The sequence below is a fragment of the Qipengyuania gaetbuli genome, from assembly GCF_020171365.1.
GTDB classification, from domain to species: Bacteria; Pseudomonadota; Alphaproteobacteria; order Sphingomonadales; family Sphingomonadaceae; genus Qipengyuania; species Qipengyuania gaetbuli_B.
Genome location: NZ_JAIUZO010000002.1, coordinates 2,340,012 through 2,395,180, shown reverse-complemented (window position 1 = coordinate 2,395,180; position 55,169 = coordinate 2,340,012). Strand labels below are relative to the sequence as shown.

The 55,169-nt window shown below is 64.2% G+C and carries 60 protein-coding genes and 1 tRNA gene (2 of these 61 cut by a window edge); 25 read left to right on the top strand and 36 right to left on the bottom strand.

The genetic code is table 11. The features are described 5' to 3' along the window. The 3 genes from LCL94_RS12380 to LCL94_RS12370 all read left to right on the top strand — a co-directional run. Positions 1–453: the final stretch of an MFS transporter gene (locus tag LCL94_RS12380; RefSeq protein WP_224832458.1), read on the top strand. Its footprint begins 1,041 nt before the window's first position; the window shows 453 of its 1,494 coding nt (coding positions 1,042–1,494); its start codon lies off the left edge, out of view; it ends in the stop codon at positions 451–453. 61 nt (positions 454–514) lie between these two features. Next, on the top strand, positions 515–2,266 hold the full coding sequence (locus LCL94_RS12375; RefSeq protein ID WP_224832457.1) for an N-acyl-D-amino-acid deacylase family protein: 1,752 nt from the start codon (positions 515–517) through the stop codon (positions 2,264–2,266). Further along, positions 2,263–3,273, top strand: coding sequence for a zinc-dependent alcohol dehydrogenase family protein (locus tag LCL94_RS12370; RefSeq protein WP_224832456.1), 1,011 nt, complete (start codon positions 2,263–2,265; stop codon positions 3,271–3,273). Before LCL94_RS12375 ends, LCL94_RS12370 begins: the two co-directional genes overlap by 4 nt. Here the strand turns inward: LCL94_RS12370 and LCL94_RS12365 are convergent. The 5 genes from LCL94_RS12365 to LCL94_RS12345 form a co-directional block, all read right to left on the bottom strand. After that, positions 3,270–4,349 (bottom strand): DUF2855 family protein, encoded by a 1,080-nt coding sequence (locus LCL94_RS12365; RefSeq protein WP_224832455.1) that lies wholly within the window; start codon positions 4,347–4,349, stop codon positions 3,270–3,272. The genes LCL94_RS12370 and LCL94_RS12365 overlap by 4 nt on opposite strands. Before the next feature lie 58 nt (positions 4,350–4,407). Then, a complete protein-coding gene (dnaN, locus tag LCL94_RS12360; RefSeq protein ID WP_224832454.1) occupies positions 4,408–5,532 on the bottom strand; it encodes a DNA polymerase III subunit beta in 1,125 nt (374 codons plus the stop codon). 156 nt (positions 5,533–5,688) lie between these two features. Further along, the gene (gene fabG / locus LCL94_RS12355; protein WP_160609051.1) at positions 5,689–6,441 is read right to left on the bottom strand and encodes a 3-oxoacyl-[acyl-carrier-protein] reductase; all 753 of its coding nucleotides are present in this window, start codon (positions 6,439–6,441) and stop codon (positions 5,689–5,691) included. After that, entirely contained in the window at positions 6,441–7,379 is a 939-nt protein-coding gene (gene fabD, locus LCL94_RS12350; RefSeq protein ID WP_224832453.1) for an ACP S-malonyltransferase, read from the bottom strand. Before fabD ends, fabG begins: the two co-directional genes overlap by 1 nt. Before the next feature lie 26 nt (positions 7,380–7,405). Next, positions 7,406–8,245, bottom strand: a complete 840-nt coding sequence (locus LCL94_RS12345; RefSeq protein ID WP_224832452.1) for an LD-carboxypeptidase — start codon at positions 8,243–8,245, stop codon at positions 7,406–7,408. A 53-nt stretch (positions 8,246–8,298) separates the two neighbouring features. Here LCL94_RS12345 and LCL94_RS12340 point away from each other — a divergent pair, with 53 nt between their 5' ends. Next, on the top strand, positions 8,299–9,726 hold the full coding sequence (locus LCL94_RS12340) for a glutamate ligase domain-containing protein (protein ID WP_224832451.1): 1,428 nt from the start codon (positions 8,299–8,301) through the stop codon (positions 9,724–9,726). A gap of 3 nt (positions 9,727–9,729) precedes the next feature. Here LCL94_RS12340 and LCL94_RS12335 read toward each other — a convergent pair whose 3' ends face one another. Further along, positions 9,730–10,698, bottom strand: coding sequence for a DUF808 domain-containing protein (locus LCL94_RS12335; RefSeq protein WP_224832450.1), 969 nt, complete (start codon positions 10,696–10,698; stop codon positions 9,730–9,732). A 205-nt stretch (positions 10,699–10,903) separates the two neighbouring features. On the opposite strand from LCL94_RS12335, the gene rpsF reads away from it, so the two are divergent. From rpsF to LCL94_RS12295, 8 genes are all read left to right on the top strand, one after another. Continuing rightward, the gene (rpsF, locus tag LCL94_RS12330) at positions 10,904–11,269 is read left to right on the top strand and encodes a 30S ribosomal protein S6 (protein WP_160606847.1); all 366 of its coding nucleotides are present in this window, start codon (positions 10,904–10,906) and stop codon (positions 11,267–11,269) included. Beyond that, complete coding sequence (rpsR, locus tag LCL94_RS12325; RefSeq protein ID WP_160606845.1) at positions 11,269–11,493, top strand: 30S ribosomal protein S18; 225 nt, start codon at positions 11,269–11,271, stop codon at positions 11,491–11,493. Before rpsF ends, rpsR begins: the two co-directional genes overlap by 1 nt. 12 nt (positions 11,494–11,505) lie before the next feature. Continuing rightward, positions 11,506–12,123: a 50S ribosomal protein L9 gene (gene rplI / locus LCL94_RS12320; protein WP_222553526.1), complete on the top strand. Its 618-nt coding sequence runs from the start codon at positions 11,506–11,508 to the stop codon at positions 12,121–12,123. Between the two features lie 123 nt (positions 12,124–12,246). Beyond that, positions 12,247–13,686, top strand: a complete 1,440-nt coding sequence (locus tag LCL94_RS12315; RefSeq protein WP_222553527.1) for an AMP nucleosidase — start codon at positions 12,247–12,249, stop codon at positions 13,684–13,686. Between the two features lie 87 nt (positions 13,687–13,773). Beyond that, positions 13,774–14,232 carry a hypothetical protein gene (locus tag LCL94_RS12310; RefSeq protein ID WP_224832449.1) on the top strand — a complete coding sequence of 153 codons (459 nt, stop codon included), beginning with the start codon at positions 13,774–13,776 and terminating at the stop codon, positions 14,230–14,232. Positions 14,233–14,285: 53 nt separating this feature from the next. Beyond that, positions 14,286–14,627 carry a hypothetical protein gene (locus LCL94_RS12305; RefSeq protein WP_224832448.1) on the top strand — a complete coding sequence of 114 codons (342 nt, stop codon included), beginning with the start codon at positions 14,286–14,288 and terminating at the stop codon, positions 14,625–14,627. Further along, the gene (locus LCL94_RS12300; protein WP_224832447.1) at positions 14,575–14,979 is read left to right on the top strand and encodes a hypothetical protein; all 405 of its coding nucleotides are present in this window, start codon (positions 14,575–14,577) and stop codon (positions 14,977–14,979) included. Before LCL94_RS12305 ends, LCL94_RS12300 begins: the two co-directional genes overlap by 53 nt. Positions 14,980–15,060: 81 nt before the next feature. Continuing rightward, positions 15,061–15,834 (top strand): SDR family NAD(P)-dependent oxidoreductase, encoded by a 774-nt coding sequence (locus LCL94_RS12295; protein WP_224832446.1) that lies wholly within the window; start codon positions 15,061–15,063, stop codon positions 15,832–15,834. Positions 15,835–15,843: 9 nt separating this feature from the next. Here the strand turns inward: LCL94_RS12295 and rimK are convergent, their stop codons facing one another. The 7 genes from rimK to LCL94_RS12260 all read right to left on the bottom strand — a co-directional run bounded on the left by rimK (position 15,844) and on the right by LCL94_RS12260 (position 22,077). Continuing rightward, positions 15,844–16,749: a 30S ribosomal protein S6--L-glutamate ligase gene (gene rimK, locus LCL94_RS12290; protein ID WP_222553532.1), complete on the bottom strand. Its 906-nt coding sequence runs from the start codon at positions 16,747–16,749 to the stop codon at positions 15,844–15,846. Further along, complete coding sequence (locus LCL94_RS12285; RefSeq protein ID WP_224832445.1) at positions 16,746–17,207, bottom strand: ATP-dependent zinc protease; 462 nt, start codon at positions 17,205–17,207, stop codon at positions 16,746–16,748. The genes rimK and LCL94_RS12285 overlap by 4 nt, the downstream gene beginning before the upstream one ends. Next, positions 17,204–18,211 (bottom strand): beta-propeller fold lactonase family protein, encoded by a 1,008-nt coding sequence (locus tag LCL94_RS12280; RefSeq protein ID WP_224832444.1) that lies wholly within the window; start codon positions 18,209–18,211, stop codon positions 17,204–17,206. Before LCL94_RS12280 ends, LCL94_RS12285 begins: the two co-directional genes overlap by 4 nt. A gap of 2 nt (positions 18,212–18,213) precedes the next feature. Next, positions 18,214–20,076 carry a M2 family metallopeptidase gene (locus LCL94_RS12275; RefSeq protein ID WP_224832443.1) on the bottom strand — a complete coding sequence of 621 codons (1,863 nt, stop codon included), beginning with the start codon at positions 20,074–20,076 and terminating at the stop codon, positions 18,214–18,216. A gap of 69 nt (positions 20,077–20,145) precedes the next feature. Continuing rightward, positions 20,146–20,682 carry a hypothetical protein gene (locus LCL94_RS12270; protein WP_224832442.1) on the bottom strand — a complete coding sequence of 179 codons (537 nt, stop codon included), beginning with the start codon at positions 20,680–20,682 and terminating at the stop codon, positions 20,146–20,148. Beyond that, positions 20,675–21,433, bottom strand: a complete 759-nt coding sequence (locus LCL94_RS12265; protein WP_224832441.1) for an alpha/beta fold hydrolase — start codon at positions 21,431–21,433, stop codon at positions 20,675–20,677. Before LCL94_RS12265 ends, LCL94_RS12270 begins: the two co-directional genes overlap by 8 nt. Beyond that, positions 21,430–22,077 (bottom strand): 2-hydroxychromene-2-carboxylate isomerase, encoded by a 648-nt coding sequence (locus LCL94_RS12260; RefSeq protein WP_224832440.1) that lies wholly within the window; start codon positions 22,075–22,077, stop codon positions 21,430–21,432. The genes LCL94_RS12265 and LCL94_RS12260 overlap by 4 nt, the downstream gene beginning before the upstream one ends. A gap of 91 nt (positions 22,078–22,168) precedes the next feature. Between LCL94_RS12260 and LCL94_RS12255 the strand changes: the two genes are divergently transcribed. From LCL94_RS12255 to LCL94_RS12245, 3 genes are read left to right on the top strand one after another with little or no spacing between them, the layout of a single operon-like run. Next, entirely contained in the window at positions 22,169–22,615 is a 447-nt protein-coding gene (locus tag LCL94_RS12255) for a MarR family winged helix-turn-helix transcriptional regulator (RefSeq protein ID WP_224832439.1), read from the top strand. Continuing rightward, on the top strand, positions 22,608–23,693 hold the full coding sequence (locus LCL94_RS12250; RefSeq protein ID WP_224832438.1) for an HlyD family secretion protein: 1,086 nt from the start codon (positions 22,608–22,610) through the stop codon (positions 23,691–23,693). The genes LCL94_RS12255 and LCL94_RS12250 overlap by 8 nt, the downstream gene beginning before the upstream one ends. A gap of 3 nt (positions 23,694–23,696) precedes the next feature. Next, entirely contained in the window at positions 23,697–25,280 is a 1,584-nt protein-coding gene (locus tag LCL94_RS12245; RefSeq protein ID WP_224832437.1) for a DHA2 family efflux MFS transporter permease subunit, read from the top strand. Here the strand turns inward: LCL94_RS12245 and LCL94_RS12240 are convergent, their stop codons facing one another. From LCL94_RS12240 to LCL94_RS12205, 8 genes are all read right to left on the bottom strand, one after another. After that, complete coding sequence (locus tag LCL94_RS12240) at positions 25,281–25,853, bottom strand: hypothetical protein (RefSeq protein WP_224832436.1); 573 nt, start codon at positions 25,851–25,853, stop codon at positions 25,281–25,283. Continuing rightward, positions 25,850–26,875 carry an aspartate-semialdehyde dehydrogenase gene (locus tag LCL94_RS12235; protein WP_224832435.1) on the bottom strand — a complete coding sequence of 342 codons (1,026 nt, stop codon included), beginning with the start codon at positions 26,873–26,875 and terminating at the stop codon, positions 25,850–25,852. The genes LCL94_RS12240 and LCL94_RS12235 overlap by 4 nt, the downstream gene beginning before the upstream one ends. 85 nt (positions 26,876–26,960) lie before the next feature. Continuing rightward, on the bottom strand, positions 26,961–29,207 hold the full coding sequence (locus LCL94_RS12230; RefSeq protein ID WP_224832434.1) for a S9 family peptidase: 2,247 nt from the start codon (positions 29,205–29,207) through the stop codon (positions 26,961–26,963). A 385-nt stretch (positions 29,208–29,592) separates the two neighbouring features. After that, on the bottom strand, positions 29,593–29,961 hold the full coding sequence (rplS, locus tag LCL94_RS12225) for a 50S ribosomal protein L19 (RefSeq protein WP_160606806.1): 369 nt from the start codon (positions 29,959–29,961) through the stop codon (positions 29,593–29,595). Positions 29,962–29,971: 10 nt separating this feature from the next. Further along, positions 29,972–30,697: a tRNA (guanosine(37)-N1)-methyltransferase TrmD gene (gene trmD / locus LCL94_RS12220; protein WP_224832433.1), complete on the bottom strand. Its 726-nt coding sequence runs from the start codon at positions 30,695–30,697 to the stop codon at positions 29,972–29,974. An 11-nt stretch (positions 30,698–30,708) separates the two neighbouring features. Next, on the bottom strand, positions 30,709–31,131 hold the full coding sequence (locus LCL94_RS12215) for a hypothetical protein (RefSeq protein ID WP_224832432.1): 423 nt from the start codon (positions 31,129–31,131) through the stop codon (positions 30,709–30,711). Between the two features lie 99 nt (positions 31,132–31,230). Then, entirely contained in the window at positions 31,231–31,575 is a 345-nt protein-coding gene (locus tag LCL94_RS12210) for a hypothetical protein (RefSeq protein ID WP_224832431.1), read from the bottom strand. Further along, complete coding sequence (locus tag LCL94_RS12205) at positions 31,563–32,516, bottom strand: carbon-nitrogen hydrolase family protein (protein WP_224832430.1); 954 nt, start codon at positions 32,514–32,516, stop codon at positions 31,563–31,565. Before LCL94_RS12205 ends, LCL94_RS12210 begins: the two co-directional genes overlap by 13 nt. Before the next feature lie 56 nt (positions 32,517–32,572). Here LCL94_RS12205 and LCL94_RS12200 point away from each other — a divergent pair, with 56 nt between their 5' ends. Further along, entirely contained in the window at positions 32,573–33,493 is a 921-nt protein-coding gene (locus LCL94_RS12200) for an NAD(P)/FAD-dependent oxidoreductase (RefSeq protein WP_224832429.1), read from the top strand. Here LCL94_RS12200 and rimM read toward each other — a convergent pair. From rimM to LCL94_RS12175, 5 genes are all read right to left on the bottom strand, one after another. Further along, positions 33,490–33,975 carry a ribosome maturation factor RimM gene (rimM, locus tag LCL94_RS12195; RefSeq protein WP_224832428.1) on the bottom strand — a complete coding sequence of 162 codons (486 nt, stop codon included), beginning with the start codon at positions 33,973–33,975 and terminating at the stop codon, positions 33,490–33,492. The two genes, LCL94_RS12200 and rimM, sit on opposite strands and share 4 nt — an antisense overlap. Before the next feature lie 9 nt (positions 33,976–33,984). Further along, positions 33,985–34,491 (bottom strand): 30S ribosomal protein S16, encoded by a 507-nt coding sequence (gene rpsP / locus LCL94_RS12190; protein WP_222553545.1) that lies wholly within the window; start codon positions 34,489–34,491, stop codon positions 33,985–33,987. 38 nt (positions 34,492–34,529) lie between these two features. Then, positions 34,530–36,026: a signal recognition particle protein gene (gene ffh / locus LCL94_RS12185; RefSeq protein WP_224832427.1), complete on the bottom strand. Its 1,497-nt coding sequence runs from the start codon at positions 36,024–36,026 to the stop codon at positions 34,530–34,532. 179 nt (positions 36,027–36,205) lie between these two features. Next, positions 36,206–36,281: transfer RNA gene (locus tag LCL94_RS12180), tRNA-Ala, on the bottom strand. Between the two features lie 93 nt (positions 36,282–36,374). Further along, complete coding sequence (locus LCL94_RS12175) at positions 36,375–36,716, bottom strand: FYDLN acid domain-containing protein (protein ID WP_160606790.1); 342 nt, start codon at positions 36,714–36,716, stop codon at positions 36,375–36,377. A gap of 174 nt (positions 36,717–36,890) precedes the next feature. Between LCL94_RS12175 and aroA the strand changes: the two genes are divergently transcribed. The 7 genes from aroA (at position 36,891) to LCL94_RS12140 (ending at position 43,580) form a co-directional block, all read left to right on the top strand. Beyond that, positions 36,891–38,198 carry a 3-phosphoshikimate 1-carboxyvinyltransferase gene (aroA, locus tag LCL94_RS12170; RefSeq protein ID WP_224832426.1) on the top strand — a complete coding sequence of 436 codons (1,308 nt, stop codon included), beginning with the start codon at positions 36,891–36,893 and terminating at the stop codon, positions 38,196–38,198. Beyond that, positions 38,195–38,455, top strand: coding sequence for a CBU_0592 family membrane protein (locus LCL94_RS12165; RefSeq protein WP_224832425.1), 261 nt, complete (start codon positions 38,195–38,197; stop codon positions 38,453–38,455). Before aroA ends, LCL94_RS12165 begins: the two co-directional genes overlap by 4 nt. After that, complete coding sequence (locus tag LCL94_RS12160) at positions 38,452–39,087, top strand: (d)CMP kinase (protein ID WP_224832424.1); 636 nt, start codon at positions 38,452–38,454, stop codon at positions 39,085–39,087. The genes LCL94_RS12165 and LCL94_RS12160 overlap by 4 nt, the downstream gene beginning before the upstream one ends. 165 nt (positions 39,088–39,252) lie before the next feature. Then, positions 39,253–39,624: a hypothetical protein gene (locus tag LCL94_RS12155; protein ID WP_160606783.1), complete on the top strand. Its 372-nt coding sequence runs from the start codon at positions 39,253–39,255 to the stop codon at positions 39,622–39,624. A gap of 419 nt (positions 39,625–40,043) precedes the next feature. Continuing rightward, positions 40,044–41,747 carry a 30S ribosomal protein S1 gene (gene rpsA, locus LCL94_RS12150; protein ID WP_224832423.1) on the top strand — a complete coding sequence of 568 codons (1,704 nt, stop codon included), beginning with the start codon at positions 40,044–40,046 and terminating at the stop codon, positions 41,745–41,747. Positions 41,748–41,845: 98 nt separating this feature from the next. Then, positions 41,846–42,601 carry a hydroxyacylglutathione hydrolase gene (gloB, locus tag LCL94_RS12145; protein ID WP_224832422.1) on the top strand — a complete coding sequence of 252 codons (756 nt, stop codon included), beginning with the start codon at positions 41,846–41,848 and terminating at the stop codon, positions 42,599–42,601. Between the two features lie 4 nt (positions 42,602–42,605). Continuing rightward, positions 42,606–43,580 carry an NADPH:quinone oxidoreductase family protein gene (locus LCL94_RS12140; protein ID WP_224832421.1) on the top strand — a complete coding sequence of 325 codons (975 nt, stop codon included), beginning with the start codon at positions 42,606–42,608 and terminating at the stop codon, positions 43,578–43,580. Here LCL94_RS12140 and LCL94_RS12135 read toward each other — a convergent pair. From LCL94_RS12135 to LCL94_RS12095, 9 genes are all read right to left on the bottom strand, one after another. After that, positions 43,577–44,134: a PepSY-associated TM helix domain-containing protein gene (locus tag LCL94_RS12135; RefSeq protein WP_224832420.1), complete on the bottom strand. Its 558-nt coding sequence runs from the start codon at positions 44,132–44,134 to the stop codon at positions 43,577–43,579. The two genes, LCL94_RS12140 and LCL94_RS12135, sit on opposite strands and share 4 nt — an antisense overlap. 117 nt (positions 44,135–44,251) lie before the next feature. Continuing rightward, positions 44,252–44,824, bottom strand: coding sequence for a hypothetical protein (locus LCL94_RS12130; RefSeq protein ID WP_224832419.1), 573 nt, complete (start codon positions 44,822–44,824; stop codon positions 44,252–44,254). Further along, complete coding sequence (locus LCL94_RS12125) at positions 44,817–45,311, bottom strand: ATPase (protein ID WP_224832418.1); 495 nt, start codon at positions 45,309–45,311, stop codon at positions 44,817–44,819. Before LCL94_RS12125 ends, LCL94_RS12130 begins: the two co-directional genes overlap by 8 nt. Before the next feature lie 82 nt (positions 45,312–45,393). Next, positions 45,394–45,621 carry a F0F1 ATP synthase subunit C gene (locus LCL94_RS12120; RefSeq protein ID WP_160606770.1) on the bottom strand — a complete coding sequence of 76 codons (228 nt, stop codon included), beginning with the start codon at positions 45,619–45,621 and terminating at the stop codon, positions 45,394–45,396. 36 nt (positions 45,622–45,657) lie between these two features. Further along, positions 45,658–46,446 carry a F0F1 ATP synthase subunit A gene (locus LCL94_RS12115; RefSeq protein ID WP_318245584.1) on the bottom strand — a complete coding sequence of 263 codons (789 nt, stop codon included), beginning with the start codon at positions 46,444–46,446 and terminating at the stop codon, positions 45,658–45,660. 54 nt (positions 46,447–46,500) lie between these two features. Next, positions 46,501–46,821, bottom strand: coding sequence for an AtpZ/AtpI family protein (locus LCL94_RS12110; RefSeq protein WP_160606768.1), 321 nt, complete (start codon positions 46,819–46,821; stop codon positions 46,501–46,503). A gap of 178 nt (positions 46,822–46,999) precedes the next feature. Continuing rightward, positions 47,000–47,404 (bottom strand): YdbL family protein, encoded by a 405-nt coding sequence (locus tag LCL94_RS12105; RefSeq protein ID WP_224832417.1) that lies wholly within the window; start codon positions 47,402–47,404, stop codon positions 47,000–47,002. Beyond that, positions 47,404–47,577 carry a YnbE family lipoprotein gene (locus LCL94_RS12100; protein ID WP_318245583.1) on the bottom strand — a complete coding sequence of 58 codons (174 nt, stop codon included), beginning with the start codon at positions 47,575–47,577 and terminating at the stop codon, positions 47,404–47,406. The genes LCL94_RS12105 and LCL94_RS12100 overlap by 1 nt, the downstream gene beginning before the upstream one ends. An 83-nt stretch (positions 47,578–47,660) precedes the next feature. Beyond that, a complete protein-coding gene (locus LCL94_RS12095; RefSeq protein WP_224832415.1) occupies positions 47,661–50,927 on the bottom strand; it encodes a YdbH domain-containing protein in 3,267 nt (1,088 codons plus the stop codon). Between the two features lie 74 nt (positions 50,928–51,001). Between LCL94_RS12095 and radC the strand changes: the two genes are divergently transcribed. After that, positions 51,002–51,700 carry a RadC family protein gene (gene radC, locus LCL94_RS12090; protein WP_224832414.1) on the top strand — a complete coding sequence of 233 codons (699 nt, stop codon included), beginning with the start codon at positions 51,002–51,004 and terminating at the stop codon, positions 51,698–51,700. A 12-nt stretch (positions 51,701–51,712) separates the two neighbouring features. Here radC and LCL94_RS12085 read toward each other — a convergent pair whose 3' ends face one another. Beyond that, positions 51,713–54,523, bottom strand: a complete 2,811-nt coding sequence (locus tag LCL94_RS12085; RefSeq protein WP_224832413.1) for a DUF3857 domain-containing transglutaminase family protein — start codon at positions 54,521–54,523, stop codon at positions 51,713–51,715. A gap of 177 nt (positions 54,524–54,700) precedes the next feature. Here LCL94_RS12085 and purB point away from each other — a divergent pair, with 177 nt between their 5' ends. Further along, positions 54,701–55,169 carry the 5' end (the start) of an adenylosuccinate lyase gene (gene purB, locus LCL94_RS12080; RefSeq protein ID WP_224832412.1) on the top strand. Its footprint extends 842 nt past the window's final position, so only the first 469 of its 1,311 coding nucleotides appear in the window; it begins with the start codon at positions 54,701–54,703; the stop codon falls past the right edge of the window.

Here is a 55,169-nt window from a genome sequence, read left to right as displayed (position 1 = left end):
GGCTGGCTGGAAGAGAAAGTGGGCGTCAAACGCGCGCTCGCACTCGAAATCTTCGCGATGATCGTGGTCGGCCTGTTCCAGCTCAGCATCACGCGGGACAGCCTGCTGTTCGGCACGGTCGCGAACTTCACGGTCTGGGATGGTGTCGTCTTCCCGACGCTTTCCGACCTCGTTTATCTCTGCTCGATCAGCGTCATTGCCGTGACCGCCACTGCCAGCATCTCGTCCAGCCGGACCATGCTCGTCACCCTTGCTCCGGCCGGGCGCAGCGGCGAGTTCTTCGGGCTCTATGCCATCGCCGGCACCATCACAGTCTGGATGGGTCCGCTGCTGGTAGAACAGTTCACCCTGTGGTCGGGCGACCAGCGCATCGGCATGGCCGCCATCTCGCTGCTGTTCGTCGTCGGGCTCGGCATTCTGCTCGCGGTGCGGATGCCCGAGCGGACTCCCTAAAGCGCGCTAGACATATCGGTTGCAATGTGGAACCTTCTCTTCCGAGAGAGAGGATCACCACATGCCCACATTCGATACGATCATCCGCGGCGGCACCATCGTCGACGGGACCGGCGCAGCGCGTTTCACCGGCGACATTGCCATCAAGGACGGCCTGATTGCCCAGGTCGGCACAGTCTCCGGCGACGCGGCGGAAGAGATCGATGCGGCAGGCCTGCTGGTGACGCCGGGCTTCGTGGACATCCACACGCATTACGACGGCCAGGCAACCTGGGACCAGGAGATGGCTCCGTCCAGCTGGCATGGCGTCACCACGGTCGTCATGGGCAATTGCGGCGTCGGCTTCGCTCCGGCCAAGCCCGACAAGCACGAATGGCTGATTGGCCTGATGGAAGGGGTCGAGGATATCCCCGGCACCGCGCTGGCCGAAGGCATGAGCTGGGACTGGGAGACCTTCCCCGAATACCTCGATGCGCTCGAAAAACTGCCGCGCACGGTCGACGTGGGCACCCATGTCCCGCACGGCTCGGTCCGCGCCTACGTACTGGGCGACAGGGAGCGTCCGGGCGCCATTCCGACCGAGGATGACATCGCGAAGATGTCGGCCATCGTCGAAGAAGGCGTGCGCGCCGGCGCGCTCGGTTTCTCGACCTCGCGCACCGTGCTTCACCGCGATGTCGACGGGGAGGTCGTGCCCGGCACCACGGCCACTGCGGAAGAACTGGTCGAGATCGGCCGCGCCATGGGCCGCGCGGGTCACGGCGTGTTCGAAATGGCCAGCGACATGATGCGCGAATGGGACGAGTTCGGCTGGATGGGCAAGCTGAGCCGCGAAACCGGCCTTCCCGTCACTTTCGCCGCGCTCCAGTCCATCGCCAAGGAAATGCCGCTCGACGAGCAGATCGCTTCCATGCGCGCGGAGAACGACAATGGCGCGAACATCGTCGCCCAGATCGCGCTGCGCGGAAACGGCATCGTCATGGCGTGGCAGGGCACCGTCCACCCCTTCCGCCTCAAGCCAAGCTGGCAGGAAATCGCCGAGCTTCCGTGGGAGGAGCAGAAGGCGAAGCTGCTCGACCCGGAATTCAAGGCCAGGCTCCTTTCAGAGCAGCACGACTTTTCCGAGGTCAACCAGGACATCATCGGCCTGATCATGGTCGTGTGCGGCGGCTGGAACATGCAGTTCGAGATGGACCCGGACTTCAATTACGAGCCGACTGCCGAGGAAAGCATCATGGCCCGCGCTGCCAAGGCAGGCGTTTCGGGCGATGAATACGCCTATGACCTGCTCTGCCGCGACGATTGCAAGGGCTTCATCTATCTGCCCATCCTCAATTACGCGGACGGCAATCTCGACTTCCTCCACGATCTCCAGCACGCCGACGACACGGTCAATTCGCTGTCGGACGGCGGCGCGCATTGCGGGACGATCTGCGATGCCGCCTCGCCCACCTTCATGCTGCAGCACTGGGTTCGCGACCGTTCGCGCGGTACGATCGGGCTGGAAAACGCGATCAAGCGCCAGTGCGCCGATACCGCAAGGCTCTATGGCCTCGAGGATCGCGGCGTCCTTGCCCCCGGCTATCTCGCCGACATCAACATCATCGACATGGACCGGCTGAAGCTGGGCAAGCCGTGGCTTGCCTTCGACCTGCCTGCGGGCGGCAAGCGCCTGCTCCAGAAAGCCGAAGGCTATGTCGCCACGATCAAGAACGGCGTCGTGACCTTTCGTGAAGGCAAATGGACCGGCGAAGCGCCGGGCGGGCTGATCCGCGGTCCGCAACGCGCCGAACTGGCGGAGGCGGCAGAATGAAGGCGATCCGCACCGGCGCATCGCCCTCCACCCTCGAAGCCCTCGAATTCGTCGATATCGACGCCCCCGCCGCGCCGGGGCCCGGAGAGATCACGGTTGACCTGAAGGCCAGTTCGCTCAACTACCACGACTATGCCGTCGTAAAGGGCATGATCCCGACGCAGCAGGGCCGCATTCCCATGTCGGACGGCGCAGGCACGGTCAGCGCGGTCGGCGAAGGCGTTACCGAGTTTGCAGTCGGCGACCACGTGGTCAGCACTTTCTTCCCCGACTGGATAGACGGGGATCCGCCGCAGACCGCTTTCACCCGCGTGCCGGGCGACGGGATCGACGGCTATGCCTGCGAGAAGGTGACCGCGCCCACCCACTGGTTCACCCGCGCTCCCGCCGGCTACAGCCATGCCGAGGCAGCGACGCTGACCTGCGCGGCGCTGACCGCATGGCGCGCGCTGTTCGTGGACTATTCGCTCAAGCCTGGCGACACCGTGCTGGTCCAGGGGACCGGCGGCGTGTCGATCTTCGCCCTGCAGTTCGCCAAGGCGGCAGGCGCAACGGTCATCGCCACCAGCTCATCCGGCGAGAAGCTGGAGCGTGTGAAGGCGATGGGTGCCGACCACCTCATCAATTACCGCGAAACCGAAGCCTGGGGCGCACAGGCGCTGGCCATCACCCGTGGCCGCGGCGTCGACTGTGTAGTGGAAATCGGCGGCGCCGGCACGCTCGACCAATCGATGCTGGCGACCCGCGTAGGCGGCCATGTGGCGCTGATCGGTGTTCTCGCTGGCTTTGCCGGGCCGGTGCAGACCGCCCTGCTCTTCTCAAAGAACCTCAAGGTCCAGGGCCTGACGGTGGGCAGCCGCAAGATGCAGCAGGACATGATCGCCGCCATCGAGGCGAACGGCATCAGGCCGGTCATCAGCGACACATTCCCGCTGGAACGGCTCGCCGATGCGTTCCGCCACCAGGAAAGCGGCGGTCACTTCGGCAAGATTGCCATCGAAATCTAGGGTTCGATCACGATTCCCTTGGCGGGATCGACCTTGCCGCCAAGCATCTCGACGAAGACGTCGCGCGCCGCGCCGAGGCCCTGGTGACGCTCGATCTCGATCGAGCCGCCGGCGTCCTCAAGGAAGCCGTGCCAGCTTTCGGCGACCATAGCGCCAGCTTTTTCGGGGCCGTGTTCCTTGAACAGGGCGACGGCATGGTCAGGCGCAAAGAACAGCGTGGGCGTCGGTCCGGGAAGGCTCGTACCGCCGCCAAGGCCGCCGCCGCGCTCTTCGATATGGGTCGCGCCGACGAGGCAGGAGTATTTCAGCGCGTCGCCGAAATGGTGATGCAGCTGGCCGAGCAGTCCGGCATTGCCTGCGAAATCGACGGTAACGCTGGGCTCCGGCAGGATGCTGGAAACCTCGTCATAGGACAGCACCTCGTCATAGAGACCGCTGGCCTTCACGAAATCGACATTGCCGGCTGAAGTCAGGCCGATACGACGGACGGATGGCGAGCGGCGCTTGGCAACGCTGGCCAGCCCCATGGCGGTCTTGGACGAAGCGCTGGTCAGCACGACCTGCCCTGCCCCGAACCAGTCCTGCGAGCGCATGAAATACTCGATCAGGAAACCGGTCTTGAACAGCGGCCCGAAGATCATCCGCTCACCTTCGCGCGCCGGATCGTGTTCGGGATCGGCAGCGAGGCGCGAATACTGGTTGTAGATCGGGCTCATCGGCTGGCGGTGCGGCGCCATGTCGACGAAGCCCGACGCGCTTACCTTGCCCGGGATCACGTCGAGGTGGCTCGCCATGGGAAGGTAGCCGTAAACCCGCTCACCCACCGCGAAATCTGGGCTGTTGCTTTCGACGACGCGCGCATGGCCCCACATGGGCACGATGCCCTTGCCTTCGGGTGCGGGGAAGAAATTCCAGTAGCCGAAGCCGTCGCCGACCACGGCATAGGTCACGTTGTTAGCCGTGACCGAAAAGCTCTCGACCGCCAGACGCACGCCGCCATCGGCCAGCGCGCCCGCGTCCATATCGACCAGTTCGGCACTGGCCAGTTTAGACTTGTCGACGTGAACCTGCTGCATGGCGTCTCTCCTTCTTGCGGGGAGAGACGCTAGCGGCAGGAATTGGCCTTTGCGAGGATTAAACCCGCATCGGCATCAGGACGTAGAGCGCGGGGCTGTTGTCGTCCTTGCGGATCAGCGTCGGCGCGCCTGCGTCGGCCAGGTGGATTTCCACCGAGTCGCTGTCGATCTGGCCGAGAATGTCCTTGAGATAGCTGGCATTGAAGCCGATTTCGAACCCGTCCGCGCCATATTCGGCGGGCAGTTCCTCGGTCGCGGTGCCGTTGTCGGGCGAGGTCACGGTCAGCACGACCTTGTCCTTTTCGAGACCCATCTTCACCGCGCGGGTCTTTTCCGTAGCGATGGTCGCCACGCGGTCGACGCCTTCGTGGAAGGTGCGCGGATCGAGCTTCAGCAGCTTGTCGTTGCCGGTCGGAATGACGCGCGAATAGTCCGGGAAAGTGCCGTCGATCAGCTTGCTGGTCAGGACTACACCGCCTTCACCGCCAAGCGTGAAGCGGATCTTGCTCGCCGACAGGTCGATCTGGACGTTGCCGTCCATCTTCTCTTCCAGCAGCTTGCGCAGTTCGGCCACGGCTTTGCGGGGCACGATGACGTCGGGCATGCCTTCCGCGCCTGCCGGGCGCGGCAGGGTGAAACGGGCAAGGCGGTGGCCGTCGGTCGCCGCAGCCTTGAGCACCGGCTGGTCTTCGTCCGACACGTGCAGGAAGATGCCGTTGAGATAGTAGCGCGTTTCCTCGGTCGAGATGGCGAACCGCGTGCGGTCGATCATTTCGGCAAGCGTCTTGGCCGGCAGTTCGAAGCTGGTCGGCAAGTCGCCTTCCACGATCACCGGGAAATCGTCGCGCGGCAGCGTCGGCAGCGAGAAGCGGCTGCGCCCGGCCTTGATCGCCATGCGATTTTCCGCGGTTTCGAGGCTGACCTGGCTACCTTCGGGCAGCTTGCGCGCGATGTCGAACAGCAGGTGGGCCGAAACGGTGATCGCGCCGGACGATTCCACGCTGGCGGCATCCATGTGCTCCACCACCTGCAAATCGAGGTCGGTCGCCATGACCTTCAGCCCGTTGCCTTCGGCTTCGATGAGCACGTTCGACAGGATCGGGATGGTGTTGCGGCGTTCGACGACCGACTGCACGTGGGAGAGACAGCGCAGCAGCGTTGCGCGTTCGATAGTGGCCTTCATGGGTCCTTCTTTCGTCCCTGTTGGGCGCGCGAAGGGCCGGAATCGCCCCTGAGCGCCGGAATACGGATATCCACCCTAGCGGGGCGGTATGCGGGGGCAAGGCTTGAGCGCCCTGCCAGCCCGCTACATGACCGATTCCTTGGGGATAAAAGGGGTTTATCCCATCATCGCCATGCCGCCGTTCACATGGATGGTCTGGCCGGTGACATAGGCCGCCTCGTCGCTGGCGAGATAGGCCACGGCAGCGCCGATCTCGTCACCCTCGCCCATGCGGCCCATGGGAATGCGCGAATTGATCGCGCCCTTCTGGTCGTCGGTCAGCGCATCGGTCATCGCCGTGCGAATGAAGCCCGGTGCGACGCAGTTCACCGTGATGTTGCGGCTGGCGAGTTCCTGCGCGAGGCTCTTCGACATGGCAGTGAGGCCGCCCTTGGCCGCAGTATAGTTCATCTGGCCCGGATTGCCGGTGTGGCCGACCACGCTGGTGATCGAGATGATGCGACCGCCCTTGGCCTTCATCATCGGACGCGCGCTGGCGCGCATCAGGCGGAAGCTCGCCTCGAGGTTGATGCGGATCACCTCGTCCCATTCCTCGTCCTTCATGCGCATGGCGAGGTTGTCGCGCGTAATGCCGGCATTATTGACGAGGATGTCCATCCGGCCGAGCGTGTCGACGGTCGCCGGGATCAGTTCTTCGACCTGCTTCGTGTCGGACAAATTGCAGGTGATCTCGACATGGTCGTGCCCGAATTCGTCGTTCAGCTCCTCGCGGAAGGCGCGCAACTTGGCCGCGTTGGAGCCCGACAGCGCGAGGCGGGCGCCCTGGCGAGCAAGAGCGCGGGCGATCGAGGAACCGATGCCGCCGCTGGCGCCGGTAACGAGGGCGGTCTTTCCTTCGAGGCTGAACATCATGCGTTCTCCTTGGCGAAATTCTCGAGGTCTTCCATGGTGACGAGGCTGATGGTGGTCGCCTCCTTGTCGATGCGCCCGACCATCGGGCCGAGCACCTTGCCGCCCAGTTCGACGAAGCGTTCGATACCTCCCTCGCGCATGGCGATGACGCTTTCGCGCCAGCGCACGCGGCCGGTGACCTGCTCGACCAGCAGGTGCTGTTCCTCGGCAGGATCGGTGACGCGCGAAGCGGTCACATTGGCGAAGATCGGGACGGTGAAGGCCGAGGGCGCGGTTTCCGCCAGCGCGGCTTCCATCCGGCGGGCGGCCGGCTCCATCAGCGAACAATGGAAGGGTGCGGATACGGGCAGCTTGATGCCGCGCTTGATCCCGTGATCCTTGGCCAGTTCGATGGCGCGGTCGATCGCTTCGGCATGGCCGGAAATGACGACCTGCGTGGGATCGTTGTCGTTGGCGACTTCGCACACCTGCCCTTCGGCAGCGGCAGCGGCGAGCGCGGTTGCCTTTTCGATATCGGCCCCCAGCAGCGCGGCCATCGCGCCCACGCCGATCGGAACCGCGTCCTGCATGGCGATACCGCGCAGGCGCAGCAGCTTGGCGGACTCGGCAAGGCAGAAAGCGCCCGCCGCGCACAGCGCGCTGTATTCGCCGAGCGAATGGCCCGCGACGCAGGCGGCCTTGTCGGCCAGCACGACGCCGAATTCCTTTTCCAGCACGCGCAAGGTGGCAATCGAGTTCGCCATGATCGCAGGCTGGGCGTTGGAGGTAAGCGTCAGTTCGCCTTCAGGCCCGTCCTTCATCACGGCGGAAAGCTTCTGGTTCAGCGCGTCGTCGACTTCCTCGAACACCTCGCGGGCATGCGCGCTGGCCTCGGCGAGGTCCACGCCCATGCCGACCTTCTGGCTTCCCTGTCCGGGAAAGATGAATGCAGTCATGTTACTCTCCTGTTCGGGAGCGGCGCTTAGGCCCGTGTGCCGCGCGCCTCAAGGCCGAAGGGCACGATCCTGTTGGTAGCGGTGTGCCCGATCTCGGCGCGGCCGAGATAGGGAATGCCGCTACGGCTGCACCAGTCCTGCGCAATTTCCACTACCGTAGCGCCGAAAGGCCGGTCGTTTTCGGGGATGGCCGTGACCTCGCCCAAGCGGATGCCTGCCACGCCTCCCAGTTGCGCAGTGACGTGGAAGAACAGCCGGTCGATGGCATATTCATGCTCGGCAACCTCTTCGACCAGCACCTCGTGCCCCGAAAGGTCCGGCATGAAGGGCGTTCCGAGCATCATGGCGAGCGTGTAGAGATTGAAGGCGACCGCAGGCGTTTCGCCAAGGCCGGGCTCAAGTCCGCCATCGTCGCCGCCGAACCATGCGAGCACGCGGCGGATGGCTTCATCCCCGCCCTCCCGCGCCAGGTCGCAAGGCATGGGCGCATGGACCGCATGGCCGAGGGAATTGCGGTAGAGCGCGCCCAGCAGGGTCCCGCAGTCCGAATAGCCGACATAGGCCTTGGCCCGCGCCGCCTCATTCGCATGGTCGAGGAAACCTTGCGTGATGCGGTTCGACCCGTAGCCGCCCTTGGCGAACCAGATCGCGTCAACGGACGCATCGTTCGCGCATTCGAGCAAGGCAGCGAGGCGGAGTTCGTCGGGTCCTGCGAAATGCCCTTCCTCGACGAAACACTGTTCGTGGAAATGCAGCTCGAGGTCCGGAAACTCGGCAGCAGCCAGCGCGGTCACGCGCTCCGCATATTCGCGCTTCAAAGGCGTTGCGGGGGCGCAAATGGCGACTTTTCGGACGGGACGGTGCACGCCTGCGTCATGCCTGCTTGTCTTGGCGGCTGCAACTGCATAGCGAGACCGCGATGACTGACTTCCCCAGCCCCGAAGACCTGTTTGCCCGCCCGTTCTTCTTCGTCGGGATCGGCGGATCGGGGATGCTACCGCTTGCGCAGATCCTGAAAGGGCGCGGTTGTAGTGTGGCGGGTTCCGACCGCAGCCACGACCAGGGGCGCACGCCGGTCAAATTCGCCGCGCTGGAACGGCAGGGCTTCGCACTCTACCCGCAGGACGGCAGCGGGATCATCTCGGGCGAGCAGATCGTCGTCGCCTCGGCCGCAATCGAGGACACGGTTCCGGAAATCCAGCGTGCCACGGAGCTCGCCTGCCTGCGGCTTACCCGGGCAGAGCTCAATTCGATCCTCTTCAACACCAGCGGCGCCGGCCTCGCCGTCGCTGGGACGAGCGGCAAGTCAACCGTCACCGGCATGCTCGGCTGGATCCTTGAGGCAACCGGACGCGCGCCGACCATCATGAACGGCGCCGTGATGAAGAACTTCGTCTCGCCCGATCGGCCTTTCGCCAGCGCGGTCGTGGGATCGCAGAGCCTCTATGTCAGCGAGGTGGACGAAAGCGACGGGTCCATCGCACTCTACCGCCCGGCAGTAGGCGTGCTGCTCAACGTCAGCCTCGATCACAAGAGCATGGAAGAATTGCGCCAGCTGTTCGGCGACTACCTCTCGCGCAGTCGCATTTCGGTGATCAATGCCGACGATCCCGAAGCGCTCGCCCTGCTGCCGCATGCAAAGGAAGTCATTACTTTCGGCATCGAGCAGGACAAGGCTCAGATCGGCATCGTCCCCGACAGCATCGCCGAAGGGCCGGTGCGCCAGGCGGCGCTGGTCATCGACCGGCACGACGGCAGCCAGTATCCTCTACGCCTCGAAATGCCCGGCCGGCACAACCTCGCCAATGCCCTCGCCGCAATTGCAGCTGCCGCCGCCGCCGGTGTTCCGGTGCGGGATTCGGTGCAGGCGCTCGCCGGTTTCAAGGGCCTTGCGCGCAGGTTCGACATCGTCGGCACCACACACGCAGCCATTACCGTGATCGACGATTTCGGGCACAATCCGGAAAAGTGCGCCGCCACCTTGCGAACGCTGAAAGCGCATCCGGGCCGCGTGATCGCCTTCTTCCAGCCGCACGGCTACGGCCCCTTGCGGCAGATGGGCGCCGAACTGGCCCAGACCTTCGCCGCCGAACTTGGTGACGACGACCTCGTGATCCTGTCCGACCCCGTCTATTTCGGCGGGACCGTCGACCGCAGCGAGGGGAGCGAGCGCATCATCGCACTGATCGGCGAAGCTGGCGGCCATGCCGAGCATGTCCCTGCCCGCAAGGATGTCGAGGACCGGCTGGTCAGCATGGCGCGCCCGGGCGACCGTATCGTGGTCATGGGCGCGCGCGACGATACGTTGAGCGAATTCGCCCAGCGGGTGTTCGAACGCCTTTCCTGACTGTCAGTGCGCTTCGGCGCCTTCGCCCACGCCGTGGCCGAAGCCCAATACCTTGTGCAGCACGAAGACGATGACGAAGCCGAGCATCAGCCCGAACAGGGCCGAAATTACTGCATAGGTCAACCAGCCGAGGAAGCCCGAAAGCGCTCCGGTCGCGGCTTCGACCGTGTGCTGGATCCCGTGCGCCCAGTCGGACGGGCCGTGGATGCCGATTTCATGCAGCCCGTGAAGGACGATCCCGCCGCCGACCCATAGCATGGCGATGGTGCCGATGAACGACAGCGCCGCCAGCAGCCAAGGCATCGCCCGGAGCAGGAACTTGCCGAAGTTCTGCGCGGTGCTCGATTCCCTTTTCGCCAGATGCAGGCCGACGTCGTCCATCTTCACGATCAGGGCTACGGCGCCGTAAACGATGACCGTGATAGCGATGCCGACCGCCGCAAGCGCCGCGGCACGCACCCAGAAGCTGTCGGTCATGGTGGCAATCTCGTTGAGCGAGATGGCCATGATTTCAGCCGACAGGATGAGATCGGTGCGAACGGCGCCGTTCACCCGCTCGCGCTCGAACTGGACCGGATCGGAAATCGCATCGTCGAGCGTCTTGCCGTGCTTTTCGCCGCCCAGTTTCTCCAGCACCTTTTCCGCGCCCTCGAACGAAAGGTAACTGCCGCCGAGCATGAGGATGTAGGTGATCGCCTGGGGCAGGAACCAGCTGAGCAGAAGCGCGCCCGGAAGCAGGAAGATAAGCTTGTTGCGCAGGCTTCCCTTGGTGATCTTCCAGATGATCGGCAACTCACGCGCAGGATTGAGGCCCGTGACATAGGACGGCGTCACCGCTGCATCGTCGATGACCACGCCCGCAGCCTTGGTGCCTGCCTTGCTCGCTGCGACGCTGACATCGTCCAGCGATGCGGCCGCAGTGCGGGCGATGACCGAAATATCGTCAAGAAGCGCTACAAGTCCGCCGGGCACGCATTATCTCCTCAGTTTCACGGGCAACGGCCCCCTGCCCCGCACGTTCCGCCCCGGCAAGGGGAGAGTTTGGCTTGCATTCGCGCAGAATCCCGCTATGTGCGCGCATCCCTCGCTTCCGGGCGACGGATATGAAGAAAGCCGGAGGGGCCCCGCAATCCCGCGGATCAGCCAGCGATCGGCCAGCAAGTGAAAGGACAAGAGCATGGCTCTCTACGAGCATGTCTTCTTGGCGCGACAGGACCTGAGCCAGGCTCAGGTAGACCAGCTCGCCGCCACGGCGACCGAAATCGTCGAAGCGAACAACGGTAAGGTCACCAAGACCGAGACCTGGGGTCTCAAGAACCTCGCCTACAAGATCGACCGTAACCGCAAGGCGCATTTCGTTCTGCTCAACATCGAGGGCCCCGGCTCCGTCGTTGCCGAACTCGAACGCCAGACCCGCATCAACGAAGACGTGATCCGTTACATGACGATCGCCGTCGACGAGCACGAAACCGGCCCGTCGGTCATGATGCGCAAGAACGAGCGCGACTCGAAGAAGCGCCGTGAACGTGAGGAGCGTGACTGATGGCCCGCCCGTTTTTCCGCCGCCGCAAGTCGTGCCCCTTCGCCGCCAAGAACGCGCCGAAGATCGACTACAAGGACGTCCGTCTGCTCCAGGGCTTCATGTCCGAGCGTGGCAAGATCGTCCCGTCCCGCATCACCGCCGTCAGCGCGAAGAAGCAGCGTGAGCTGGCCAAGGCCATCAAGCGCGCCCGCCAGATCGGCCTGCTGCCGTACATCGTGAAGTAAGGGGAAGACATCATGGATATCATTCTCCTTCAGCGCATCGAAAAGCTCGGCACGATCGGTGACGTCGTCACCGTGAAGGACGGCTACGCACGCAACTACCTGCTTCCGCAGAAGAAGGCCCTTCGCGCCAACGAGGCGAACAAGAAGGTCTTCGAAGCCAACCGCGATCGCCTGGAAAAGGAAAACGCCGAACGCCGCACCGAAGCCGAAAAGGCCGGTGAAAAGGTCGACGGTGTCGAAATCACCCTGATCCGCGCTTCGTCGAACGCCGGCCAGCTTTACGGCTCGGTCAACGTTCGCGACATCGTGAACGGCCTTGCCGAAAAGGGTCACGAGATCGACAAGAAGCAGGTCATCATGGGCAACCCGATCAAGACGATCGGCATGCATGACGTGCGCATCGACCTCCACCCAGAAGTTTCGGTCACCATCAAGGCCAACGTCGCCCGTTCGGACGACGAAGCCGAGCTGCAGAGCCAGGGCGTCGATGTCCTTGCGCAGATGTTCGAAGACGAACAGCGCGAGATCGAAGAGCAGGCCGAAGCAACCCGCATCGAACCCAACCTCGAGCCCGGCGAAATTCCCGCCGACATGCTCGAAGGTGGCGACGAAGAGAACGCCGAGGGCTGATCTCTTCGACAACCGGACAATCAGGGCGCGGCGACTTCGGTCTCCGCGCCCTTTTTGTAACAGGCGCCTTCCTGTGGCAGGAGGTGTCACGAAAACAACAAAGAGCCAGGAGAAAAACCAGCCATGGAATCGATCGACCAGATCATCGACAAGCTTGAATCCGTCTACGATGCGGCCATCCACCGCCTGCGCGACGACGTGATCGCTTTCGGAAAGACCCGCGAACTGCCTGCCGCCGAACGGCGCAAGGACGGCAGCTACGCCTATCCCGAACTTCGCCTGCTGTTTCGCGGCGGTGTAATGCCCGACGGTGCCAACCGCGCCTTCGGCCGGCTCAACATGCCGGGCCTCTACGCGACCACGGTGACCCGCCCCGCCCTGTTCCGCAATTACCTGCGCGAACAGCTCGAACTGATCGGCTCGAACTACGAGGTCGAGGTCGAAGTGGGTTCCTCTCGGCAGGAAATCCCCTTCCCCTATGTCCTCGACGGCGAGGCCGGCGCGGTTCTCGCCGGGATCGACCCCAACGAGATCGCGCGCCACTTCCCCTCCACGGACCTCGCCGATATCGGCGACGAGCTGGCCGACGGTATCGAGCTCGACAATCCGGACGACCCGATCCCGCTGTCGCTGTTCGACGGATTGCGCACCGATTTCAGCCTTGCGCGACTGGCCCACTACACGGGCACCGACCCGCAGCACTTCCAGCGCTTCATCCTGTTCACCAACTACCACCGCTATGTCGACGAGTTCGTCGACTGGGCAGGCTCGCAGCTGGGCAGGAACGGTTACACCGCGCTGGCCGGTGCCGGCGGCCTGCTGTTGACCAAGGCGACCGACAATGCACGGGCGCAGCTGTCGGACACGGCATGGCGCCGCCACCAGATGCCCGCCTATCACCTCGTGGGCGAAAACGGCGGCGGGATCACGCTGGTCAATATCGGCGTCGGCCCCTCGAACGCGAAGACGATCTGCGACCACCTTGCGGTGCTGCGCCCCGAAGCCTGGCTGATGATCGGCCACTGCGGCGGTCTGCGTCCGAGCCAGAAGATCGGCGACTACGTCCTCGCCCACGCTTACCTGCGTGACGATCACGTGCTCGACCCGGTGCTACCGCCCGAAATCCCGCTTCCCGCCATCGCCGAAGTCCAGCAGGCGCTGGCAGGCGCAGCGGAAGAGGTGTCGGGCGAACACGGCAGTGACCTGAAGAAGCGCATGCGCACCGGCACCGTCGTCACCACCGACGATCGCAACTGGGAACTGCGCTACACCAGCTCGGCCCGCCGGCTCTCGCTCTCCCGTGCGGTCGGCATCGACATGGAAAGCGCCACCATCGCTGCCCAGGGATATCGCTTCCGCGTGCCCTACGGCACGCTGCTGTGCGTCTCGGACAAGCCGCTCCACGGCGAAATCAAGCTGCCCGGCCAGGCGAACAAGTTCTACGAGGAAGCCATCGCGGCCCACCTCCAGATCGGTGTCACCGCCTGCCGCCTGCTCCGCGAAGAAGGCCCGCGCCTCCACAGCCGCAAGCTGCGCGCTTTCAACGAGCCGCCCTTCCGGTAATCGCCTAGGCAGTAATACGCAGGCCCACGCTATCCGGCCCTTTAAGGGCGTTCGTTATCCATGACCTCCCGAAGAAGGAGGTGAAGCATGCGAAAGAGGACACTTGGGCTTGCGACTGCCGCTAGCGGAGCGGTGCTGGCCGCGCCGATTGCGGCGGAGCCTGTTACATTCGATGGTTCGCTTTTGGCCACCTGTTCGCTGATCGTGTCGGACGGTGCCCTTGCGCCGAATACCGATTACACCAGCTTATCATCGGAGAATTCAGGCGGCGCTGCGGCGACTGTAACGGTCACGGCCTTGGGCAGTGATCCCACGCTATCCTTTGGTGCCCCGACCATCACCTCGGCGAACGATGTCTCGGGCATCACGCCGCAGATCAGGTACACTTCGCTCGACGGTGCCTCCCAGGCCTATACCAGCGCGCAGTCGACCAGCACTTCTTCCGATCTGGCGGACGTCTACACCGTCCATGCCAAGGCCGAGGACCCGAGCGGCTTCGCTGCCGGTGACTATTCGATCGTGACGGTGGTCACATGCTCAGGATGAGCCTTGTTCGAAGCCTCTGCCCACTGGTTCTTGCCGCAAGCGCGGGGAGCGCAATGGCTGTCGGGCTTGGACCGCTGGAAAAGAGCGGCACCACCGCCAGCGAACGCAAGGGTCTCTACCTCACGCTTCGCAATCCCTATCCGGGCGCGCATCGCTTCCGCGCGTTCGTGGAGGAAGGCAGCGGCATCGCAGCCGAACGCGTCACCATCCTTCCGTCAGTCAGTACCATCGCCCCAAGGGCAAATCGCCGGATCCTCGTCGTTGTCGACGGGCTGGTTCCGGGCGAAGAGGTCCGCTTCCGCCTGTGCGCCGAGCGGATCGAGGAAAGGAGGGTTTCCGTCCATGCACGCGTTTGTTCGAAACTCGGCGCTCGCCGCCTGCGCAGCACTCGCTAGCACACAGGCCCATGCGCAATCGCAAGGTGTCCATCTTCCCGCCGCTCCGCACGGGACCGGCGGCGAGGATTCGATCGAGACCGCCAGCGGAACACGCTGCCGCCAGTCGATGAACTCGAACGGCGCCTATCTCGACATGGGCGCTGCGGGGAGCGCCGCCAGCCCGCTGCCGGAAGACGACAATGCGCTGCGCTTCTACAGCCCGGAGCGTGACCAGCGCGCCCTCGTATACGTGCGCGTCACCATCCCGCTCGGCGAGAAACCGGCGCGGCTCGACTGCACGCGGCTCTACGAAATGGAGCTGGCCCGACTGCGCGAGGAGATCGAACTCCTCAAGATGGCCGCAGAATAGCGAGACGCACGCGTCCGGCTGACTTGCGCTTCCCACCGCCGGGGATTTGCGTGATAACGCCCCCTGTAAAGAGGGGATGTCATGACCGAAGCCGTAAACCGCTCCCGTTCGATCGCGGGCCGCATAGCCGTAATCACCGGCGCTGCCAGTGGCATGGGGCGCGCAACCGCGCTGCTGTTCGCCAAGGAAGGCGCACGCGTCGCCGTGACGGACCGCGACCTCGCGGCCTGCGAGGCGGTGGCGCGTGAGTGCGGCAACGGGGCCAGGCCCTACGCGCTGGACGTCGCTGACAAGGACGCCATCGCCTCGGTCGTCAGCCGGATCGCTGCTGATTTCGGCGGGATCGATATCCTGGTGAACAATGCCGGCGTCTCGAGCTTCTGCGCGCTCGATGCGGGCGAGGAATACGAGGAGGTGTGGCACCGCGCGCTTGCCGTCATGCTGACTGCCCACCAACGTACCGTGCGCGCCGCCCTGCCCCATTTGCGCGCCAGCGATGCACCGCGGATCGTGAATATCGCCTCGACCGAAGGCCTCGGCGCAACCCCCGGCGACACGCCCTATGTGGCGGCGAAAACCGGCGTGACCGGCCTGACGCGCGGGTTGGCGGTCGATCTCGGGCCCGAAGGCATTACGGTCAATTGCGTGTGCCCCGGCCCCATCCGCACCGCGATGACGCAGGCCGTGCCGGAGGAACACAAGGAAACCTTCGCCCGGCGTCGCACCGCGCTAAAGCGCTATGGCGAGCCGGAAGAGGTCGCGCACGTGATCCTGTCGCTGGTGCTGCCCGCAGCGAGCTACATCACCGGAGCGGTGATACCCGTGGACGGGGGGCTCACGGCAAGGAACGCCTGAAGGAAGGGTTCAGCCCGTTCCCTTGGTCTTGGTCTTGCCGTCCTTGGCGCTCTTCTCGATGAACTCGATGATCATGCCGGCAATGTCCTTGCCTGTCGCCTTCTCGATGCCTTCGAGGCCTGGCGAGGAGTTCACTTCCATGATCACGGGACCGTGGTTCGAACGCAGCATGTCGACGCCGCAGACGTTGAGGCCCATGCGCTTGGCCGCATTGACCGCCGTGGCGCGTTCGGCCGGCGTGATCTTGATGAGTTCGGCGCTGCCGCCGCGGTGAAGGTTGCTGCGGAAATCGTCGGCCGCTCCGGTGCGCTTCATCGTCGCGACGACCTTGCCGCCGACGACCAGCGCGCGGATGTCGGTGCCGCCCGCTTCCTTGATGAATTCCTGCACCAGGATGTTGACGTTGGCCCCGCGGAAAGCCTCGATCACCGACTTGGCCGATGACATGGTTTCGGCAAGCACGACGCCGATGCCCTGCGTACCTTCGAGCAGCTTGATGACCACCGGCGGCCCCTTCACCGCCTTGATGATTTCTTCAGCCTGCTTGGGGTCGTTGGCATAGGCCGTGAGCGGCAGGCCGAGGCCGTGCTTGGCAAGGATCTGCATCGAGCGAAGCTTGTCGCGGCTGCGGCCGATGGCGACGCTTTCGTTCAGCGGCCAGCAGCCCTGCATTTCGAACTGACGCAGGATCGCAAGGCCGTAGTTCGTGATCGAGGCCCCGATGCGCGGGATCACCGCGTCGTAGCGGGCGACCTTTTCGCCATTATAGAACACCTGCGGCCGGTGGCTCGCGATGTGGACGGTGCAACGCGTGGTGTTGAGGATATCGAGCGTGTGTCCGCGCGCCTCCGCTGCCTCGACAAGGCGCTGGTGCGAATAGAGATTGGGATTACGCGCCAGCATGGCGATCTTCATGGCTTGTGGCCTTTCTTGGTCTTCATTTCGGGCGTCTGGAGCCAGGAATACCCTGAATCCACGAGAAATCGGCGACGCAGCGAAGAGCGGCCGACCAGCATGGGGAATCTCATGTCCGCGCGATTGGCTAGGCTGATTTCGGCACGAAACTCGAGATCGCCAATACGCAACGGCGTCTTGATTACATAGCGATATTGCGTCTCGCCATTGGAACTGGTGATGCCGCGGATATCGACGTGGACCGCTTCGCACACCTGGCGGACGTGCTGCGCGCCGAAATCGACAGCGAAACGGACGAATTTCTCACCGTCACGCTCGAATTCCTCGATCACTTCGCCGTGGAGCGAGGACGTGCGCGCGCCGGTATCGATCTTGGCAGGTACGCCGTGGAGGCCGAGTTCCGGCAAATGGACCAGCTCGCGCCAGCCGACGACAGAAAGGTCCTTCGACTTGCTCACTGGATAACCGCCATTCCATCACCTCCGCCTTCGCCCGGGAGCCTGCGTAGCACCCTGCCGGTTGCGAAATCGACTTCCGCGATGGTGTTCGCGGTGGTCTCCGCCACGTAGATGCGCTTGCCATCGGGCGACCAGAGGATGGTCACCTGCGTCTTCGCTTCGGCTTCCTCGCGGCTGGACACGGCAATGCTGCGCACGGCCTTGCCGCTGGCAAGATCGATGACTGTCAGGCCGCCATCCGCAAGGTCGCTGGTAACTGCGAAATCGCCCTGCGGGCGGATCGCGATGCGCAGGGGAAAATCGCCCGTGGCGACTTCCTGCCGGATTTCCATGGTCTGCGGATCGAGCGCAAAGGCCTTGTCCGAACCGCGGGCCGAAACCCACAACGTCTTTCCGTCGGGGCTGAGAGCGATGCCTTCCGGCTCTTCGCCCACTTCAACCGACAGCGGCGCTCCTTCACCCCGCAGCGAAACGCGGGTTACGGTGCGCGACCCGAGATCGGTGGTCCAGACGGCATCGGCCGCAGGCGAGACCGCCAGCATGTGGCTGCCCCGCTTGCCGGTGGCGAACGAGAGGCTCACGTCGCTTTTCCCCTTGTGGGGATTGAACAGCACGTGGACCGCCTGCTGGCCCTCGGCAGTGACATAAATGTGCCCGTTGGAGTGCCAGACGATCCCGTGCGGGCGTGCATTCGGCCCGAGATCGTGGCTGGCGACCAGCCCGAGGTCCGACGTGCGGAAAATATCGACCGTCGTCCCGCCATAGCAGGCGAGCGCGACGTAGCGGTCGTCCGGCGAGGTCGCGAGTTCATGCGGGTTGGCGCAGCTTTCGACCGAGACAACCTGCTCGCCCGTGGCCAGATCGACCTTGGCGAGCCGGTTCTCGAACTTGCCCGCCACGAACAGCGCGCCCGACACGCCTGCCGGAGCCGGCGCGGACGGCGCCTCCCCGGCTACCGGCGCGCAGGCCGCGACCGAAAGACCGAGGAGAGCGAGTGTCCGCATCCTTACCACCCCTGCGGCTTGCCCTTGTTCTGTTCTTCCAGCCACGCCATCAGCGGCGCGAAGTATTCGACCATCGCCTTGCCGCTCATCTGGCGTTCGCCGGTGAAGGCTTCGAGCGCGTCGGGCCACGGCTTGCTGGCGCCCATTTCGAGCATGGCGTTGAGGTTCTTGCCGACCTCCTCGTTGCCGTAGAACGAACAGCGGTGCAGCGGCCCTTCCCAGCCCGCCTGGTCGCAAGCAGCCTTGTAGAACTGGAACTGCAGGATCCGTGCGAGGAAATAGCGCGTGTAAGGCACGTTGCCGGGGATGTGGTACTTGGCGCCCGCATCGAACTTGCTCTCGTCACGCGCGACGGGCGGCGTGATGCCCTGGTACTGGAGGCGCAGGTCCGTCCAGCCGGCATTGAGCTTGTCCGCCGGGATCGAGCCGTCGAACAGGCCCCAGCGATAACGATCGACCATCAGGCCGAACGGCAGGAAGGCCACCTTGTCCATCGCCTGGCGCAGCAGCAGGCCGATATCCTTGTCTGCACTCGGCACGTCCTTGGGATCGAGCATGTCGATCTGGACGAGATATTCGGGCGTGATCGACAGCGCTACCATGTCGCCGATGGCTTCGTGGAAGCCGTCGTTCGCGCCGTTGAGGTGCAGGTAGTCCTGCTGGTTGTAGGCACGCTGGTAGTAGTTGTGGCCCAGCTCGTGGTGGATGGTGATGAAGTCGTCGGCGTTCTTCTTGATGCACATCTTGATGCGCAGGTCGTCGACATTGTCGATGTCCCAGGCGCTGGCATGGCAGACGACTTCACGGTCCTGCGGCTTCACGAACTGGCTGCGTTCCCAGAAGGTTGCGGGCAATTCCTTGAAGCCGAGCGAGGAGAAGAAATCTTCGCCCACGCGGACCATGCCGACTTCGTCCACGCCCTTCTTCTCGATCAAATCGGTGAGGTCGTAACCGATGTCACCCGCCCCGGCGGGCGCAACCAGCGGGTAGATATTGCCCCATTCCTGCGCCCACATATTGCCGAGCAGGTCGGCACGGATCGGGCCGGTGGCGGGCTGCACCGCATCCCCGTGCTTCTCGTTCAGCTTCGACCGGACATAGGTGTGGAGCGCCATGTATAGCGGCTTCACTTCCTGCCACATCCGCTCGGTCTCGGCGGCGAACTGGTCAGGGTCCATGTCGTAGTTCGAACGCCACATGGCGCCGAGGTCCTTGAAGCCCAGCTCCTTCGAACCTTCGTTGGCGATGGAGATCATGCGCAGGTAATCGCCGCGCATCGGGGCGCCGACATTGTCGTGCCAGCTGGTCCACATCTCGGCCAGTTCAGCGGGCGTCCGCTCGGGATTGCCCATCTCGGCCTCGATATCCGAACCGCTGATTTCCTTGCCGTTCAGCGTGCCCTTGCCCTTGCCGTACTGGCTGTTGAGGCTGGTGGCGATTTCGTTGAGTTCGGTGGCCGCGCCGTCACGCACCGGGGCAGGCATCACGATGCCGTTGCGCAGGATGTCGAGCTTGCGGGCGACTTCGGGATCGAGGCCGGCCACGCGGGCATATTCCGCCGCCTTGTTGGCATAGGCGACCGACTTTTCCGTCGCGACCGCGCCGTACTTGGCAGCCAGCGCATCGCTGTCATGCATGATGTAGGTAGAGTTGATCCATGATACGCGGCCGAATTCTACCGAGAAGTCGAACAGGTCCTTCTCCACCATGGCGACCCACGCGGCGGCACCGGCCGGCGTCATCGGATAGGGGTCTTCCGAGGCGACGGGCGCGAGCGGCGCGCTGGCGACGGGTTCGGCCTGCGCACTGGTGCAGGCGGCCAGCGACATGGCGATGGCGGATACGGCGACGGGGGCGAATTTCATGGGGATCCTCTCGTGGGGAAATGCGACTGGTTTCTTCTGCTACCGGATTGCACCTGCAACCCGCCATAATCAAGCGCTTCGACGTCGCTCTACCCTGAACCAGGCCAAGGCCACGACAAGCGAGGGGAAGCCGATGAAGAAAGCGGCCATCTTGGGCTGCTGCGCGCTGGCCGCAATCGCGGCCAGCGTGTCGTTGCCGCCCGTCACGAAGCCCTGAATGGCCTGGCAGAAGGTCTCGGTGAAATCGAGGATGCCGAAGGCCGCATAGGCAAGGATTGCAAGCCCGGCGAGCGCCCTCAGCAGGCCCGAGCGCGCAGCCTGCCGGATGAGCTTGCCGCCCATCACGCCGCCCGTGCTGTAGAGGACGATGAAGAGCAGGTCGAACAGGATGGCGATTTTGAAGAAATCCATCGCCCCGGCCGCACGCCAGCTGGCGTGGATGTCTTCGACGCGCTGGGCGGTGGCCGCGACCTGGTGATCAAGCATGCCCTGCGGTGCGATATCGGTGACGAGGCGGTCGTTCTGGCTCACCAGCGCGACGATAATCACGATTCCCGTCAGCCAGAGCAGCCAGAAATTCCGCCAGTTCGAACGCGTGCTATCCATCCTGTACCCCCAGCCAGTTTGCCATCGCCAACCCGAGATCGGGCTTGGTCACACTGCCCATGTGCGTGCCCGGCACCTCGACATAGTCCGCATTGGGCAGCAATTCCGCCAGCGCAGGCGCCGAGCCGTTGTCGCGATCCTCGTCGCCGCAGACCACCAGCGTCGGCATGGTGACGTTGGGCAGCAGGCCGAGGTCGAGATCGGGCATGGTGTCGAGCAGCAGGCGCGCGGCCACCCGGTCCACGCCCTGCGATTTGAGGAACTGCATCGAGAAATAGGCCGGATCGCCGCGCGGGATATTCTCGAACTCGTCGATCACGCGCTTGAAATAGCCGCTGCGCTTGGCCCATTCGCCAAGGCCGGCCGTCCCCATCCCGCCCACGATCAGCCGTGCAGGATGCAGAACACCGTGCGCGACCGCGTGGAGCGAGGTGCGCGCACCCAGCGAAAACCCGCCGAGATCGTAATCCTCGAGCCCCAGGTGATCCACCAGAGCCGCCACATCGCGCACCAGCACGTTGAGCGGGTACTTCTCCGGCTCGCGCGGGGCCTCGCTTTCGCCGTGTACGCGAAAATCCAGCATCAGGACCTCGTAGCCCTTGTCTGCGATGGCCTCGTGGTGCCCCCACTTGATCCAGTTCATCTGCGCGCTGGAAAACAGCCCGTGCAGCAGGACCAGAGGACGCCCGCTACCATGCCGGTGAAGCGCAAGCTGCGTGCCGTCGAAACTGGCGAAGCGTTCGGTGATCATCGCTTGGCGAGCCCCTTTTGCTCCATGCGCCATTTGACCATGTCGATGCGGTCTTGCCCGAAGAAGGGTTCGCCTTCGAACACCAGCGTCGGCACGCCCCAATGGCCTGCCGCCTCGAGGCTGGACTGGTTGGCTGCGATTTCGGCGTCGAGCGCTTCTGGCTCGGCTTCGACCTCGGCGGAAACTTCTGCCGGGTCGAGACCTGCCGCTTCCAGCGCGCGTTCGAGATGGTCGCCTTCGTCCCAGCCTTCCTGTCCGCCCCAGATCATCCGGCCTGCTTCGGCAGCGAAGACAAGGCCCTTGCCACGCCTCGCCGCGGCCTGCCCCATGCGCGTCACGCGCCGGATACGAGGCTGGTCCTCCGCAATCTCGCGGGTCATGATGTTCTGCACGATGGGATCGGGCCGGGGTGCGCCGAAAGGAATGCCGTGGAACTGCGCCACCCGCATCATGTCGCGCATGGTGTAGCCCAGCCAGTTGGGGTGGTTGCGCTCGAAGAAATCGGGTTGGCGGATCGCCAGCGGATAGACCGGCTTCAGGGCGATCTCGAGATCGTATTCCTCCGCCATGGCGCGATAGCGGCCCACAGACAGGTAGCTGTAGGGCGAGCGGAAGCTGAAATAGAGCTCTGCGTGAAGGGTCATGCTGCCTGCCTAGCCTTCCCTTGCACCGGATGCCACCGCACATTCGAAATTTGCAAGTTGCAATAATAAGCCTTGTTATTATATGTGCAGCATGGAAACCAACATCGGCTATCTCTTGTCGGACAGCGGGCGCGTGCTTCGCCGCACCTTCGACGAACGCGTCCGCAGCCTCGGCCTCACCGCGGTGCAGGCCCGGCTGCTGCTCAGCCTCGTCAAGTTCCCGGACAACAACCAGGCTTTCTATGCCGACCGTATCGAGGTCGAACCGATCACGCTCACGCGGATCGTCGACCGGATGGAAGAAGCGGGCTGGGTCGAACGGGTCGCGGATCCGGCCGACCGTCGCGCGCGCCTCCTCCACCTCACCGACAAGAGCCGCGAGATCGTCGAGCGCCTGCGCGCCATCGTCGATGGCCTCGTGGCCGACATGGCCGAAGGGCTGAGCAAGCAGGAACAGGCGACGCTCGCCAACCTACTCGATCGGGTTTCCGCAAACCTGTCTGCCGACCGCACACTCAAGGACGTCGCAAATGGCTGAAGCCGATCCCGAAATCAGTCTCGAGAATTCCCGCCCGGCGGATGGGGCCACGATGACCAGCGAGCCTGCACGCAAGCGCCAATGGAGCCGCGTGGTGCTGATGCTCAGCGTCCCCCTCGCCCTGCTTGTCGCCGGCGCTTTCTACTGGCTGTCGCTGCAAGGCAAGGTCACCACCGACAACGCCTATGTCCAGCAGGACAAGGTGTCGGTCAGCGCGCTGGTGGGCGGAGAAATCACCGAGGTGCTCGTCGGCGAAGGCGACAGCGTGAAGGAAGGCGATTTGCTGTTCCGGATCGATGCGGAGCCTTACCGCTTGCAGATCCAGCAGGCGAATGCGGCAATCGCTTCGGCGCAGGCCAATGTCACCGCCCTGGCCAATTCGTCGGACCTGTCGGGCACGGACATCAGTGCAGCGCGCGAGGATATCGCTTTTGCGCAAGCCAATTTCGACCGGCAGGACGCGCTCTTCCAGCGCGGCTTCCTGACCAAGGCCGATCACGATGCGGCCCAGCACCGTCTCAACCAGGCGCGCGAGGCGCTGCGGCAGGCGCAGGCCCGCCAGCAGGCCGCCCGTGCCAAGCTGGCCACCGGTGCCGCCGTTCCGGGCGAGAACCCGCAGGTCGCGGCCGGCAAGGCCCAGCGCGCGGTCGCCGAACTGGCGCTCCGCCGGACCGAAGTGCGCGCCCCGTCGGCTGGCCGCGTGGCGCAGGCCGAGCGGCTCCAGCTTGGCCAGCAGGTCGTGCAAGGGCTTCCCGTACTCACTCTGATCGAGGACGGCAGTTCCTATGTGGAAGCCAACTTCAAGGAAACCGACCTTGCCGACATGCATATCGGCCAGCCGGCGGAAGTGCATTTCGATGCCTATCCCGGCCTCGTCCTCAAGGGCCACGTAGAGTCCATTGGCGCCGGTACGGGCAGCGAGTTCTCCGTCATTCCCGCGCAGAACGCGACCGGCAACTGGGTCAAGGTGACGCAGCGCGTGCCCGTCCGCATCGCGATCGACGAAAAGAGCCCCCGCCCGCTGATCGCCGGCCTTTCGACAGAGGTGACGGTCTTCACCGACGGCAAGAAGCACTGATCCATGGCCAGCCGCGCACTACCGGCAGGCAGCGCCAGTGCGCCTGCGGCCAAGGCTGACGTCGCCCAGCTTCCGGTTGCGAATCCGGGCCTGCTGATCGTCGGGATCATGGCGGCTTCGCTGCTGCAGGTGCTCGACACGACCATCGCCAATGTCGCGATCCCGCACATGCGCACCGCGCTGGGCGCGACGACCGAGACGATCACCTGGGTCCTCACCAGCTACATCATAGCCAGCGCCGTTGCCCTCCCGATTACCGGCTGGCTGGCCGACCGCGTCGGCGGGCGGCGGTTGTTCATCTTCTCGGTCGCGGGATTCATCGTTTCCTCGATGCTGTGCGGCATGGCGCAGAATCTGGAAGAGATGGTCCTCTTCCGCGCCTTGCAGGGCGTGACGGGCGCATTCATCGCCCCGCTCAGCCAGGCCTTCATGCTCGATACCAACAAGCCGAGCCGCCATGCGCAGATGATGGCGCTGTGGGGCATGGGCATCATGATCGGCCCGATCCTCGGCCCCGTGCTCGGCGGCTGGCTGACCGAGCAGGCGAACTGGCGCTGGGTGTTCTACGTGAACCTGCCGATCGGCATTCTGAGCCTGGCAATCCTCGTCACCCAGCTGCCGCACCGCGACACGGTGAAACGCCGGTTCGACATATTCGGCTTCCTGATGCTCGGGGTTGCGCTGGCCGCGTTCCAGATGCTGCTCGACCGCGGGCAGACGCTGGACTGGTTCGACAGCCTCGAAATCTGGCTGTGGACCTTCCTGTTCGTCTCGGCGACCTGGATGGCGGTGATCCACCTGGCCACCGCGCGGGACGGGCTGTTCGACCGGGCGCTGTTCCTCGACCGCAATTTCGCCATTGCGCTGGGGTTCATGCTGGCCATCGGTGTCGTGATGTTCGCGACCATGGCCCTGCTCCCGCCGATGCTGCAGCAACTGATGAGCTACGACGTGATCGATACCGGTCTCGTCCTGATGCCGCGCGGTGTCGGCGTTCTGATCTCGATGCAGTTTGCCGGGATGGCCATGCGCCGCAATCTCGATGCGCGCCCCGTGGTTGCCGCGGGTTTTGCGATCTGTGCCTTCTCGCTCTGGCAGATGAGCCACTGGTCGCTGGGCGTGGACCGTTTCCACATCGTGTCGTCGGGCCTCATCCAGGGCCTCGGCATGGGCCTCGTGTTCATCCCGCTCAATGTCAGCGCCTTTGCCACGCTGGCGCCGCGGCTTCGCACCGACGGGTCGAGCCTGATGAACCTGTTCCGCTCGCTGGGCGCCTCGGCCGGAATATCGCTGACAACGGTCATGCTTGCCCGGAACATGCAGACCAGCCACGCCGATATCGCCGCCAACATCACGGGCGCGTCGGTATCCAACATGGTCGATGTCGGTACGGTGGACCGCTACCAGAACCTGGGCGATGTCGCTCTCAAGATGATCGACCTCGAAGCGACCAGGCAGGCCGCCATGGTCGCCTATGTTGACGACTTCTGGATGATGATGTGGATCACCATCGCCGCGATCCCGCTGGCGTTCCTGATGAAGCGAAATTCGCAGCCGGCAGGAGCCATGCCCCCGCCGGGCGAATGATCAGCGGAAGAAGCAACTGAGGCCAGCTTGCAGGCCGGTTATCGTGCCCTGTTCCGAAAAGCCCCGGATCGTGCCGAAATCACCGGTGGTGTATTCGAACTCGCCCGGCAGAGTGCTGTCGATTTCGCGCACTTGCCGTTCCGACTTGAGCGCATCGATCGTCACGCCTGGACGGATGCCGTCCGAAGTGGCCACGCCTTCACCGGTCTGGAGGAACCAGCCGGCGAACTTGTCGTCCTGGAATGCGAGTTGCAGCGGGCCATAGGATACGAAGTCCATCGGCCCTGCCCCGCATTCCTCCTGCCGCGAGGTTTCGCCGGCCGCGCCCCAAGCGCTTTCGGCCATCTTCTCGACATCGGCGCGGGGAGACCCGAACCGCAGCACCATGGCGCTGTCCGCGCTGGCGCCGGCGACGCCGTTCGCATTGACCACCAGCTTCGTGCCTTCGAACCGGTCGGCAGCAGGGGCCTGCTGCGCGCCTGACGAGGTGTCGTCGCTTGGCGTCGTCTCAGCCCCGCCGCAGGCGGCGAGAGCGAGTGCAAGAGCGGCGAGCGGGAGGGTGTGCCTGATCATCCCTTCTTAAGGCATTCGCGGCCGAGGAGTTCCGCGATCTGCACCGCGTTCAGCGCTGCGCCCTTGCGCAGGTTGTCCGACACGCACCACAGGGTGAGGCCGTTTTCGACCGTCGCATCCTCGCGCACGCGGCTGATGTAGGTCGCGCTGTCGCCAGCCGCCTCGATCGGGGTCGTGTAGCCGCCATCCTCGCGCTTATCGACCAGCATGATGCCGGGCGCCTCGCGCAGGATGTCCTGAGCCTGTTCGGCGGAAATCTCGTTCTCGAACTCGATGTTCACCGCTTCGGAATGGCCGACGAAGACCGGCACGCGCACGCAAGTGGCGGTCAGCTTGATCTTCGGGTCGAGGATCTTCTTGGTCTCGACCACCATCTTCCACTCTTCCTTGGTCGAACCATCGTCGAGGAAGACGTCGATGTGCGGGATCACGTTGAAGGCGATCTGCTTGGTGAATTTCACCGGTTCGGTCGGATCGCCGACGAAGATGTTGCGGCTCTGCTCGAACAGCTCGTCCATGCCTGCCTTGCCGGCTCCGGAAACCGACTGGTAGGTCGACACGACCACGCGCTTGATGGTGGCTGCATCGTGCAGCGGCTTCAGCGCGACGACCAGCTGCGCGGTCGAGCAGTTGGGGTTCGCGATGATGTTCTTCTTGGCATAGTCGTGGATCGCGTCCGGGTTCACCTCGGGCACGATCAGCGGCACGTCCGGGTCCATGCGGTAGAGCGAGCTGTTGTCGATCACCACGCAGCCTGCTGCCGCCGCCTTGGGCGCGTATTCCTTGGCCGGACCGCTACCGGCGGCGAACAGGGCAATGTCCCAGCCCGCCCAGTCGAAATGCTCGATATTCTTGCACTTGAGCATCTTGCCCGTGTCGCCGAATTCGACCTCGGTGCCGACCGAACGGCTGGAGGCGACGGCCGCCACTTCGTCGCAGGGAAACTCGCGCTCGGCGAGGACCTGCATCATTTCGCGACCGACATTCCCGGTCGCGCCGACCACGGCAACACGATAACCCAATGCACTTCTCCAAAATCTATGCGCCGCCGAGATAGCGATTGGTTTCGCGCCCGCAAGCGCACATTCGATTGCGGGCGCTAAAGCGTCACTCCGGAGGCGTTACCCCGTGCGCTTCGAGGAAGCGGAACACGGTGTTGTAACGGTGCGGGCTGATCTGCTCGCCCGACACCCGGTGGGTGTAGCCGGGGTAGAGCATCATTTCGAACGGCACGTTGGCTTCCTGCATCTTCGAGATGATCTCGGTCGCGTTCTCGAACACGACGTTGTCGTCCGCCATGCCGTGGATGATCAGCAGCGGATCGGTGATCTTCGCCGCATCGGGAATGGCCGATGCCTTCTCATAAGCCTGCGCGTCGGCCTGCGGCGTGCCCATGTAGCGTTCGGTGTAATGGGTGTCGTACAGCTCCCACTTGGTCACCGGAGCGCCGGAAATGCCCGCGGCATAGAGGCCCGGATCGGCCTGGAGCTGCTTCAAGGTCATGTAACCGCCATAGGACCAGCCATCGATAGCGATCTTGTCCGCGTCGACGAAATCGAACTGCGTGAGGAATTCGGCGCCCGCCTTCTGGTCGCGCACCTCGACCCCGCCCATGGCACGGTAGATCGGCTGCTCGAACTTCACGCCGCGGTTTGCGCTTCCCCGGTTATCGAGCGCGAACCAGATATAGCCCTTGTCGACGATTGCCTGCCGCAAGGCGCCGTTCCAGCCCTTGTTGACCGTCTGCGGGCCGGGTCCGCCGTAGTGGTAGAAATAGACCGGGTACTTCTTGCCCGGCTCCAGCGGGGGCGTGACCATTTCCCAGTAGAGCAGCGTCCCGTCCTCTGCCGGAAGCACGCCGTATTGCGTAGGCTGGTGGCTGGCGAGATAGGGCGCGTAAGGGTGGTCGGCGGTAAGCTCGTTGCGTTCGATCCAGGCAAGCTGGTTGCCCTGCCCGTCGGCGATATAGCTCTGCGGCGGGATGTCGTCGTTTGAACGGGTCACCAGCAGCGTCTGCGCCTTGCCGTCCATCGTGCCGGCATTGGTGTAGAACAGGTCGGTCAGCCGCTCGACCTCGCCCGGATTGGCAAGGTTGAAGGCGTAAATCTGCTGGGCCAGCACATCGTCCCTGGTCGCCTGAAAATAGACCCGCCCCTGCTCCTGGTCGACGCCGAGCAGCTTGGTGACCACCCATTTGCCCTTGGTCAGCTGGGTCCAGTTGCCATCGGCATAGCGGTAGAGGTGTCCGAAGCCGTCGCGTTCCGACCACCAGATGAGGCTGCCGTCGTCGAGCCACTTGTAGTCGTCCGACAGGTTGATCCAGTAATCCTCCATCGCCGCATTTTCGGTGAAGAGCACTTCGCTATTGCCCGTGGCGGGATCGACCTTGAGCACGTCGAGCACGGTCTGTTCGCGGTTCTGGCGCTGGACGTAGAGCACCGAACCGTCCGGCGCCCAGTCGACGCGGGCAAGGTAGATGTCGGTATTCTCGCCGAGGTCCACCTTCACGCGGTTCTGGCCGTCGGGGTCCATGACGAACAGTTCGACCACCGCGTTGGGACTTCCCGCGACAGGATAGCGCTGGTCGAAGACCTTGGTGCCGGTCGCGCCGATCGCGGCGCGCGTGACGATGCCGACCATGCTCTCGTCGAAGCGTTCGACGGCGATGCGCCGGTCGTCGGGGCTCCACCAATAGCCAGTGAGGCGCGCCATTTCCTCTTGCGCGACGAATTCCGCCTCGCCCCAGCGGATGGCATCGCCTTCCTTGGGGGTTACGGGGCTTGCCTCTGCCCCGACGTCACCGACCCACAGCTGCCTGTCGCGCACGAAGCTGACATAAGCACCCGTGCTGCTGAGCGAGGGATTGAGTTCGCTTTCCTCGGTGTCGGTAAGCTGGATCACCTCGCCGCCGATGCGCGCGAGGTAGAGATCGCCGTCGAGCGGCACCAGCACGGCGTCGCCTTCCTTGGTCCACTGGTAGCTGATGATGCCCTTGAGGCTACCGACGCGGGCGCGTTCGCGCTGCATCTTCTCGTCTTCGGACAGTTCGCGGCCCGTGCCCAGCTTCTCGCTGTCTACCAGCATGGACCAGTCGCCCTTTTCGCGGTCGTAGGCCCACAGATCGTAGCGCTCGCGGTCGTCCTCGCGGTTCTTCAGCAGGGTGAGATAGCGCCCGTCGGGCGACAGCTTGGCCTGGCGCGGCGCGGGCCCGTCGAGCGAGGGCGAGGCGAAGACGCGTTCGAAGGTGAGATCCATGGGCGCGGTTTCCCCCGTGTTGCTGTTGTTCTGGGCCAGTGCGGGCGCTGCCAGGCAGGTGCCGAGCGCCAAGGCAGCGGCGAAGGTCAGTTTGCGCAAGTGTCTCTCCCATTCTGCGACGGCCCGCTCTCGCAAGCCGCGCCGCGAAAGGCAAGGATTCGCACCGACCGGCAATTTCATGCCTAATTTGGCCTTAAGCGCGCTTCCTTAAATCCCCTTAACGCCTTGCCGCCACAAGGGTCCCTGTCATCGGGAGCCTCTTTCCGGCTCACTGGCTCCCGGAGGCATCAGACCGGGCCGCAAGGCTCATCATGATCCCCACGTGACAAGGGCGGTGCTTTCAGGAGCACCGCTCTTATTTTTTGGCCATTGGGAGGCGGTGGTTTCAGGAGCACCGCCCTTATTTTTCCGCTCTTGGGAGGCGCTCCAAACGAAAAGGGCGGCCCCGCAGGACCGCCCTTCGAATTCGCATTGCTTGCAAGCCTTACGCCTTGGGGGCGTTGACCTTGCGTTCCGCGATACGAGCGCGCTTGCCGGTACGGCCGCGCAGGTAATACAGCTTTGCACGACGCACGACGCCGCGGCGGACCACGGTGATGCTGTCGACGATCGGGCTGTAGAGCGGGAACACGCGTTCCACACCTTCGCCGAACGAAAGCTTGCGGACGGTGAAGTTGCTGCCCATGCCGCGGTTCGAGCGGGCAATGACAACGCCTTCGAAGTTCTGGACACGCTCGCGCTGGCCTTCGACGACCTTCACGCCAACGCGGACGGTGTCACCGGCACGGAATTCGGGGATGTCCTTCCCGAGGTTCTCGATAGCTTCAGCTTCGAGCTGCTGAATCAGGTTCATGACCTAAGTCCTAGTCTTTTCGCCGCGCGCCAGAGGCAGGCTGGTCCCGATCGCCACTGTAGCGATCCCAAAGGTCCGGCCTGCGTAACCGTGTGTCATCCTCGCTCCTTGCCTTGCGCCAAGCAGCGATTTTCGCATGATCCCCCGATCGCAGCACTTCAGGGATCGTGCGCCCTTCCCATTCCTGAGGTCGGGTATATTGCGGGTATTCCAGGAGACCGTCCTCGAACGACTCCTCGTGCCCGCTTGTGGGCGCGCCCATTACTCCGGGAAGCAGGCGAATGCAAGCGTCGAGAATCGCCAGCGCGGCGGGCTCTCCGCCCGACAGGACGATATCGGCAAGGCTGACCTGCTCGATCTGCCGATAGGCCTCGAAAATCCTTTCGTCGAAGCCTTCGAACCGGCCGCACAGGATGGTGACGCCGGGGCCGGATGCGATCTCGCGGATACGCTCCTGCGTAATCGGCTTGCCGCGCGGCGTCATGGCGAGGATCGGGCGTTCGTCCGCAACGCTGGCAATCGCCGCGCCGATCACATCGGGCTTGAGCACCATGCCCGCCCCGCCGCCTGCCGGCGTATCGTCGACCGTGCGATGCTTGTCCGTGGCAAAATCGCGGATCTGGACCGTCTCGCAAGACCAGTCCCCCCGCTCGAGCGCGCGGCCGGCAAGGCTGATGCCCAGCGGCCCGGGAAACATCTCGGGGTAAAGCGTCAGGATGGTGGCGGCGAAGGTCACAATTCTAGCTTCTATTCGTATCTTGAGTAGATGGCGGATGATTGCGCCTTCCGAACTCGTAAAGCATCGAAAAACGAAGCTGTAGCGACAAAAAGAGAGGCGCCCAAAAGGATCGGCCATGCATCCACAGTTTGCCCAGCGGCCTTCGCGAGCCTTGCCCAGAAGTCACCGCCACTTGATGCTCCTCCAAAAAGGAGAAAAATCACGAACCAGAAAGGCACTACCGTAAAAACAACGAAGATTATTCGAAACAAACTAGACCGGCGTGGCCAGACCCGATGAACGAGTACACCTAGGAAGAAGCTCGGAATTGAGAATACCAACGATGTGCCCACCAGACCGACAAAAATCCCCAGGTAATCCGCTGCTGTCGGGCAATCAAAACAGAACACCTCTTGCGGAGCCGCATTCGCGGGGGCGGCGACCATGGCCAAGTCTACCCCTAGCTCGACCATACGACGTCACGCTGTCCGAAAACTAACTCGGGATAGAGAGTGAGGATGGTGGCGGCGAAGGTCATCGGGGCAAAGCGGTCAACGACGGGCCATGACCCGGTGCGCCACGAAATAGCTCACAGGCCAGCCCACGATCACCGAAAACAAGGCTAGGACGCCCACGATGGCGATGCCGAGGACCTCGGGCCCGCGAAAATCGGGTTCCAGCGCTGTCGAGAAGGCTGCGAGGAAAAGGATCACGCTGAGAACGGGCAGGAGAGCTGAGCCCAAAAGGGAGGCCCATCGGGCACTGGACCGGGGCCGGATGCTCCTGACCCCGGCCGACACCAGCAGGGCCACGCCGCAGTACACGCCCAGCACGACTGCCAGTCCGGCAAGGGCCAAGCCGACCAGAATGACAATTCCCCAACTCACTTCGCCCACGTGACCCCTCCTTTGGGTTTCCTGTCGACAGTCAGTTCGAAAACGTCCGGCCGCGAATAGTGGCCATCGGTATCGAGGCTGGCCAGCCCGTGGCCGATCTCGTCCAGATCGAGTTCCGCGAACAGCGTTTCCTCGCCTTCGCCTGCCTGCGCGATGATCCGCGCATCGGGCGCGGCGATCAGCGAGCCGCCGCGGTTGAGCGTGTCGGACGAGATGGCCTCGATCAGTTCGCGCGCCTCGTCGTTACCACCGGCCCGCTCCAGACCGTCGAAGAGATCGTCCTTCGCCTGTACCAGCCCTGCCGCCAGCACGAAGCAGCGGCCCTCCATCGCATAGTGACGGCTGGCAATGGCGTATTGCTCGCGCACGGTCGGCCAGGCAGCCACGTGCACGCTTTCGCCGAGGTTGTGCATCGCTGCGCGGGCGAGCGGCATCCAGTGCTCCCAGCAGATCAGCGAGCCGACGCTGCCCCACTCCGCCTGGTGGACGCCCAGCGTCGAGCCGTCGCCGCGCATCCACACCAGCCGTTCGCCATGGGTGGGAACGAGCTTGCGGTGGTCGAGCACCGGCACGCCGGGCCGGAAGGTCATCTGGTTGTTGTACAGGCTCTGCCGCACCCGTTCGTGCGCGCCGATGGAAATGACCGCGCCGCTTTCGTCGCACAGCTCTTGAAGAGGCAGAAGCCGCTCGTCATTCGCGACCACCGCCTGCTCCAGCAGCATACGGTGCAGAGCGCGCGTGCCGGGATGGTCCCACAGCGCCGCACCCGGTGCCTCGTCGAGCCACAGCGGATAACCGCCGAGGAAAGTCTCGCCGAACGCGACCAGCTTCGCCCCGCCCTCGATGGCCTCGCGGGCAAGGCGGAGGGCCTTGTCGATCCCGTCGCCGATGGCGAGCGGCACAGGCGCTGCCTGCACGATGGCGACTTGGAGCTTGGTCATGGCGGTCCGGTTAGCGCGGGCGGCACCGTTTTGCCATCCCGCGCGTTCACGCAGGCATGAGCGAGCATATCGACGACTGCATCATCGTGGGCGCAGGGCCTGCAGGGCTGACCGCCGCGATCTACCTTGCGCGTTACCACCTCGGCATCCGCCTGTTCGATTGCGGCACCAGTCGGGCGAGCTGGATCCCGCGCAGCCACAACCATGCTGGCTTTCCCGACGGCATCAACGGCGAGGAACTGCTCGAGCGGATGCGCGAGCAGGCGGCGAAATACGGCGCCCTGCGCGAGCCCAAGCGCGTGACCGACCTATCCCAACCGGACGAATGCTTCACCGTGACCTGCGGCGAAGAGACCTATCGCGCCCGCACCGTCCTGCTGGCGACGGGCGTGGTCAACAACCGGCCCGAGGGCATGGACGACCAGCTGCATGACGAGACCCTGTCGCGCGGGCTGCTACGCTATTGCCCGGTTTGCGACGGCTACGAGGTGACCGACAAAAAGGTCGCCGTGATCGGCACGTCGGACCACGGCACGGCCGAGGCGCAATTCGTGCGCACCTTCACCGCCGACCTGACGCTGGTTTCGCCCGGCGGCGACCACGATTTGTCCGTCCAGTGCTCGAATGCCCTCGACAAGGCAGGGATCGCCCGCGTCGCTGGTCCTTGCGGCAATTTCGCGATCGAGAACGGGCAATTGGCCTTCGATACTGCCGAAGGGCGCATGGCCTTCGACAGCGTCTATCCCGCGCTCGGTTCGGTCATCCGGTCGGGCCTTGCCAAGTCATGCGGGGCACGCGTCAGCGAGGACGGCAGCATCGAGGTGACCGACCATCTCGAAACCAGCGTGCCGGGTCTTTACGCGGCAGGCGACGTGGTGGTGGGCCTCGACCAGATCGGACATGCAATGGGACAGGCAGGCGTCGCCTCGACCGCGATCCGCAATACGTTGGCGGAAACGCGTCCGCTGAGGCGCTAGTCGACGAAATCCGCGTTGACGGTGAGCTTTTCCGCATCCCAGCCGGGAACGGCCTGCTGCGTCAGCGGGACCATGAATTTCTTGCCGTCGTGCTTCTCGATCTCGACAATTTCGGTCGCTCCGAAATTCTCGACCGCGAAGACGCGCCCTATGTCCTCGCCCGTGTCGGTGACGACGGGCAGGCCCAGGAGGTCGGAATAGTAGAATTCGCCCTCGTCCAGTGCCGGCAAGGCGGATCGCGGGACGGTCAGGACAGTGCCGCGCAGTTTTTCGGCGGCCGTGCGGTCCGGGACTTCGGCAAAGCGCGCGATGGCGCCGCCCTTGTTGTCGCTGCGGACCTTGGAGAGCGTCAATGCTCCCCCGTTGAAGCTCTTGTGCGGTTTCAGGGCTTCGAACCCTTCGCCGAACAGCTTCAGGCGGACTTCGCCCGCCACGCCATGCGCACCGGTGACGGCTGCCAGCGTGACGGGCTTGTCCTGCATCGAAAGGGCTTACTCGGCCTTTTCTTCGGCTGCTTCTTCAGCCGGAGCTTCTTCAGCAGCAGCTTCTTCGGCCGGAGCTTCTTCAGCAGCGGCTTCTTCAGCGGGTGCTTCTTCTTCGGCCGGAGCGGCTGCAGCTGCAGCGGCTTCTTCCTCGGCAGCCTTGGCGGCTTCTTCGGCTTCAGCGATCTTGGCGGCCTTTTCTTCGGCGCGTTCCTTGGCGGCTTCGCCCGGCTCACCCTTCTTGGGGTTGTTCTTAGGCGCACGCTCGAGGATGCCGGCGGCATCGAGGAAGCGGTGGACGCGGTCGGTCGGCTGGGCGCCAACCGAGAGCCAGTGACGTGCACGGTCTTCGTCGAGCTTCACGCGCTCGCCCGAATCCTTCGGCAGCATCGGGTTGTAGGTGCCGATCTGCTCCAGGTACTTGCCGTCACGCGGGCTGCGCGTGTCCGACACGACGATGCGGTAGTAAGGACGCTTCTTCGCGCCACCGCGCGACAGACGAATTGCAACTGCCATTTTACTTCACCTTTCGAATGTAAATATCGGTAATCAGATTATTTCTTGTTCAATAAATCACGCAGGTCGGCGGGCAGCGTGTCCGGGTCCACCGAGGGACCCTTGCCGCCGCCGGAACCAAGGCCCGGCAGGCCGCCCATCGGGCCCGGACCGCCGAGGCCCGGCATCGCGGCGCCGAGGCCGCCCTTGCCGAACAGCGCGCCAAGACCCTTGAGGCCGCCCATCTTCTTGATCTGCTTCATCGCGCGGCCCATCTCCTGGTGCATCTTGAGCACCTTGTTGACGGTCTGCACGTCGGTGCCCGAGCCTGCCGCCACGCGCTTCTTGCGCTTGGCGTTCATCAGTTCGGGACGCTTGCGTTCCTTCGGCGTCATCGAGCCGATGATCGCGTCCATGCGCAGCAGCACGCGGTCGTCCATGCCCGACTGCTGCATCGCTGCCTTGGCCTTCTTCATGCCCGGCATCATGCCCGCGAGCGCGCCGAGGCCGCCCATGCTCTGCATCTGCTTGAGCTGCATGCGCAAATCGTCGAGGTCGAACTGCCCCTTCGCCATCTTCCTGGCGAGGGCTTCGGCCTCTTCTTCCTTGATCGTCGCCGCGGCCTTTTCGACCAGGCTGACCACGTCGCCCATGCCGAGGATGCGGCCGGCAACGCGCTTGGGATCGAAGGCCTCGATCGCGTCGAGTTTTTCACCGGTGCCGGCAAACTTGATCGGCTTGCCCGTGACATAGCGCATCGACAGCGCAGCACCGCCGCGCGCATCGCCGTCCATGCGGGTCAGCACCACGCCGGTCAGCGGCACTTCGCCCGTAAAGCTCTGCGCAACGTTGACCGCGTCCTGGCCGGTCAGGCTGTCGACCACCAGCAGCACTTCGGTGGGCGCGGAGACGGAGGCGATCGCCTTCATCTCGGCCATCAGCGCCTCGTCGACGTGGAGACGGCCCGCAGTATCGAGCAGCAGCACGTCGGCAGCCTGCAGCTTGGCGCTTTCCATGGCGCGGCGAGCGATGTCGACCGGCTGCTGGCCGGCAACGATCGGCAGCGTGGCGACATTGACCTGCTCGCCCAGCACCTTCAGCTGTTCCTGCGCGGCCGGACGGTTCACGTCGAGCGAGGCCATCATAGCCTTCTTGCCGTGCTTTTCCTTGAGCAGCTTGCCGAGCTTGGCGGTCGTGGTCGTCTTACCCGAGCCCTGCAGGCCGACCATCATAATGACGACCGGCGGCTTGGCCGAGAAATTCAGTTCGCGCGATTCGGCATCGTCGCCGTCGCCGCCGAGCATTTCGACCAGCTCGTCATTGACGATCTTGACGACCTGCTGGCCGGGCGTGACCGACTTCAGGACTTCCGAGCCGATGGCCTTTTCGGTGACCGCGTCGATGAAGCGGCGCACCACCGGCAGGGCGACGTCGGCTTCGAGCAGCGCAATGCGCACTTCGCGCATGGCTTCGCGAACGTCGTTCTCCGACAGCGAGCCGCGGCCCTTGAGCTTGTCGAAGACATTGCCGAGCCGGTCGGACAGATTGTCGAACATGTCTGTTCTTCTCCTTCCGAACCCGTCGAGGCCCGAATAAACGCGAAAAACGCCGGCGGACGAGAACTCGTCGGCCAGCGTGGGGTCAGACCCCTATGAAACCCAAACGTGTGCCCGGGTGTGGTGGAAGCAAGCCGCAGCCGTCGCCACGGCCTGCTACCATCGCACTCGGGTCGAAATGGTGGAGCCTAGCGGGATCGAACCGCTGACCTCCTGCATGCCATGCAGGCGCTCTCCCAGCTGAGCTAAGGCCCCGAACCATTTCAGACGACACGACCTTGAAAAGAGCGTGCCACCCTTGCGGGAGGCGCCCAATATAAGCAGGCCTCCCGCATTGCAACAGCTAAATTAGCTTTCGTCGACGTCGTCGTCGTCGCCCTTGGACTTGGTCTCGACGCCGAGGTCGTCGTCACCGCCGAGGTCGACTTCATTGTCGGGCGAATCATCGTCTTCGTCGATGTCGATGTCCAGATCGTCATCGTCGTCGCCGCCCAGATCGGCGTCGGCTTCGGCGTCCTTCTTCTTCGCTTCTTCTTCGGCGAGGATCGGCTGCTTCGACTTGAGCACGGGTTCGGGGAACCACTCTTCGGCACATTCGATGCAGTGGACGGGCTCGTCCTTCGTCAGATCGTAGAAGCGGGTGCCGCACTTCGGGCAGGTCCGCTTGGTGCCCCATTCCGGTTTGACCATGTGTAATCCTTAGGCTTTGCCGCCCCGTGCACGTGCGCATCGGGGCCGTTAATTCGTATAATTAGTGGTGGGATCCCGGAGCCCGGGAATCAACTGCGCGCGCGCCTTGCCAGAGTGTTTTCACGCTGTCAAAGCGCGAGGTCGCTTCTACCGACCCGACACGTACGAGATTGTGTGACCGCCCACCGCTTTCAACCCTCACGCCCGCTGACCGGACGCATTCGCGTGCCCGGCGACAAGTCGATCAGCCACCGCTCGCTCATGTTCGGCGCGCTGGCCGTGGGCCGCAGCCGCATTTCCGGCCTGCTGGAGGGCGAGGACGTACTCTCCACCGCCGCAGCCCTGCGCGCGATGGGCGCCCGCATAGAGAAGGACGGCGACACCTGGGTGGTCGACGGCGTGGGCGTGGGCACGCTGCTCCAGCCGCAAGGCGCGCTCGACATGGGCAATTCTGGCACCTCGACGCGCCTGCTCATGGGCCTCGTCGCCAGCCACGGCATCACCGCCACCTTCACCGGAGATGCCAGCCTGTCGAAGCGCCCGATGGGCCGCGTGATCGATCCGCTTTCCGTCATGGGCGCGAGCTTCACCCCTTCCCCCGGCGGCACGCTGCCGCTGGTGATGGAAGGACTCCAACCGGCCGTCCCGATGACCTATCGCCTGCCCGTCGCCAGCGCGCAGGTAAAGAGCGCGGTGCTGCTCGCCGGCCTCAATACGCCCGGCACCACCACGGTGATCGAGCCGGTGCCGACCCGCGACCATACCGAGCGGATGCTGCGCGGTTTCGGCGTCGACGTCCGCGTCGAAGAGATCGGGGGCGAGAAGCACATCTCGCTGACCGGTCCGGTCGATATGACGCCCTGCGACATCACCGTTCCGGGCGATCCTTCCTCTGCCGCCTTCTTCGCGGTGGCCGCCAGCGTGGTTCCGGGCAGCGATTTGGTGATCGAGAACGTCGGCCTCAACCCGACCCGCGACGGTATCTTCCGCGTGCTGAAGCAGATGGGCGCGAATATCGACTACCTCGACGAACGCGAGGTCGGCGGAGAGCCGGTGGCGGACCTGCGCGTGCGCCATGCCCAGCTCAAAGGCATCGAGGTCGATCCCGACATCGCGCCGAGCATGATCGACGAATTCCCCGTCCTCTTCGTCTCCGCTGCCTTGGCGCAGGGCACCACCGTCACCAGCGGCCTCGACGAATTGCGGGTCAAGGAAAGCGACCGCCTGACCGCAATGGCAACCGCGCTGTCGCTCGCCGGCGCCAGCGTCGAGGAGCGCGAGGACGGCCTGCTCATCCGCGGCACCGGCGGCAAGCCGCTGGCAGGCGGCGGCCCCGTCACCACCCATCTCGACCACCGCATCGCCATGAGCATGGCGGTGGCCGGCCTTGCCAGCGAGAAGGGCGTGGAAATCGACAGCACCGAGCCGATCGCCACCAGCTTCCCCAATTTCATGGCCCTGCTGGAAGAAGCCTCCGCGTGAGCGAGGCTTTCGACATCTACACTGCCGTCGGTTTCGTCGGCATGGCCTGCATCATCGCCGCCTATGCCTACCTGACATGGAAGGACGAGCCGAACCCCTTCATCCTCCACGGCACCAACCTCCTCGGCGCTGCGCTGCTGACCGTATCGCTGCTGGTCCACACCAACTGGCCGAGCTTGGTGCTGGAAGGTTTCTGGGCGGCGATCGCGCTGTGGGGCTTGTGGAAGGCGCTCAAGTCGCGCAGCAGGCCCGAATGATCATCGCCGTCGACGGACCTACCGCCTCGGGCAAGGGCACGATTGCCAAGGCCCTCGCTACGCATTTCGGCCTGCCCCATCTCGATACCGGCCTGCTTTATCGCGCGGTCGGGCGGCAGGTGTTCCTCGACGGCGGAGACCCGGACGATAGCGGCGATGCGCTGGCCGCGACCGCCTTTCCCGACAGCCTGCTGGACGACCCGCATTTGCGCGACGAGGAAACCGGCGGGCTCGCCAGCCGAGTCTCGGTCCACCCCGCGGTGCGCCAGGCGCTGTTCGAACGCCAGCGCAGTTTCGCCACGCAGAAGGGCGGCGCGGTGCTCGACGGGCGCGATATCGGGACGGTGATTGCCCCCGAGGCCGAAGCGAAGCTGTTCGTGACCGCCAGCGTAGAGGCGCGCGCCCAGCGCCGCTTCCTCGAAATGCGCGATCGCGGCGTGCCCGTCACGCTGGCCGAGATCGAGGACGACCTGCGCCGCCGCGACGAGCGCGACCGCAACCGCGCCGTTGCGCCGCTGGTCCCGGCAGCAGATGCGCTGGTCATCGACACCAGCGCGCTCGACCGGGAGGAAGCCTTTGCCGCGGCGCTCGAAGCGGTGAATGCCCTGACCGGCCAGCAGCCCTGCCCGTAAGGCACCGGCCAGCAGGCTTGCCAAGCCCGCGCAACAGGCGCAGATAGTCCGCCTTCGCAAAAAGTGGTCGCCAAGAGGTCGCGCATGGGTCGCTGCAGGACAGCGAAACACGGCCCGCGACGTGTGCGAACCGCGCTTTTTCTGTCCCTCAACGGGAGAGAAGCTATGAAGAAGATGCTTATCCTTGCAGCCCTGGTCGGCCTGACCGCATCCCCCGCACAGGCGGAACACTGGGATGTCATCGGGACCAAGCTGAAAGACACCTGCCCGATCGGCAAGTACATGGCGATCGTGAAGGACTTCAACCAGTGGGGCCGGTCCTACGGCTATACCGCCACCATCCTCACCCCGATCCAGGACCAGGACCAGACGATGTTCTGGTGGATCGGCAAGACCGAGAACGCCGCCAAGTTCGGCGCGGCATGGGATGCTTGGCGCGATGGGCTGTCGGATCCCAATTCGACGCCTGCCAAGCTGCAGGCGCGCTTCGCCGATTGCGCCACCAACCATTCGCGCAGCGGCTACGACGCGTGGTGACGATCTGAGGGACTGGCGGGCGCGCGGCGCAGATTTGCCGGCGCGCCCGCTTTCCTACAGGGGCAAAGGCGTGGCAGGGCAACTGCCATGCCCGGAAAGATCGCCACGAACCCACCGAAACCCGCGCCTTTCGCGCTGCTTCGCCGGGCCAGCGCTTTTTCCGCTTGGACCGTGTTCCATGTGTTCCATCCTGTAGGGCGAAGGGGTGCATTTCCCTTGCTTTCCGCAGGGGTTTGCACTAGGCGCGCGCCCGTCCCGAACATCTCCGAGATCGAAAGGACCTTCGCGGCGGCATCCGGCCTCGCGGAGATCACGGCCCTCTTGCCCCGTACGGCCCGTGCAATCGTGCACAGGCAGACGGAGAAAGACCCCGGTAAAACCGGTGGCCGGTAGCAAAACGAACTTAGGACTACTTACATATGGCAACCTCAGCCAACCCCACCCGCGACGATTTCGCGGCAATGCTCGACGAGCAGCTCGGCGGCGCCGATGACGGCGGCTTCGAAGGCCGTGTCGTCAAGGGCACCGTTACCGCAATCGAAAACGGCTATGCCCACATCGACGTCGGCCTGAAGAGCGAAGGCCGCGTCGACCTCAAGGAATTCATGCGCGGCGAAGACGAGCACGGCCTCGAAGTCGGCTCGGAAGTCGAAGTGTTCGTCGACCGCATCGAGAACGCTGACGGCGAAGCCATGCTGTCGCGCGACCGCGCTCGCCGCGAAGCTGCATGGGACAAGCTTGAAAGCGAATTCGGCGAAGGCAAGCGCGTCGACGGCCGCATCTTCGGCCGCGTCAAGGGCGGCTTCACCGTTGACCTCGACGGCGCCGTGGCCTTCCTCCCCGGCTCGCAGGTCGACATCCGCCCCGTGCGCGACGTCACCCCGCTGATGGACATGCCGCAGCCCTTCCAGATCCTGAAGATGGACCGTCGCCGCGGTAACATCGTCGTCTCGCGCCGCGCGGTCCTCGAAGAGACCCGTGCAGAACAGCGCAGCGAACTGATCGACAAGCTGACCGAAGGCCAGGTGATCGACGGCGTCGTGAAGAACATCACCGACTACGGTGCCTTCGTCGACCTCGGCGGCATCGACGGCCTGCTCCATGTCACCGACATGAGCTACAAGCGCGTCAACCACCCCAGCGAAATGATCGAAATCGGCCAGACCGTGACCGTCCAGATCATCCGCATCAACGAAGACACCCAGCGCATCAGCCTCGGCATGAAGCAGCTGGAATCGGATCCGTGGGACGGCGTCGCCGCCAAGTACCCGGTCGGCATGAAGATGACGGGCACCGTCACCAACATCACCGAATACGGTGCATTCGTCGAAATCGAGCCGGGCATCGAAGGCCTGGTCCACGTTTCGGAAATGAGCTGGACCAAGAAGAACGTCCACCCGGGCAAGATCGTCTCGACCTCGCAGGAAGTCGAAGTCATGGTCCTGGAAGTCGACAGCGAAAAGCGTCGCATCAGCCTCGGCCTCAAGCAGGCCCAGCGCAATCCGTGGGAAGAGTTCGCCGAAGCCCATCCGGTCGGCACGAAGGTCGAAGGCGAAGTCAAGAACGCCACCGAATTCGGTCTCTTCATCGGCCTTCCGGGCGACGTCGACGGCATGGTCCACATGTCGGACATCGCTTGGGGCATCTCGGGTGAAGACGCCCTTGCCCTGCACCGCAAGGGTGAGCAGGTCGAAGCCGTCGTTCTCGACGTCGACGTCGAGAAGGAACGCATCAGCCTCGGCATGAAGCAGCTCGAAAAGGGTGCTCCGACCGAAGCCGGTGCCGGCAGCTCGCTGCGCAAGAACCAGGTCGTCACCGTGACCGTCCTCGAAGTCCGCGATGGCGGTCTCGAAGTGCAGGTCGGCGAAGACGGCGCGACCGGCTTCATCAAGCGTTCGGACCTCGGCCGCGACCGCGACGAGCAGCGTCCGGATCGCTTCCAGCCCGGCGCCAAGGTCGACGCGATGGTCACCGGCTTCGATCGTTCGAAGAAGCCGACCTTCTCGATCAAGGCCCGCCAGATCGCCGAAGAGAAGGAAGCAGTCGCACAGTTCGGTTCGTCGGACTCGGGTGCTTCGCTCGGCGACATTCTCGGCGAAGCGCTGAAGAAGAAGGAAGACTAAGCTCTTCCTCCCTTCATCAGGGTAATCAGGAAGGCCCGCTTGCTCACCCGAGCAGGCGGGCCTTTCCTATAGGGGGCAACGGGCGTAGGCTGCCCGCCATGCTACAGGTTCACCAGTTCCCCTGCCTTGCCGACAATTACGGCTTCCTCCTCCACGATCCCGAAAGCGGCGAAACCGCCGCAATCGATACGCCCGACGGCGCGGTATACCTGAGGCAGGCCGATGCGAAGGGCTGGCGCATCACGCAGGTGTGGAACACGCACTGGCATCCGGACCATGCCGGCGGGAACAAGGCCATCGTCGAGGCCACCGGCGCCAAGGTCGTCGCCCCGCAGGAAGTCGAGCGCCTGACCCCGATCGACCGCGTCGTGGGCAATGGCGACAAGGTCGAACTGGGCCGCTGGCACGCGCGCGTGATCGACGTATCGGGCCACACCAACGGCCATATCGCCTACCACATTCCCGAAGCCGACCTCGCCTTCGTCGGCGACAGCGTCTTCGCACTCGGCTGCGGGCGGATGTTCGAAGGCAAGCCCGACCAGTTCTGGCACAGCCTGGAGCGGATCAGGCAGATGCCCGAAAACACGCTGCTCTACTGCGCGCACGAATATACGGCATCGAACGCGAAGTTCGCGTTGCACGCGGATCCCGACAATACCGAGCTGCAGCTCTACGCCGCCCGGGTGGAAGAGAAGCGGGCCAAGGGTGAACCGACCGTTCCCACCGTCCTGTCGCGCGAGCTGATTACCAACCCCTTCCTGCGCGCGGACAGCGCGGAACTGCGCGATCGCTGGGGCGGCAGCACGCCCGCAGAAACGTTCGCGGCGCTCCGGGCAGCCAAGGACAACTTCTGACGCCATGAAGGCACTCGTCGTCCGGTCGCTGTCGTCCGACCTTTCGGGGACGCAGATCGAGGATATCGCCGACCCCGTGCGGGAAGAGAGGCAGGTCCTCGTCAGGGTTCGTGCGGCTTCGCTCAACTATCCCGACCTGCTGATGACCCGCGGAACCTACCAGTTCAAGCCGGACGTGCCCTTCGTCAGCGGCCTCGAAATGGCAGGTGAGGTGGTCGAGGCCGATGAAGGCAGCGGCTTCACGCCCGGCGACCGCGTCATGGGCGGCGCGAAAACCGGCGCCTTTGCGGAATTCGTGGCCCTTCCCGTCTCGTCGCTCAGGCCCGTCCCGGCCGGCCTCGGCTTTCCCGACGCTGCGGCCATGGGCGCAGCCTACCACACGGCCTATGTCGCCCTGGTCGAGCTAGGCCGATTAGAGGAGGGCCAGACGGTGCTGGTCCACGGCGCAAGCGGCGGGGTCGGGCTTGCAGCCTGCGACCTGGCCAAAGCGCTCGGAGCCCGCGTCATTGCCGCCTCGCACCGGGAAGACAAGCTGGCCGTACTCGAGCGGATCGCCGCCCCGGACGCGGCAGTCCTCAACACGGGCCGCTTCCGTGAAGAGGTGGCGGAACTTACCGGTGGCAAGCTCTGCGACCTGGTCTTCGATCCTATCGGCGGGGACGTTTTCGACGAGAGCACCCGCTGCGTCGCCTTTGGAGGGAAGCTACTGGTCGTCGGGTTCGTCGCCGGACGCATCCCCGAAATCGCGGTCAATATCCCGCTGATCAAGGGATTCTCGGTGGTCGGCGTGCGGGCCGGGGAATATGCGCGCCGCTTCCCCGACCGCGCCAAGCGGATCGCCGCCGAACTGGGGCGCTTGGCAAGCGAAGGCCGGATCAGCCCCCATATCGAACGTACCCTGCCCCTCGCCCGATGGCGCGAAGCCTTCGAAGCGATGGAGGCAGGAGAGATCGTCGGGAAGATCGTGCTGGAGCCCTAGCCCAGCAGGACGAAGCCCACGAATGCGGCAGCGCCCACGACGCTCCAGGTGATCGTAAGCTTGCGCAGCGCCTTGACCTGAAGGCCCATGATCACGCCGCTGAGCACCAGCAAGAGGAGGACGATCGCCAGGACCGTCGCATAGATCTTGAAGGCCGTGCTGCCCTTCGCCTTGTGCAGTTGGACCAGCCAGCGGTGGAGCGAAGCTTCCTTCACCTCGACCTCGGCGACCAGCGGATCATCGGTCGCGACCACCTTCGCCTCGCTGCGCGCGCCCGACCAGGACAGCGAAATTTCGCCATCCTCGTTGCTCACCTTGGTCTTGCCGCTCGGCGCGGAAAGGCCCTGCTGCGCGAGGCCGGCAAGCGCGACCTGCTTCAGCTGTGCCTCGTCTTCCGCAAGCGGCTGCTCGAGCGGCACAAGGACTGACTCTTCCCGCCATTCGCCGGTGTTGCCCCACGTATAAAGCGCCCCCGTCACGAGGAACATCAGGATGGCGGGGAACATGATGGCAGCCGCGATGAGATGCAGCTTTGTTAGGAAGATACGATTCACGAAACGATCCTTTTTTGCTAACGCTTCGCAATAGCGTGTCAATCCGGGATTGAAAGAAAAAAGCGCGCAAAACCCGAAGGCCTCGCGCGCTTTTTCGTGTCCTGAAAGGTCGGCTCGTCAGATGCCGGCGATGACCTTGTCTGCCAGCGCCTTGTCGGCATCGGCGTCGTGCTTGTCGGCAATCAGCGCACGGCTGGCAGCGGTCGCGGCCAGCGCAGCGCGGTTGCGGACGTCCTCGACCGCTTCACGCTCTGCAGCAGCGATCTTGTCTTCCGCCATACGCTTGCGACGCTCGACCATGGCCTGGCTGTCGGCTTCCGCCTTTTCGAGGATCGCGTCAGCCTCATGCTGCGCATTGGCGAGCATGGCTTCGGCATCCTTTTCGGCACCGGCGATCTTGTCGGCATATTCCTGGCGAAGCGCTTCGGCTTCGGCGCGGAGCTGCTTGGCTTCTTCCAGCTGGTCCTTGATCGCGGCGATCTTGCTGTCGAGGCCGCCGGCGATGGTCTTGTGGACCTTGGCGCCGAAGAACGCGATGAGCAGCAGGATGAGCATCGCGACCGAGACGATCTGGAACGGTGCAAGGCCGAACAGTTCGGGCTCTGCATGCGTACCGGCACCGCCGTGACCGACTTCGGTACTCACTTCGGCCGCTTCCGTCGCGAAGACTTCAGGAGTGGTTTCAGCCATTGGCCATTGCCTCCTTCACTGCCTTGGCGGCGGCAGGCTTGGTCACCTTCACGCCGGCGAGACGCTGGACGATGTCCTGTGCCGCTTCGACTGCGACGCTTTCGACTTCGGCAAGAGCCGCAGTACGGGCTTCACCGATGCGTGCTTCCGCGTCGGCGAGCTTCTTGTCGATGCGGGTTTGCGCAGCCTTGAGCTTCTTTTCGGACTTGGCGCCAGCCTCGTCCTTGGCCTTGGCCACGATCGCCTGTGCAGCGGCGCGGTTTTCATTCTCACGCACCCGCCAGGCATCTTCCTGCTCGTCGGCCGCATCGCGCGCAGCCTTTGCTGCGGCGAGGTCAGCGGCGATCTGGCCGTCGCGCTGGGCAACGGTTTCCATCACCTTGGGCACCATGCCCTTGCCGATGACGAAGAAAGTGATGCCGAAGAAGACCAGCAGCCAGAAGACCTGACTGGACCACGTATCGGCAAGCTGTGCTATCTGGGGCATTGCAGCTCTCGAAAAGCGGGTGCGAAAAATTTATGGCACCGGCCGGGCGTATCCCGACCGGTGCGATCTCGAAAGTCGTCGATTAGGCGACGAAGATCAGGATCATGGCAACGACGAACGCCAGCAGGCCGAGAAGTTCGGCAGCGGCGAAGCCGATGAACAGGCGGCCCTGCTGGCCGTCGGCAGCACCCGGGTTGCGCAGAGCGCTTTCGAGGAACGAACCGAAGACGTTACCCACACCGATGGCGGCCATGCCGGCACCGATTGCAGCGAGACCGGCGCCAACCAGCTTTGCAGCTTCCATTTCCATGACAAACTCCTTTGGGAAAAACTTTGAATTGAAGACTTAGTGAAGGTTCTCGGCGTCGTTGATGTACAGCGACGTCAGAAGAGCGAAAACATAGGCCTGGATGCCTGCGACCAGCAGTTCGAGCGCGCAGATACCAACCATCAGAAGGAAGCTCGGCAGGCCCACGATGCCGCCCCACAGGAGACCGGCATTGGTACCGTCGATTACGAAGCTGGACAGCACTTCGAGCAGCACGTGGCCGGCCATCATGGCGACGAACAGTCGCAGGCCGAGGCTGAACGGGCGCACCATGAACGAGATGAATTCGATCGGCGCGATCACCGGGATCATCGGCAGCGGCGTGCCATGCGGCACGAAGAGCGAGAAGAAGTGCAGCCCGTGCTTCCAGAAACCGACGATCAGGACGATCGCGAAGCTGATGATCGCCAGCACACCGGTCACCGTGAAATGGCTGGTGAAGGTGAAAGGGTGAAGCCCGATAACGCCCAGCGGCATGAGGCCGAGCAGGTTGGCGAACAGAATGAACATGAACAGGCTGAAGACATAAGGCACGTACTTGCGCCCGGCCTTGCCGATGTTCGCTTCGAGCATGTTGTCGATGAAGCCGGTGAAGGTTTCCACCATCATCTGCCAGCGGCCGGGCACGAGCTGGCGCTGCATGCCGCCGAGCACGAACACGAAGAGCACGACCGTGGTGATAAGCATCCACAGCGCGCTGTTGGTGAAGGCAATATTGTAGCCCGCGAGTTCCCAGCCCTCCGAACCGCCGAGCGGCTGGATGGTGAACTGGTGCATCGGATCGACTTTGGCCTGTTCGGCTGCCACGTCTGTTACGTCCCTAAATCCTGTAACGAGCGCCCCGGAATCCCCATTGCGGGATCATTCTTCGGGGCGCTGGTTTGCCGCGCGGATGATGTTCCTGAAGGCAACGACTATCCCGAGGAACAGTCCCACCAACAGACCCCACGGGTTCGTGCCGGTAAAGTAGCCAATGGCATAACCGATCACCGAACCGCCAAGGAGCCCTCCGAGCAGATCCGCCAGAACCCGGTTGCCGCTGCGATAGTTCGCATCGGAACCGGAAACCTGCGGGCGGTTACGCTCCTCTTCGCGCTGCTGGGCGGCTGCGAGCCGCTTTTCCAGCGCGTCGATCCGCGCATCCTCCTCGATGGGTTCCCGTGCGGGTTTGTCGTCGCTCATGCCTTGCTCCTTTAAAGGGGGTTGCGCGGCACGCGCAGGGACTTGCCCGCCAAGGGCGCGGCCCCCTTAGAAGGGGGGCCTTTGCGAGTCAACATAGAGGGAAGGCGAATTACGCCTTTAAACGCAACACCCGTCGCATATTGGTCACCGGAGCAACAATGCGCCGGGACCAATAGCCTCAGGGGCAGCGCGAATCACGCAAGGGGGCTGCGCTGGAACGGGTCTGCCAGCTACCGTCGGGCGCTTGGTATTTTTCGCCCGGCGAAGTCGCCAGAATTGCCTGGCAACCTGCGGTCAGCGCGTATTCCTCGAGCGTGGCATTGTTGGCCTGCGCCCGTTCCGCATAGACGGCGCGGCGCTTGATATTGATGTCGTTGACGATCCGGCGAAGCTCCGGCGTTTCGGCGCCGACGATGCCGAGGTAGCCGTCCATCTTCTCGCCCACCTCGCCCGAAGCGCGGGCCGCTGCATAGGCCGGGTCGCGCTGCGCAAAGGCAGGGGTCGCGATGCCGCCCAGCGCGGTCGCAGCCACGGCTGCAGCCAGCATCGTCTTGGTCATGGTCCTGGTCATAAAATCACCCATCAGAAGATATCCGCGTTTTCCTCGATCGTGTTGCCCGCGTCTTCCGCGAGCCGGTAGATCACTTCCTGCCGGATATTGACGTTGAGTTCGATCACGATCGGCTCGGTCGGTGCTTCCAGCGTGATGCACCCCGCAAGCACGAACGGGACAATCCCGACGGCCAAGATCCGCAAACCCGGTCTCCTGCTTGAAACTTCCATGGCGGCGCTTCTTGCAAGGGGCGCAGGGTCAGTCAATTCCACGGTTCTCATAGCCCCTACTCGCTTTCCTGGTCCTGAATGGTGGGTTCATCCGGAATGACATCTTCCGGGTCAATGTCGGGTTTCACTTCCTCGCCGGTGACGGAGCGGCGCAGGAAACGGGTACCATCGTCGCTCAGCAGGCCCAGTTCGCGCGGATCGCGCACGGCGGCCGGATCGTAGAGCGCCTTCAGAGACGTCAGCAGCTGGTAAAACTGGGCCCTGATGTTGATGCGGAACTGGATCGGCAGTTTGGCAAGCTGGCGGGTCACGAAATTCTTCTTCGCCCCCTCGCCCTGGCTGACGCCGTCGAAGCGTACGCGGGTGACGATCTCGCCTGCCAGCGGACCTTCCATGACCACGCGCATCTGCGTGAAGTTCATGCTGCGCAAGGCGTCGAAGGCGTAATTGGCGACCGGCGAGAGGTCTTCATAGGTCAGCTCGCCGACATAGGAGATATTGCCGCCCGGGGGGCGCGAGAGAAGGATGCCTTCGTCGATCCGGCCATTGCCGTTTTCACCGAAGACAATCGGCACGGTTCCGTCGAAGATACCCGTCGCGGAGATATTCTCGAACTCCATCTGGGCGACGAACTGCGCGGCATCCAGACCGACAATCTCGAAAATGTAGCGCCGCTCTTCCTCTACGCCGAAGGTCACATCGACCTCGCGCAGGATCAGACGGCCGCCCATGAAAGGCCAGCTTCCGCCGGCAACCGCGAGCACTTCACCGCCGCGCAGTTCGAACTCGATCTCACCATCCAGCACCTCGACGCCGGGATTGATCGAGGCGACCCGCAGTTTCTGGCCGGGCGCGGTCGTCAGGCCAAGCAGGTCGGTGAATTCGATGGTACCGCTGGCTCCTTCGACGGGCCCGAATGCGGCTGCAAAGTCGAAGTCGTCGGTCGAGAAGGTTCCCGTGCTGGTGACTTCGCCATCGCTGTCCCAGTCGATCCGGCCGCGACCGGTGACAGTCCCTTCCGCATTTGCGACGACGCCCAGCGCAAGGCAGCTGAGGCCGCTTGGCTCCCGCGGGCCCGGCTCGCCCCCGTCGAAGCAGATGTTGCTGGATGGTGACGGCTGGAAGTTCTCGTCGAATACGATACCGGGCACGTCGAGGTCGGCATACCCTGCCCCCGTTCCCAGATTGTGCCAGATATCGGCGATCGTGATGAGCCGACCCTCGTAGGGATCGCGCAGTTCGGCACGCGCGTCGATGATACTGTCGCGCAATGTGAGGGTGCCGCCGTTGGCGACGAGTGGCTGGAAACGGTCGGGCTCCTCGCGATCGGCGACACGCAGCGAGGCATTGCCGATGGTGAACACGCCGCCGGTGTAATCCCAGTTTCCGGCAGCATTGCTGATAGCGAGCGGCACGGATGCAAGCTGGATGTCCGCGTCGGAGAACGTACCGGCGATATTCTCGCCCACCCGCGCGTCGAGATCGCTGATGACGAAACGGCTGGCGGTCTCCGCCGGACCAAGCGTTATTGCGAGATTGCGAGCGCTGATCGTACCGGGCCAGGCAAAGCCCACTGGCCCGCTAGCGATGCGGATGGGCGTGTCGGCAAGCGAACCTTTGAGGTCGAGAGAAGGAGCGCCAGCTGCGAACTGAATACCGGCAGGCCCGCTGCGCAGCATCGGGCGCCCCGGCGGCGGACAAAGCGTGAGGCCTGGCCCTGCGATATTGAGGTCGGCAAGGGCGATGCGGCGGAACGCGATCCGCGTGCAGTCCCGCCAAAGGGCGAGCGCACCGTCAGGTCCATAGCGCCCGCTGACCGGAACCGAGAGGCCATCGACTGCGCCGCCGGGCACCGGGCCGGTCGCCTCTACCTGGCCGGAAAAGCCGAACGCCCCGCCAGCGCCTTGCACGATGCTCATGCGGGGGATCGCAAGGGTCGATCCGCCAGCTTCGTAGGACGCCATGGACAGGCGGAAGACCGGACCGGCCCCGCCATTGTTTTCCATGCGGCCCGAAATGCTCGGCAGGCCGGGACCACCGGTCGCGATGTTACCGGAGACGCGTGCAGCCTCTCCTGTACTGGCGCCCACCTGGACCCGCGACAGGGAGAGAATGCGCGCCCCCCTGCCTCCAGCCAATTCGGCCTGCGGGATCAGGAGCGAATACCCCCTGGCGTCTTGGCGGTACCTGACGCGCGCTTCCAGCGAGCTGCCACGGGTTTGTGCCTGGAGCGATTCAGCGATCCTACGGACTATCGGTTCGATAAGTGTGCCCTCGCCCGCTTCGGACAAGCTTCCGATGCCGGCGACAAGACCACTGCCGAGGCGCAGGCCGTTGCCTTCCAGATTGCCATCGATTTCCAAACGCTCGAATCCGCCGCGACTGCGCGCAACACCTTCGGCGGTCATGACGGCGGCGAGAGCCTGCGGGGTCTCGAAGCCGCGCGCGGCAAGCGAGAAGCGCGCGGTGGCATCATCGCCCCGCATCTGTGCACGGATCGTCCCTGCAAGCGACTGGGCTGCACCGCCCGGAATGGCGAGCGCGTCCGTGTCGATCCGCGCCTCGATCGAGGGATCGGACAGTTGCGGCGTCATGGCGGCATCGAGTTCCGCGACAAGCCCGGCTACCCGGATGCCATTCTCCTCGCAGGTCAGGATTTGCTGCCTCAGCGGGCCTGAAAACTGCGGCGTGCCTCCATCGGTCGACACCTTGCCGTAAAGCGTCGTCTGCCGCGCTTCGCATCCACCAATCGCAAGATTGGGCGCAACTGCCGCGAAAATGCCCGTGAATCCGTTATCGAGCGGTCCCCTCCCCTCGAGCTTGAAGCCGACCGGGCCATAGTCCGTTTCGAGCAAGCCGCGACCGTCACGTATCGCGACGTTGAACGCGGGAAGTCCGGGCTCCTCCTCACTTTCGGCAAATACCAGCGGATCGAGCGAGCCGAAACTCAGTTTCCCGTCGAGGTAGGTCGCGTAGAGCCGCGGCTCCACCAGCGTGATGCTGCCGATTTGCGGCAACCCCAGCCGATATTTGAGCTTCACGACGGCCTGCTTCGCGGTGAGGTCGGGCGCCGCCGGATCGCCGATCACGAGATCGGAGATGACCTGCGTTTGCCCGCCGATGCGTTCGATTTCGTAAGTACCTTCGATGCCATAGGCGTCGAACTGGTCGCGGATGAAATCGTGCGCGATGCTTTCGCGATTGGCCCACGCCATCAGGAATACCGCCAGCAGGGTGAGCAGCGAGAGGCCGGGCACGGCATAACGCTTCTTGCGCCAGCGCGGCCGATGGCTCGTCATGCCTGCGATTTCACCCTCATCCATTACGCGCACACTTGCGCCCATCGCCGCGCGAAGGCAATGCAAGCCTTTGAAAGGTCGCTAAATAGGGTCGCGATTTGTCGGACGGGGGCAGCATATCAAAGGAGCATTCCGGTGCAGGACACCGTGAACGGCTTCGCCAGCGACTGCTCAAGGGCGGGTCGGAGGCATTGGCCGATTACGAATTGCTCGAATACCTCCTCTTTTCGGCGTTCCGGCAAGGAGACACCAAGCCCTTGGCAAAGACGCTGATTGCGCGCTTCGGTTCCTTTGCCGGCGTGCTGAACGCCGATCCGCAAGCGCTGGCGCAGGTCAAGGGAATGGGAGAAGCCAGTGCCGCCTCGCTGCACGCCGTCGCGCTGGCAGCGCGGCGCATGGCCCGCGGCGCTATAGAGCAGCAACCGGTGTTGGGAAGCTGGCAGGCCCTGCTCGACTATCTCGCTATCGACATGGGCCATCTCAAGCATGAGCGCGTGCGGATACTCTATCTCGACACGCGCAACCGCCTGATCCTCGACCACCTGGCCGCCGAAGGGTCGGTGGACGAAGCTGCCATCCATCCGCGCGAAGTGATCCGCAAGGCCTTCGACATCGGGGCGACCGCGCTGATCCTCGTGCACAACCACCCGAGCGGGGATCCCGAACCCAGCCGCGCGGATATCCAGATCACCAGCCGGATCGCGGAGGCCGGACGGCTTCTGAACATTACCGTGCACGACCACGTCATCGTAGGTCGCGGCAGCCACGTATCGCTACGCGCCAAGGGCCTGATCTAGGACCGGTAAATACTATCTGCGGGGTGCGACGCCGTGCGCTGCGTACCGCGCAGCCAGCTCCGGTGCCATGCGCAGCGCACGCTCCACATCGACCCGGCCGCCCTTGTCGCCCTTTTCCAATCGCACGATGCCGCGCAGGTAAAGCGAGGCGGACAGGTTGGGTGCCAGTTCTAGCGCGCTGTCGAGATCCTTCAGCGCAGCGTCGAAATTGCCCAGGCGGTAGCTGACCATCGCCCGGCTATCGAGCATGGGCGCACTGTTTGATGCGCGCTCAATCGCCTTGGTGCAGGTCGGCATGGCGCCTTCCGCCTCGATATCGAACAGGCCGCGGAACCAGCAGTCGGCATTGAGGACAGATGCATTCGTCGGCTTGGCGGCAACCTGCCGCGATAGGACTTCGAGCGCATCCTGCGTGCGGCCAGCAAGCCCTGCCACGGTGGCATAGGTGCTGGCGAACGACACTTCCTCGTCATCGCCGACCGGGAGCGAATCGAGCAGCTCGAGCGCCTCGTCCCGCTTGCCTGCATAGGCCAGCATTTCGGCAAGGCTGAACGCATAGGCCGACGCCGGATCGAGATCGTATGCAATCCGCGCATCGGCAATGCCTGCCTCGCGGTCGCCCAGGGCCTCGTGCACGGCACCACGCCAGCTGTAGAGATTGGCGCTCGGCTGGTTCTCGATCAGCGTGTCGAGATCTTCGAGCACGCCCTTCCAGTCGAAGATCTGCGCGCGGAAACTGGCGCGCTGGCTGAGCGGCCCCCAATCGTCACTGGATGCGAAGGCGACGGCCTTGTCATACGCCTCGACCAGCGGCGCGGTGCGGCGGGCCAGTTCCTTGGCATCGACTTCCCAGCGCCAGGCGAAGTCTTCAGGCGCGAGCAGTTCGGATTTGATCGAATTTATCTCGCGTACCTTGCGCTTGTGGGTCGGCAGCTCGGCCGCCGGCACCTCGCCGAGGTCCTGCCACACATCCACATTATAGGTCACCTTGTTGCCGAGGTGGCTGGTGACCCCTTTGAGAGTCGTGTTTGCAAAACCGGTGTCGATCGACTGCGGCCCGGTATTCTCGAACCCGTCCAGCCCCTCGGGCAAGATGATGGTTGCGGCGATACGGTTATATTGCGGGCCCGGAGTGAACACGGGAATGTCGCGCCATTCGGAACGCGCGCGGTCGGGATTGAAGTTATACTGTTGCGACTGGTCCGAGGAGAGCCGCAGGCGTCCGTCGCTCCATGCGAAGTCGCCGGGCATCACGCCCTTGACCTCCAGCACGCCGGCAGCTGCCTCGTCATCGTATTCGAGCGTGACCGAAGTCACCGCGCCGCCAGGTCCGGTCGAGAATCCTTGCGCGAACTGTTTCAGCTTGTCCTCGTCCGCCTCGTCGGCAGCCGCGCGGAAGCCGGCTCCGCGCGCGCCGTAGATCGACATCTTGAGCGTAAACAGCGCCGGGAAGTCGACACCGGCGGAATAGTCGCTGGTGAGGTCCATGACCATGTCGGGCCACGGCTGGCGGCGCTGCGTCATGGGGACGAGGCCGGAGCCTCCTTCGCTCAGCGGAAGGGCGTAATAGAACGCCGGGACTTCGCCGATATTGGTCAGCCGCGTCGCGGTGCTCGTCCCGTCGAGCCAGTAGTCGGTTCCGCCAATATTGGCGTGCACGATCATGTGATCGAAATTGCCCGGGATCGGCAGGAGTTCGGGCAGCGCATCACCGCCCGTCGTGGTGACAAGCACCGGCCGCGCGTCGATGCCCATGCGGGTCAGGAGCGAATAGAGCAGGACGGATTTCGCCTTGCAGTCGCCGTATCGCTTTTCCCAGGTCTCTGCGGCCGATTGCGGCATGTAGTTCCCGCCATCGAGCCCGTTGAGGAGGTAGCTGACCTCGTCCTGGACCAGACGAAGCGCCATGGCGGTTCGCTCCAGAGGATCGGCGGACTTGGCCATGATCTCGCGCGCCTTGGCGGCAACCGCGCTATCGTCGGCGACCTTGGCGGCTTTCTCGTAATGAGGCGCAAAGGAACGGGACAGTTCCTGCCAGTCGGCAAATGTACCGACTCGCAAGATCGGATCGCGATTGAACCGCGAAGGTGCGTCGCCGGGCATTTCCGGCGGTTCGTCGATCGGCAGCGTGACGGTCAGCGTTCGATAGCCGTCGCGCGTGACCGGCTGCGGGAGGCGGGCGAAATCTTCCGCACCGAAATAGACATCGGTACTTTCGGGCCAGCTCACAATCGCGCGCGAGAAGCCGACCTGCCAAGGCGCGGGCACAAGATACTGCGACGATTGCATTTCCTCGCCCAGCGCCTGGTCGGCGATAGTCACGGTGTGGCTAACCCGGAGGATATCGCCGACCTGCAGGCCGGGGACTGCCAGCGTCGCGGTCAGCTGGCCGTCGAGCAAGCGCTGCTCCAGCCCCTGTTCACGGCGAAGCACGTCAAACTGGGCGCCCGAGGCAATCACGTCGATGATCTCCGCCCCGCGGATAATCTGCACCTGGTGGACGGTGAGGTCGCCCTTGTCCGGCAGCCATGCGAGCGTGACCGTCCCGTGCTCCATCAGCAGGTCCGGATTGTCGATCCTGATGGCCGTGTCGGCGTATTCGCTCACCACACCGTTTTCGAGGCGATGCTGCCAATCGTAGATCAGCGCCGAAGGATCGCTTTCGACGTTCACCCGCGACAACGCCACCTTGTCGACCCATTCCGGCGCTTCCCCGTAAATCACCTTGTCGCCCGCATGGGCGGGAGCTGCCAGTGCCAGCCAGATTGCAGCGCCCGTGACGAGGGAAATTCTTGCGGCCGATTGGATCGATTGGTCGTTCATGAAGAACAACTTACCGCAATCGCAGCCGCTTGCAATCGAACAAGCGCGGCTGTCCGATAATGGCGAAATCGTCCAATAACGTATGCGCAACCGACCGTGCGCCCTTGCCAGTTCGGGCTGCCTTGCCTAGCGCGCTGCGCAAACGCCAGCCCTGCCTTTTCTTCACGGAGTCGACCGATGGTCCCCCGCTATGCCCGCCCTGCCATGACCGCTCTCTGGGAGCCGGAAGCGAAATACCGCATCTGGTTCGAGATCGAAGCCCACGCGACCGAGAAGCTCGGCGAACTCGGCGTGGTGCCGAAAAGCGCGGCCAAGGCCCTGTGGGACTGGTGGGCCACCGACCCCAAGATCGACGTGGAAGCGATCGATGCGATCGAAGCCGTCACCAAGCACGATGTGATCGCTTTCCTCACCTGGGTGGCCGAAAACGTCGGCGACGAGGCACGTTTCATGCACCAGGGCATGACCAGCAGCGATGTGCTGGACACCACGCTTGCCGTGCAGCTGGCCCGTGCAACGGACATCCTGCTTGAAGACATGGACGCCCTGCTCGAAGCAATCGAGCGCCGGGCGAAAGAGCACAAGTACACGCCAACCATCGGCCGCAGCCACGGCATCCACGCAGAGCCGGTGACCTTCGGCCTCA

What these genes read in the sequence shown, in the direction of transcription:
- LCL94_RS12265 (WP_224832441.1), bottom strand. Translation starts at nt 21,433, where the DNA reads ATGATCACCGAACGCTTCGCCAGTTTCGACGGCACGCAGCTTGCGCTT.
- rimM (WP_224832428.1), bottom strand. Translation starts at nt 33,975, where the DNA reads ATGCAGGACAAGCCCGTCACGCTGGCAGCCGTCACCGGTGCGCATGGC.
- LCL94_RS12130 (WP_224832419.1), bottom strand. Translation starts at nt 44,824, where the DNA reads ATGGCTGAAACCACTCCTGAAGTCTTCGCGACGGAAGCGGCCGAAGTG.
- LCL94_RS12340 (WP_224832451.1), top strand. Translation starts at nt 8,299, where the DNA reads ATGACTGACTTCCCCAGCCCCGAAGACCTGTTTGCCCGCCCGTTCTTC.
- rpsF (WP_160606847.1), top strand. Translation starts at nt 10,904, where the DNA reads ATGGCTCTCTACGAGCATGTCTTCTTGGCGCGACAGGACCTGAGCCAG.
- rpsR (WP_160606845.1), top strand. Translation starts at nt 11,269, where the DNA reads ATGGCCCGCCCGTTTTTCCGCCGCCGCAAGTCGTGCCCCTTCGCCGCC.
- fabG (WP_160609051.1), bottom strand. Translation starts at nt 6,441, where the DNA reads ATGTTCAGCCTCGAAGGAAAGACCGCCCTCGTTACCGGCGCCAGCGGC.
- LCL94_RS12110 (WP_160606768.1), bottom strand. Translation starts at nt 46,821, where the DNA reads ATGAGCGACGACAAACCCGCACGGGAACCCATCGAGGAGGATGCGCGG.
- LCL94_RS12270 (WP_224832442.1), bottom strand. Translation starts at nt 20,682, where the DNA reads ATGGATAGCACGCGTTCGAACTGGCGGAATTTCTGGCTGCTCTGGCTG.
- LCL94_RS12305 (WP_224832448.1), top strand. Translation starts at nt 14,286, where the DNA reads ATGGCTGTCGGGCTTGGACCGCTGGAAAAGAGCGGCACCACCGCCAGC.
- LCL94_RS12280 (WP_224832444.1), bottom strand. Translation starts at nt 18,211, where the DNA reads ATGCGGACACTCGCTCTCCTCGGTCTTTCGGTCGCGGCCTGCGCGCCG.
- rpsP (WP_222553545.1), bottom strand. Translation starts at nt 34,491, where the DNA reads ATGGCAGTTGCAATTCGTCTGTCGCGCGGTGGCGCGAAGAAGCGTCCT.
- fabD (WP_224832453.1), bottom strand. Translation starts at nt 7,379, where the DNA reads ATGACTGCATTCATCTTTCCCGGACAGGGAAGCCAGAAGGTCGGCATG.
- LCL94_RS12245 (WP_224832437.1), top strand. Translation starts at nt 23,697, where the DNA reads ATGGCCAGCCGCGCACTACCGGCAGGCAGCGCCAGTGCGCCTGCGGCC.
- rimK (WP_222553532.1), bottom strand. Translation starts at nt 16,749, where the DNA reads ATGAAGATCGCCATGCTGGCGCGTAATCCCAATCTCTATTCGCACCAG.
- LCL94_RS12370 (WP_224832456.1), top strand. Translation starts at nt 2,263, where the DNA reads ATGAAGGCGATCCGCACCGGCGCATCGCCCTCCACCCTCGAAGCCCTC.
- rpsA (WP_224832423.1), top strand. Translation starts at nt 40,044, where the DNA reads ATGGCAACCTCAGCCAACCCCACCCGCGACGATTTCGCGGCAATGCTC.
- LCL94_RS12095 (WP_224832415.1), bottom strand. Translation starts at nt 50,927, where the DNA reads ATGGATGAGGGTGAAATCGCAGGCATGACGAGCCATCGGCCGCGCTGG.
- LCL94_RS12365 (WP_224832455.1), bottom strand. Translation starts at nt 4,349, where the DNA reads ATGCAGCAGGTTCACGTCGACAAGTCTAAACTGGCCAGTGCCGAACTG.
- LCL94_RS12275 (WP_224832443.1), bottom strand. Translation starts at nt 20,076, where the DNA reads ATGAAATTCGCCCCCGTCGCCGTATCCGCCATCGCCATGTCGCTGGCC.
- LCL94_RS12250 (WP_224832438.1), top strand. Translation starts at nt 22,608, where the DNA reads ATGGCTGAAGCCGATCCCGAAATCAGTCTCGAGAATTCCCGCCCGGCG.
- LCL94_RS12105 (WP_224832417.1), bottom strand. Translation starts at nt 47,404, where the DNA reads ATGGGTGATTTTATGACCAGGACCATGACCAAGACGATGCTGGCTGCA.
- LCL94_RS12255 (WP_224832439.1), top strand. Translation starts at nt 22,169, where the DNA reads ATGGAAACCAACATCGGCTATCTCTTGTCGGACAGCGGGCGCGTGCTT.
- LCL94_RS12125 (WP_224832418.1), bottom strand. Translation starts at nt 45,311, where the DNA reads ATGCCCCAGATAGCACAGCTTGCCGATACGTGGTCCAGTCAGGTCTTC.
- LCL94_RS12295 (WP_224832446.1), top strand. Translation starts at nt 15,061, where the DNA reads ATGACCGAAGCCGTAAACCGCTCCCGTTCGATCGCGGGCCGCATAGCC.
- LCL94_RS12200 (WP_224832429.1), top strand. Translation starts at nt 32,573, where the DNA reads ATGAGCGAGCATATCGACGACTGCATCATCGTGGGCGCAGGGCCTGCA.
- LCL94_RS12205 (WP_224832430.1), bottom strand. Translation starts at nt 32,516, where the DNA reads ATGACCAAGCTCCAAGTCGCCATCGTGCAGGCAGCGCCTGTGCCGCTC.
- LCL94_RS12375 (WP_224832457.1), top strand. Translation starts at nt 515, where the DNA reads ATGCCCACATTCGATACGATCATCCGCGGCGGCACCATCGTCGACGGG.
- LCL94_RS12260 (WP_224832440.1), bottom strand. Translation starts at nt 22,077, where the DNA reads ATGACCCTTCACGCAGAGCTCTATTTCAGCTTCCGCTCGCCCTACAGC.
- LCL94_RS12155 (WP_160606783.1), top strand. Translation starts at nt 39,253, where the DNA reads ATGAAGAAGATGCTTATCCTTGCAGCCCTGGTCGGCCTGACCGCATCC.
- LCL94_RS12160 (WP_224832424.1), top strand. Translation starts at nt 38,452, where the DNA reads ATGATCATCGCCGTCGACGGACCTACCGCCTCGGGCAAGGGCACGATT.
- LCL94_RS12085 (WP_224832413.1), bottom strand. Translation starts at nt 54,523, where the DNA reads ATGAACGACCAATCGATCCAATCGGCCGCAAGAATTTCCCTCGTCACG.
- ffh (WP_224832427.1), bottom strand. Translation starts at nt 36,026, where the DNA reads ATGTTCGACAATCTGTCCGACCGGCTCGGCAATGTCTTCGACAAGCTC.
- LCL94_RS12310 (WP_224832449.1), top strand. Translation starts at nt 13,774, where the DNA reads ATGCGAAAGAGGACACTTGGGCTTGCGACTGCCGCTAGCGGAGCGGTG.
- LCL94_RS12240 (WP_224832436.1), bottom strand. Translation starts at nt 25,853, where the DNA reads ATGATCAGGCACACCCTCCCGCTCGCCGCTCTTGCACTCGCTCTCGCC.
- LCL94_RS12120 (WP_160606770.1), bottom strand. Translation starts at nt 45,621, where the DNA reads ATGGAAATGGAAGCTGCAAAGCTGGTTGGCGCCGGTCTCGCTGCAATC.
- gloB (WP_224832422.1), top strand. Translation starts at nt 41,846, where the DNA reads ATGCTACAGGTTCACCAGTTCCCCTGCCTTGCCGACAATTACGGCTTC.
- LCL94_RS12175 (WP_160606790.1), bottom strand. Translation starts at nt 36,716, where the DNA reads ATGGTCAAACCGGAATGGGGCACCAAGCGGACCTGCCCGAAGTGCGGC.
- rplI (WP_222553526.1), top strand. Translation starts at nt 11,506, where the DNA reads ATGGATATCATTCTCCTTCAGCGCATCGAAAAGCTCGGCACGATCGGT.
- LCL94_RS12140 (WP_224832421.1), top strand. Translation starts at nt 42,606, where the DNA reads ATGAAGGCACTCGTCGTCCGGTCGCTGTCGTCCGACCTTTCGGGGACG.
- dnaN (WP_224832454.1), bottom strand. Translation starts at nt 5,532, where the DNA reads ATGAAGGCCACTATCGAACGCGCAACGCTGCTGCGCTGTCTCTCCCAC.
- LCL94_RS12315 (WP_222553527.1), top strand. Translation starts at nt 12,247, where the DNA reads ATGGAATCGATCGACCAGATCATCGACAAGCTTGAATCCGTCTACGAT.
- LCL94_RS12300 (WP_224832447.1), top strand. Translation starts at nt 14,575, where the DNA reads ATGCACGCGTTTGTTCGAAACTCGGCGCTCGCCGCCTGCGCAGCACTC.
- rplS (WP_160606806.1), bottom strand. Translation starts at nt 29,961, where the DNA reads ATGAACCTGATTCAGCAGCTCGAAGCTGAAGCTATCGAGAACCTCGGG.